This window comes from Lysinibacillus sp. AR18-8 (assembly GCF_001705465.1).
Taxonomy (GTDB): domain Bacteria; phylum Bacillota; class Bacilli; order Bacillales_A; family Planococcaceae; genus Lysinibacillus; species Lysinibacillus capsici.
In genome coordinates, this window is record NZ_MDGU01000051.1 from 115,343 (window position 1) to 173,013 (window position 57,671).

General features: G+C 35.3%; 55 protein-coding genes, 1 pseudogene and 1 riboswitch (2 of these 57 running past the window's edge). Of the genes and pseudogenes, 20 read left to right on the forward strand and 36 right to left on the reverse strand.

Annotation, left to right across the window (positions count from 1 at the left end; translation table 11 throughout):
• Nucleotides 1-97, reverse strand: partial view of a hypothetical protein gene (locus tag BFM98_RS21330; RefSeq protein ID WP_016992248.1) — the 5' end (the start) only. Its footprint begins 128 nt before the window's first position; only the first 97 of its 225 coding nucleotides appear in the window; it begins with the start codon at nt 95-97; the stop codon falls past the left edge of the window.
• A gap of 206 nt (nt 98-303) precedes the next feature.
• Between BFM98_RS21330 and psiE the strand changes: the two genes are divergently transcribed.
• Nucleotides 304-756, forward strand: a complete 453-nt coding sequence (psiE, locus tag BFM98_RS21335) for a phosphate-starvation-inducible protein PsiE (RefSeq protein ID WP_054548510.1) — start codon at nt 304-306, stop codon at nt 754-756.
• Between the two features lie 17 nt (nt 757-773).
• Here psiE and BFM98_RS21340 read toward each other — a convergent pair whose 3' ends face one another.
• Nucleotides 774-2,030, reverse strand: coding sequence for a GNAT family N-acetyltransferase (locus BFM98_RS21340; protein ID WP_066038326.1), 1,257 nt, complete (start codon nt 2,028-2,030; stop codon nt 774-776).
• A gap of 130 nt (nt 2,031-2,160) precedes the next feature.
• Between BFM98_RS21340 and BFM98_RS21345 the strand changes: the two genes are divergently transcribed.
• A complete protein-coding gene (locus BFM98_RS21345; RefSeq protein ID WP_066038327.1) occupies nt 2,161-3,168 on the forward strand; it encodes an HAAS signaling domain-containing protein in 1,008 nt (335 codons plus the stop codon).
• A 151-nt stretch (nt 3,169-3,319) separates the two neighbouring features.
• A complete protein-coding gene (locus tag BFM98_RS21350; RefSeq protein WP_066038328.1) occupies nt 3,320-4,468 on the forward strand; it encodes a SpoIIE family protein phosphatase in 1,149 nt (382 codons plus the stop codon).
• Between the two features lie 39 nt (nt 4,469-4,507).
• On the opposite strand, the gene BFM98_RS21355 is transcribed toward BFM98_RS21350, so the two are convergent.
• Together BFM98_RS21355 and BFM98_RS21360 are read right to left on the reverse strand one after the other, a co-directional pair.
• Nucleotides 4,508-5,365 carry a CheR family methyltransferase gene (locus tag BFM98_RS21355; RefSeq protein ID WP_048395585.1) on the reverse strand — a complete coding sequence of 286 codons (858 nt, stop codon included), beginning with the start codon at nt 5,363-5,365 and terminating at the stop codon, nt 4,508-4,510.
• Between the two features lie 5 nt (nt 5,366-5,370).
• The gene (locus BFM98_RS21360) at nt 5,371-8,112 is read right to left on the reverse strand and encodes an ATP-binding protein (protein ID WP_066038329.1); all 2,742 of its coding nucleotides are present in this window, start codon (nt 8,110-8,112) and stop codon (nt 5,371-5,373) included.
• Between the two features lie 184 nt (nt 8,113-8,296).
• On the opposite strand from BFM98_RS21360, the gene BFM98_RS21365 reads away from it, so the two are divergent.
• The 7 genes from BFM98_RS21365 (at nt 8,297) to BFM98_RS21395 (ending at nt 13,376) form a co-directional block, all read left to right on the forward strand.
• A complete protein-coding gene (locus tag BFM98_RS21365; RefSeq protein WP_048395461.1) occupies nt 8,297-9,487 on the forward strand; it encodes a M14 family metallopeptidase in 1,191 nt (396 codons plus the stop codon).
• Nucleotides 9,488-9,666: 179 nt separating this feature from the next.
• Nucleotides 9,667-9,996, forward strand: coding sequence for a PadR family transcriptional regulator (locus tag BFM98_RS21370; RefSeq protein ID WP_048395460.1), 330 nt, complete (start codon nt 9,667-9,669; stop codon nt 9,994-9,996).
• Nucleotides 9,993-10,400: a permease prefix domain 1-containing protein gene (locus BFM98_RS21375; RefSeq protein WP_048395459.1), complete on the forward strand. Its 408-nt coding sequence runs from the start codon at nt 9,993-9,995 to the stop codon at nt 10,398-10,400. Before BFM98_RS21370 ends, BFM98_RS21375 begins: the two co-directional genes overlap by 4 nt.
• A gap of 2 nt (nt 10,401-10,402) precedes the next feature.
• Nucleotides 10,403-11,059, forward strand: a complete 657-nt coding sequence (locus tag BFM98_RS21380; protein WP_048395458.1) for a hypothetical protein — start codon at nt 10,403-10,405, stop codon at nt 11,057-11,059.
• 12 nt (nt 11,060-11,071) lie between these two features.
• Entirely contained in the window at nt 11,072-12,103 is a 1,032-nt protein-coding gene (locus BFM98_RS21385) for an alpha/beta hydrolase (protein ID WP_048395456.1), read from the forward strand.
• Nucleotides 12,104-12,190: 87 nt separating this feature from the next.
• Nucleotides 12,191-12,598 (forward strand): MarR family transcriptional regulator, encoded by a 408-nt coding sequence (locus BFM98_RS21390; RefSeq protein ID WP_048395455.1) that lies wholly within the window; start codon nt 12,191-12,193, stop codon nt 12,596-12,598.
• A gap of 118 nt (nt 12,599-12,716) precedes the next feature.
• Nucleotides 12,717-13,376: a hypothetical protein gene (locus BFM98_RS21395; protein ID WP_066038330.1), complete on the forward strand. Its 660-nt coding sequence runs from the start codon at nt 12,717-12,719 to the stop codon at nt 13,374-13,376.
• A 402-nt stretch (nt 13,377-13,778) separates the two neighbouring features.
• Here the strand turns inward: BFM98_RS21395 and BFM98_RS21405 are convergent, their stop codons facing one another.
• From BFM98_RS21405 to BFM98_RS21430, 6 genes are all read right to left on the reverse strand, one after another.
• Nucleotides 13,779-14,858: an ankyrin repeat domain-containing protein gene (locus BFM98_RS21405; protein WP_066038331.1), complete on the reverse strand. Its 1,080-nt coding sequence runs from the start codon at nt 14,856-14,858 to the stop codon at nt 13,779-13,781.
• Between the two features lie 247 nt (nt 14,859-15,105).
• The gene (locus BFM98_RS21410; RefSeq protein WP_004233452.1) at nt 15,106-16,587 is read right to left on the reverse strand and encodes a malate:quinone oxidoreductase; all 1,482 of its coding nucleotides are present in this window, start codon (nt 16,585-16,587) and stop codon (nt 15,106-15,108) included.
• Nucleotides 16,588-16,976: 389 nt separating this feature from the next.
• A complete protein-coding gene (locus tag BFM98_RS21415; protein WP_066038332.1) occupies nt 16,977-17,744 on the reverse strand; it encodes a nucleotidyltransferase domain-containing protein in 768 nt (255 codons plus the stop codon).
• A gap of 95 nt (nt 17,745-17,839) precedes the next feature.
• Nucleotides 17,840-18,775 (reverse strand): hypothetical protein, encoded by a 936-nt coding sequence (locus BFM98_RS21420; RefSeq protein WP_066038333.1) that lies wholly within the window; start codon nt 18,773-18,775, stop codon nt 17,840-17,842.
• Nucleotides 18,772-19,329, reverse strand: a complete 558-nt coding sequence (locus tag BFM98_RS21425) for an RNA polymerase sigma factor (protein ID WP_054548847.1) — start codon at nt 19,327-19,329, stop codon at nt 18,772-18,774. The genes BFM98_RS21420 and BFM98_RS21425 overlap by 4 nt, the downstream gene beginning before the upstream one ends.
• Before the next feature lie 124 nt (nt 19,330-19,453).
• A complete protein-coding gene (locus tag BFM98_RS21430; RefSeq protein ID WP_066038363.1) occupies nt 19,454-19,636 on the reverse strand; it encodes a hypothetical protein in 183 nt (60 codons plus the stop codon).
• Between the two features lie 122 nt (nt 19,637-19,758).
• On the opposite strand from BFM98_RS21430, the gene BFM98_RS21435 reads away from it, so the two are divergent.
• Complete coding sequence (locus tag BFM98_RS21435) at nt 19,759-20,250, forward strand: hypothetical protein (protein ID WP_048395293.1); 492 nt, start codon at nt 19,759-19,761, stop codon at nt 20,248-20,250.
• Nucleotides 20,251-20,318: 68 nt separating this feature from the next.
• On the opposite strand, the gene BFM98_RS21440 is transcribed toward BFM98_RS21435, so the two are convergent.
• Both BFM98_RS21440 and BFM98_RS21445 read right to left on the reverse strand, forming a co-directional pair.
• A complete protein-coding gene (locus BFM98_RS21440; protein WP_004233441.1) occupies nt 20,319-20,591 on the reverse strand; it encodes a hypothetical protein in 273 nt (90 codons plus the stop codon).
• A gap of 175 nt (nt 20,592-20,766) precedes the next feature.
• Nucleotides 20,767-20,973, reverse strand: coding sequence for a hypothetical protein (locus tag BFM98_RS21445; RefSeq protein ID WP_054548846.1), 207 nt, complete (start codon nt 20,971-20,973; stop codon nt 20,767-20,769).
• 237 nt (nt 20,974-21,210) lie between these two features.
• Between BFM98_RS21445 and BFM98_RS21450 the strand changes: the two genes are divergently transcribed.
• From BFM98_RS21450 to gnd, 4 genes are read left to right on the forward strand one after another with little or no spacing between them, the layout of a single operon-like run.
• The gene (locus BFM98_RS21450) at nt 21,211-21,942 is read left to right on the forward strand and encodes a GntR family transcriptional regulator (protein ID WP_048395289.1); all 732 of its coding nucleotides are present in this window, start codon (nt 21,211-21,213) and stop codon (nt 21,940-21,942) included.
• Nucleotides 21,935-23,476, forward strand: a complete 1,542-nt coding sequence (gene gntK, locus BFM98_RS21455; protein ID WP_066038334.1) for a gluconokinase — start codon at nt 21,935-21,937, stop codon at nt 23,474-23,476. Before BFM98_RS21450 ends, gntK begins: the two co-directional genes overlap by 8 nt.
• Before the next feature lie 15 nt (nt 23,477-23,491).
• Nucleotides 23,492-24,838 carry a GntP family permease gene (locus BFM98_RS21460; RefSeq protein ID WP_066038335.1) on the forward strand — a complete coding sequence of 449 codons (1,347 nt, stop codon included), beginning with the start codon at nt 23,492-23,494 and terminating at the stop codon, nt 24,836-24,838.
• A gap of 26 nt (nt 24,839-24,864) precedes the next feature.
• Nucleotides 24,865-26,265 carry a decarboxylating NADP(+)-dependent phosphogluconate dehydrogenase gene (gnd, locus tag BFM98_RS21465; RefSeq protein WP_066038336.1) on the forward strand — a complete coding sequence of 467 codons (1,401 nt, stop codon included), beginning with the start codon at nt 24,865-24,867 and terminating at the stop codon, nt 26,263-26,265.
• 53 nt (nt 26,266-26,318) lie between these two features.
• On the opposite strand, the gene BFM98_RS21470 is transcribed toward gnd, so the two are convergent.
• Nucleotides 26,319-27,863, reverse strand: coding sequence for a histidine kinase N-terminal 7TM domain-containing diguanylate cyclase (locus tag BFM98_RS21470; protein ID WP_066038337.1), 1,545 nt, complete (start codon nt 27,861-27,863; stop codon nt 26,319-26,321).
• A 95-nt stretch (nt 27,864-27,958) separates the two neighbouring features.
• On the opposite strand from BFM98_RS21470, the gene BFM98_RS21475 reads away from it, so the two are divergent.
• Nucleotides 27,959-28,291, forward strand: a complete 333-nt coding sequence (locus tag BFM98_RS21475; RefSeq protein WP_066038338.1) for a BRCT domain-containing protein — start codon at nt 27,959-27,961, stop codon at nt 28,289-28,291.
• Nucleotides 28,292-28,335: 44 nt separating this feature from the next.
• On the opposite strand, the gene BFM98_RS21480 is transcribed toward BFM98_RS21475, so the two are convergent.
• From BFM98_RS21480 to BFM98_RS21500, 5 genes are all read right to left on the reverse strand, one after another.
• Nucleotides 28,336-29,424 carry a DUF4179 domain-containing protein gene (locus BFM98_RS21480; RefSeq protein WP_066038339.1) on the reverse strand — a complete coding sequence of 363 codons (1,089 nt, stop codon included), beginning with the start codon at nt 29,422-29,424 and terminating at the stop codon, nt 28,336-28,338.
• Nucleotides 29,421-29,975, reverse strand: a complete 555-nt coding sequence (locus BFM98_RS21485) for a sigma-70 family RNA polymerase sigma factor (RefSeq protein ID WP_066038340.1) — start codon at nt 29,973-29,975, stop codon at nt 29,421-29,423. Before BFM98_RS21485 ends, BFM98_RS21480 begins: the two co-directional genes overlap by 4 nt.
• Before the next feature lie 193 nt (nt 29,976-30,168).
• Complete coding sequence (locus BFM98_RS21490) at nt 30,169-30,843, reverse strand: peptidylprolyl isomerase (protein WP_066038341.1); 675 nt, start codon at nt 30,841-30,843, stop codon at nt 30,169-30,171.
• A gap of 154 nt (nt 30,844-30,997) precedes the next feature.
• Nucleotides 30,998-32,866, reverse strand: coding sequence for a leucine-rich repeat domain-containing protein (locus BFM98_RS21495; RefSeq protein WP_066038342.1), 1,869 nt, complete (start codon nt 32,864-32,866; stop codon nt 30,998-31,000).
• A gap of 160 nt (nt 32,867-33,026) precedes the next feature.
• The gene (locus tag BFM98_RS21500) at nt 33,027-34,037 is read right to left on the reverse strand and encodes a GNAT family N-acetyltransferase (RefSeq protein WP_066038343.1); all 1,011 of its coding nucleotides are present in this window, start codon (nt 34,035-34,037) and stop codon (nt 33,027-33,029) included.
• Nucleotides 34,038-34,261: 224 nt separating this feature from the next.
• Here BFM98_RS21500 and BFM98_RS21505 point away from each other — a divergent pair, with 224 nt between their 5' ends.
• Nucleotides 34,262-35,245: a tRNA dihydrouridine synthase gene (locus BFM98_RS21505; RefSeq protein ID WP_066038344.1), complete on the forward strand. Its 984-nt coding sequence runs from the start codon at nt 34,262-34,264 to the stop codon at nt 35,243-35,245.
• A 39-nt stretch (nt 35,246-35,284) separates the two neighbouring features.
• Here BFM98_RS21505 and BFM98_RS21510 read toward each other — a convergent pair whose 3' ends face one another.
• Nucleotides 35,285-36,532, reverse strand: coding sequence for a TerD family protein (locus BFM98_RS21510; RefSeq protein ID WP_066038345.1), 1,248 nt, complete (start codon nt 36,530-36,532; stop codon nt 35,285-35,287).
• A 244-nt stretch (nt 36,533-36,776) separates the two neighbouring features.
• On the opposite strand from BFM98_RS21510, the gene BFM98_RS21515 reads away from it, so the two are divergent.
• A complete protein-coding gene (locus tag BFM98_RS21515) occupies nt 36,777-37,967 on the forward strand; it encodes an MFS transporter (protein ID WP_066038346.1) in 1,191 nt (396 codons plus the stop codon).
• Between the two features lie 116 nt (nt 37,968-38,083).
• Here BFM98_RS21515 and BFM98_RS21520 read toward each other — a convergent pair whose 3' ends face one another.
• The 5 genes from BFM98_RS21520 to queF form a co-directional block, all read right to left on the reverse strand.
• Complete coding sequence (locus BFM98_RS21520; RefSeq protein WP_054548832.1) at nt 38,084-38,623, reverse strand: VUT family protein; 540 nt, start codon at nt 38,621-38,623, stop codon at nt 38,084-38,086.
• Between the two features lie 41 nt (nt 38,624-38,664).
• Nucleotides 38,665-39,393, reverse strand: coding sequence for a 7-carboxy-7-deazaguanine synthase QueE (gene queE / locus BFM98_RS21525; RefSeq protein ID WP_066038347.1), 729 nt, complete (start codon nt 39,391-39,393; stop codon nt 38,665-38,667).
• Nucleotides 39,386-39,856, reverse strand: coding sequence for a 6-carboxytetrahydropterin synthase QueD (gene queD, locus BFM98_RS21530; RefSeq protein ID WP_066038348.1), 471 nt, complete (start codon nt 39,854-39,856; stop codon nt 39,386-39,388). Before queD ends, queE begins: the two co-directional genes overlap by 8 nt.
• A gap of 3 nt (nt 39,857-39,859) precedes the next feature.
• Complete coding sequence (gene queC, locus BFM98_RS21535) at nt 39,860-40,519, reverse strand: 7-cyano-7-deazaguanine synthase QueC (protein ID WP_054548829.1); 660 nt, start codon at nt 40,517-40,519, stop codon at nt 39,860-39,862.
• Nucleotides 40,520-40,623: 104 nt separating this feature from the next.
• Nucleotides 40,624-41,124, reverse strand: coding sequence for a preQ(1) synthase (gene queF / locus BFM98_RS21540; RefSeq protein ID WP_004233404.1), 501 nt, complete (start codon nt 41,122-41,124; stop codon nt 40,624-40,626).
• A gap of 125 nt (nt 41,125-41,249) precedes the next feature.
• A riboswitch (PreQ1 riboswitch) is annotated at nt 41,250-41,296 on the reverse strand.
• Between the two features lie 309 nt (nt 41,297-41,605).
• Between queF and BFM98_RS21545 the strand changes: the two genes are divergently transcribed.
• Nucleotides 41,606-45,319 (forward strand): S8 family serine peptidase, encoded by a 3,714-nt coding sequence (locus tag BFM98_RS21545; RefSeq protein ID WP_066038349.1) that lies wholly within the window; start codon nt 41,606-41,608, stop codon nt 45,317-45,319.
• A 199-nt stretch (nt 45,320-45,518) separates the two neighbouring features.
• Here the strand turns inward: BFM98_RS21545 and BFM98_RS21550 are convergent, their stop codons facing one another.
• The 4 genes and pseudogenes from BFM98_RS21550 to BFM98_RS24335 form a co-directional block, all read right to left on the reverse strand.
• On the reverse strand, nt 45,519-46,247 hold the full coding sequence (locus BFM98_RS21550; protein WP_175400796.1) for an amino acid ABC transporter ATP-binding protein: 729 nt from the start codon (nt 46,245-46,247) through the stop codon (nt 45,519-45,521).
• 27 nt (nt 46,248-46,274) lie between these two features.
• On the reverse strand, nt 46,275-46,940 hold the full coding sequence (locus BFM98_RS21555; protein WP_004233396.1) for an amino acid ABC transporter permease: 666 nt from the start codon (nt 46,938-46,940) through the stop codon (nt 46,275-46,277).
• 31 nt (nt 46,941-46,971) lie between these two features.
• Nucleotides 46,972-47,754 carry a transporter substrate-binding domain-containing protein gene (locus BFM98_RS21560; protein WP_054548827.1) on the reverse strand — a complete coding sequence of 261 codons (783 nt, stop codon included), beginning with the start codon at nt 47,752-47,754 and terminating at the stop codon, nt 46,972-46,974.
• Between the two features lie 382 nt (nt 47,755-48,136).
• Nucleotides 48,137-48,486 (reverse strand): annotated as a pseudogene (locus BFM98_RS24335) (IS4 family transposase); the annotation flags it as partial.
• Between the two features lie 176 nt (nt 48,487-48,662).
• Here BFM98_RS24335 and BFM98_RS21565 point away from each other — a divergent pair.
• Complete coding sequence (locus BFM98_RS21565; protein ID WP_066038351.1) at nt 48,663-49,241, forward strand: TetR/AcrR family transcriptional regulator; 579 nt, start codon at nt 48,663-48,665, stop codon at nt 49,239-49,241.
• Nucleotides 49,242-49,339: 98 nt separating this feature from the next.
• Here the strand turns inward: BFM98_RS21565 and BFM98_RS21570 are convergent, their stop codons facing one another.
• The 8 genes from BFM98_RS21570 to BFM98_RS21605 all read right to left on the reverse strand — a co-directional run.
• Nucleotides 49,340-50,524, reverse strand: coding sequence for an acyltransferase family protein (locus BFM98_RS21570; protein ID WP_175400793.1), 1,185 nt, complete (start codon nt 50,522-50,524; stop codon nt 49,340-49,342).
• A gap of 1,047 nt (nt 50,525-51,571) precedes the next feature.
• The gene (locus BFM98_RS21575; protein ID WP_066038353.1) at nt 51,572-53,326 is read right to left on the reverse strand and encodes an AIPR family protein; all 1,755 of its coding nucleotides are present in this window, start codon (nt 53,324-53,326) and stop codon (nt 51,572-51,574) included.
• Between the two features lie 128 nt (nt 53,327-53,454).
• A complete protein-coding gene (gene rlmH, locus BFM98_RS21580) occupies nt 53,455-53,934 on the reverse strand; it encodes a 23S rRNA (pseudouridine(1915)-N(3))-methyltransferase RlmH (RefSeq protein WP_004233392.1) in 480 nt (159 codons plus the stop codon).
• 90 nt (nt 53,935-54,024) lie between these two features.
• Nucleotides 54,025-54,189, reverse strand: coding sequence for a CxxH/CxxC protein (locus BFM98_RS21585; protein ID WP_004233391.1), 165 nt, complete (start codon nt 54,187-54,189; stop codon nt 54,025-54,027).
• 245 nt (nt 54,190-54,434) lie between these two features.
• Entirely contained in the window at nt 54,435-55,730 is a 1,296-nt protein-coding gene (locus BFM98_RS21590) for a S1C family serine protease (RefSeq protein ID WP_048395254.1), read from the reverse strand.
• A gap of 166 nt (nt 55,731-55,896) precedes the next feature.
• A complete protein-coding gene (locus BFM98_RS21595) occupies nt 55,897-56,685 on the reverse strand; it encodes an MBL fold metallo-hydrolase (protein ID WP_048395252.1) in 789 nt (262 codons plus the stop codon).
• A complete protein-coding gene (locus BFM98_RS21600; RefSeq protein ID WP_048395249.1) occupies nt 56,685-57,509 on the reverse strand; it encodes a two-component system regulatory protein YycI in 825 nt (274 codons plus the stop codon). Before BFM98_RS21600 ends, BFM98_RS21595 begins: the two co-directional genes overlap by 1 nt.
• On the reverse strand, nt 57,496-57,671 hold the final stretch of the coding sequence (locus BFM98_RS21605) for a YycH family regulatory protein (RefSeq protein ID WP_048395247.1). The gene runs 1,150 nt beyond the window's last position; only the last 176 of its 1,326 coding nucleotides appear in the window; its start codon lies beyond the right edge, outside the window — the gene reads right to left on this strand; it ends in the stop codon at nt 57,496-57,498. The genes BFM98_RS21600 and BFM98_RS21605 overlap by 14 nt, the downstream gene beginning before the upstream one ends.

Sequence of the window (57,671 nt, forward strand, 5' to 3'; positions counted from 1 at the left end):
GTACCAGTAGCTCGATAATAAGTCGATCACGAACATTTAACGCTTCTTCTAAACGTTCTGGTGTAATTTTCGCATCAGTTTTTGCAGATTTTGCCATTTTAAAAACCCCTTTTATATTTTATATTCATGCACATCTATTTTAGCATACCACTAAATTATTTTGAAAACTTTCTTTCATTAAAATATACCAAAACTTTACAAAATAATAAGAAAAGATTTACGACAAATTGTTATATTTATATCATAATACACTACTACTCGACCATATGATGATGTATTTACAAGACCGATTGGAGGAATTGGATGAAGCAAAAAAATACGACTTATTTACAGCTCATTAAAGCTGTGCCAAAATCTCTACAGCTCTTTCTCAATGTTTGCCTTGTACTATTAGCATTGATTCTCTGTTTTTTATTATTTAAGGAGCTAATTGAATTTCTTAAAATATTACTATTCGCTAAGGAAGATGGTGATTATAAACTATTCCTTGCCAATATTCTTATTTTCTTTTTATATTTCGAATTCATCACAATGATCATTAAATATTTTAAGGAGGATTACCATTTTCCACTTCGATATTTTATCTATATAGGTATCACAGCAATGATTCGACTAATTATTGTGGAGCATGATCATCCTCTAAATACGTTAATTTATTCATTAATTATCCTCATACTAATCATAAGCTACTTTATTATTAATATAACGCCCCTTGAAAGGCCAACACGTTCTTCCATTCTCATTAAAAAAGATTAAAAGCCCTCACGCCCATTTTAAAATGCAGATATACATGTGGGCTTTTCAAACACATAGAAGAATTGCTGTAAAGCCTGTAAATACTTATTATCACTAATCTGTATTCGACTCAGCATAAATAGCTCTTGGACCGTTACTACGCCCATTACTAGTGATGAAAGCTCAGCTACATCTATCGTTACTTCAACATCATAGCTATCACTTTCTAGCATTTTAATTGTACCGTTATCAGCCTCAACAATAAGTTGCTGATTATTTTTTGCCAGTAACGAATCCATAACATTCAATTTAAAGGTCAAAGTGACACCGTTAAAATTGTGTGTTAGTAGCTCATCAAAAAAGCCCTTCACATTAATTATACGGTACATTAGACCAATTCCTGACACAGCACTTGCGTGATAGACACTTGGAATTAAATGATTTGTGCCATTTCTTACATCCTCTAAAAAGAAATGGACATTTTCTTCTTGTGTATTCCATTCGATTCGGTTTACTTGATCTGCTTGACTGTTTAAAAATGTACTAAGCTCTAGCAAAGCCTCCGGATTTTCATAGATCCACTCCTTAATGACCAAATTATTTAGCATAAAATTACTATCGCTTTGTTTATTAAAAGAAAAGGCAATATAGCCCTGAACTGTACCTTCCTGTTCCATTGCAATCACATAGTTATCTGGATTATTAAAAATAAAAGATAGTTCCGATTGTGTTTTAAGAAACATCCCATGTTTTTTTGCTACTACCCTGTTGTAGCAATCTACTAGCTGTTGTTGATCTTCAACTGTCAAATATTTAAGGTGCTTTTTGGTTGGTCCTTTCGGGAAGTTTGAAGGCTCTACCAAGTATTGATAGATTTTCGGTCCATAGCCAAAACCCATTTTTTTATAAAAATCTGGTCTAAACGGATACAAGGCCACAAAATGAATATTTTTTTCTAAAAAGATGTTAAAGAAATGTTGGATTAATTCTTTTGCAGCCTTCTCTTTTTTATGTAATAAATCAACTGCAACAAGTCCTACCCCACCAATTGGTAGCATTTTAGAAAACAGATTCATTTGAAAGTCATGTAGTCGCATACCACCAATGAGTTTGTCATATTCCCAAAGTCCATAATAATGAAGAGATTCATCATTGCTCTGATTTTGCATAAAGAGCTTTTTCAGCTGTTCTTTTGTTGTTTGTGTTCCATTCAATCTTCCTGGATACGCTCCTACAACGATATTCACAAAGGCTACAAAATCTTGCTCTTTTAATAATTTCTCTACAACCCTCATCATGTCCCCTCCATTTTCAAATTGTTGCATGTTGTTCACGAATTTTTCATATTAATTTTTATACCCCACAATAACATATATTACCACGACTAATTAATGAGTACTGAAAATGATTAAAGGAGGAAAATGTATGACTTTAATTGATTCATATATTCACGAAGTGACTAAAAGGCTACATAAAAATAAACGTGAGATAATCAAGGTTGAACTAAAGGCTACTATTGAGGATATGTTGCCAGAGCAATATACAGAATCTGAGGTGATGGAAGTAATTAGGAAGCTTGGAAGCCCTTCAGAAGTTGCTGCACGCTATCAGGATACTCCCCACTTTTTAATTGGTCCAAAGAATTTTGAACAATATACAAGAACCATCAAGCTAATTATTCCTTGGGCAATTCTTATTACGATCATTGTTCAAATAATAGAGAAGATGGTTCTCTATTCTGGAGAAGAAGCACTTCTCACAACCATTATTACAGCATTTGTAGGGATGATTGTTGCAATTATTGCTGTGTTATTTCACGTTTTGTTTTGGGTTACGGTCATTTTTATCATTAAGGACCGTTCTGGGGCTGAAAAGCTTTCGATCCCTTTTCTGAGAGATACCAAGCCATGGTCACCTGATGATTTAATACAAATTAAAAAGATTCCCAAAGATAAAATCATTCCTATAAGTGATACGATTTTTAGCCTTTTAGGAATACTTATTTTTTCTTTTGTTTACTGGAATGCCTATCGTCTTTTAGGTATTTATACAACGAATGACAACGGCAGCTTGAAATTTGTTATGCCTATCTTTAATCAAAATACTTTACAATCGTTTGTTCCCATGGTCTTACTATGTATTATCCTAAGTCTCACTTTAACCTTATTAAAATGGCGTGCAGGACAGTGGACAATGCCTATCGCCATCACTAATGCACTACTTCAAAGTGTAGGAACAATTGTGTTTATTTTAATAGCGATACAGCAAGATTTTATTCACAGCGCCTCTATCCCTTATATTGCGGCTATTACAGAAACAACCTCAGCTAAAGTTGCCTTCACTATTGATAAAATCCTACTTGTCAGTATGATTATTGCTGTTTTAGCAAATGCATTTGATATCTACCAAGGATTTAAAAAAGCGAAAATATAACGCCCTTCTACTTCATATACCTAGTAAACCATACATTCAAATCGCCAAAATACCTTTATTCTCTGATGTTTTGTATAATGATTAAGTTGAAAGTATTTTATATATGAGAAAAATAATCTGCACAATTCAATCAGAGTAAGGGGAAAGTACTATGACCATTCTTCTAGTAGATGACAATCAAGTCAATTTATTTGTCATTGAGAAAATACTAAAAAATGCAGGTTATGATAACTGTGTTTCTCTTTCATCTGCTTATGAGCTATTTGATTATTTACAATTAGATGCACCCAATCCGACAGGAAATTCAGTAGATTTAATTTTGTTAGATATTATGATGCCGGAAGTAGATGGTATTGAGGCCTGCAAACGCATTAAGCAAAATGAGAGATTAAAAGATATTCAAATCATTTTTGTTACAGCACTCGAGGATAAAAACAAACTGGCAGAAGCCCTAGACATTGGTGGTGTAGATTATATTACTAAACCAATTAATAAAACAGAGCTACTTGCCAGAATGCGTGTTGCCTTACGTTTAAAGGCAGAATTAGACTGGCACACACAGCATGAAAAGAAAATACAATATGAACTAGATTTAGCAACCCATGTACAAAGGAGTCTTCTTAGCCCACCGTTAAATGAGAAGGACATCCGTATTGAAGTTTCTTATTTACCATCCTCTAATTTGGCAGGAGATATGTATTATTGGTACAAAATAGACGATCATCGTTATGCCATAATATTATTGGATATGATGGGTCACGGTATATCTGCAGCGTTGGTTTGTATGTTCATCTCCTCTGTTCTAAGAGAGGCGGTTAAGCAATTGGTTGAACCTGAGCTTGTCATCCAAGAACTGAATCGTTATATGACGCTATTACAAGATGGGAAAGAGAATAATCTTTATTATTTTACAGCGATTTATTTAATCATTGATACAGAGCAAAAAACAGTCGAGTACATAAATGCTGGCCATCCTCCTGGATATGCACTAATCGATGAAAAAACATGTATTCCATTAGATCAGGGTAGCTGTGCAGTCGGGTTCTTTGATGAAATAAAAGTGAAAAAGCAATTTATCCAATATGAGCATGACATTCAAATTGTGTTATTTACAGACGGTGTGTTAGAAGCAATGGGACCCTGTGAATTAGAATCAGAAAAGCATTTGCAAACGCTAACATCCTCCAAGTGGGATTATTCGCAATGCCTAATCGATAACCTTTTGCCTAAGGATAAACAAGAGAATCAGCCTGATGACATGTGTGTTTTAATGATTCAAGCTAGCACTAATACTATATAAAAAAGCAGAGGCTATCCATTAAAGATAGCCTCTTACTCATTAATACATTTTTTGATAAATTCTTTCGTTTCCAGAAATCTCATTATACTTTGAAATAACCTCTTCAAATCGCAATGTTTCTTTATCCCCTAAGCATAAAAAACCTTTGTCACTTAGACTTTCATAAAATAATTGATGTACCTGGCTCTGAAGCTTAGGTGAAAAATAAATAAGAACATTTCTGCACAGAACAACATGAAATTCATTAAATGAATGATCTGTTACTAAATTATGTTGAGCAAAAATAATATTTTTCAATAATGTTGGATGAAAGTAAGCATATTGATAATCTGTTTGATAGTATTCTGAAAAAGCATGGGCACCTCCAGCAAGCATATAGTTTTTTGTATATGCCTGCATTTTATGAATTGGAAAGGCCCCCTTCTTAGCTTTTTCTAATACTTGCTCGTTCATATCTGTTGCATAAATTACAGATCTCTCTATTAGCCCCTCTTCTTGAAGCAAGATAGCCATTGAATATACTTCTTCACCTGTTGCACACCCTGCATGCCAAATACGGATTTCAGGATATTCTCGTAAAACAGGAATGACCGTTTCACGAAAGGCCTTAAAAAAGCTAGGGTTGCGGAACATCTCCGTTACATTTATTGAAAAATCATTTAATATCTGCTCTAAAAATTCTTTATCATGAATGACCTTTTCTTGTACACGTGAAATCGTTGGGATGTTATTTATCCCCATCCTATTGTAGATTCTGCGTGAAATGGATGAACGATTATATTGCCGAAAATCATAACCCGATAAACGATAAATAGCTTCTAGTAACAAATCAATTTCTAAATTTGTATGCTTATTTAATTGTATATTTTGCTCCAAAGGCTGAAATTGTTGTTCCATGTTCATTAACTCCCCTTAGAAACTAACCATACTCTTAAAACTGATATTAATTGATCTAAATTTAATGGCTTACTAATATAATCAGATGCACCTGCCTGCAATGATTTATCACGGTCATTTTTCATCGCTTTAGCAGTCAATGCAATGATTGGCAAATCGATACGTTTCATTTGCTGACGAATAATAGTCATCGCTTCATAGCCATCCATATTTGGCATCATTATATCCATCAGAACAAGATCGATATCTGGATTAGCCTGCAAGACCTCTAAACATTCTAGCCCATCTTTGGCAACTAGAATATGCATGCCTCTTTTTTCTAATGCCGTTTTCAACGCATAAATATTACGGTTATCATCATCAACTATTAAAATATTTTTCCCTTGAAACACCTCAACCTCATGTTGAAGGGTTTCTTCCTTTGCTACTGGCTGCTCTTTGATTTGTTCCTCTTCCACCGTTGTCACAGCCACTTCGTTCATGGCAAGCTTTTGGCAATGCTCCTCTTCAATTCCATTTGGTAGACTCGGAATCGTTAACGTAAAGCTACTACCTTGTCCTTCAGTACTTTGTAATGTAATCCATCCACCAAGTAATTTTGCAAATTCCTTACAAATAGAAAGACCAAGACCCGTTCCACCATATTTTCGTACCGTAGCTCCATCTGCTTGTTGGAATGATTCAAAAATCAGCTGGTGTTTGTCTTTTGGAATACCTATTCCTGTATCTGAAACAGTAATTTCTAACCAATCTGTACTTATATCCTGCATATTGTTTGTTAGTTGTTGTGGTGTAAGCTGGTTAATGTCTAATGTGACAGATCCCTGCTCAGTAAATTTAAAGGCATTCGATAATAAATTCTTTAAGATTTGCTGGAATCTCTTCTCATCCGTATAGAATACATCCACTACATGATCCGCCTTTGAAATATGGAATGCTAAGTTTTTCTTCCTCGCAACTGGTGCAAAGGTATGTTCAATTTGTACAGGTACTTCGCTCATATTCACTTCATTAAAAATAATATCAAGCTTCCCGGCCTCCACTTTAGATAAATCTAATATGTCATTGATTAGAGCAAGCAAGTCCTCTCCTGAAGAATGAATAACTTTAGCAAACTCTGCTTCCTCGTCTGTTAGGTTGTGTTGGCTATTTTCTGCTAGCATTTCAGATAATATTAATATGCTGTTTAAAGGTGTTCTTAATTCATGTGACATATTCGCTAAAAATTCGGATTTGTAATTAGAGTTAAGGATAAGCTGCTCTGCACTTTCTTCTAATTCCTTCTTCGCTTTCTCTAGCTCTCTTGATTTGGACTCTGCCTCTTTCGTGCGTTCCTCAAGCTGCTCATTAATCATAGTCAGCTCTTCTGTCTGCATTTGTAATTCCTCTGATTGTGTTTGAAGCTCCTCTGATTGGACCTGTAATTCCTCTGTCATTGCTCTAGATTCATTCAATAGACGTACAATTTCCATACGCCCTAAAACACTGTTAACTGTTAGTCCAAAGGTTTCAGTAACCTGTCTCACTAATTCTTGCTGTAACTTACTGAATTTAGCCATTGTTGCTATTTCAACAACCGCTATAACTTCATTTTCAAAAATGACAGGAATCAATAAAATATTTTGTGGTCTAATTTCACCTAATCCCGTCTTGATTAAACGATAGTCTCTCGGAATATTATCATAGAATAGCACTCTCTTTTCTAATGCACATTGACCGATTAACCCTTGTCCTATTTTGAAGCTCTCCATACCAACACAATCATCCGTGTCAGCAAAAGCAGCCTTTTTCACAAACTGTACTTGGTTCTCTGTTACTTCCCGAACATAAAATGCGCCAAGGGATGCTTGGGTTTTCTGTGCTACTTCTGATAGGAAGGTCTCCGCTAATTTTGTAATTGCTGAAATACCTTGATAATTTGTCACGATTTCAGCTACATTGCTTTGTAGCCATTCCCTCTTTTCGACGGACTCTAAAAGCGTATTCGTTGCATTAGCAAGTTCATTCACTTCATCGTTTGTATTCACATGGATTCTTCTTGTAAAATCACCTTTTGTAGCTGCTATTTCTTGAATTGTTTGTGTTACTTCCGTTATCGTTTTTACAATTGAACGGGAAATGCCACTAGCGATAGCAATAGCTATTGTAGAAACTAAAATTAAGATCCCAAATAGAGCACTAGTTAATTTACTATTTTGCTTATCTAACTGACTTGCCTTTGCCTGTGTATAAGCATTTTCAGTGGCACGGAATGAATCGAATAATTTGCGCATTTTTTCCATATCCTGACGACCATTATCCACTTTAAAAAAATCATTTAATGCTTCTACATTATTATCCTTTTTATATTGAATAGTTGGTTCGCCTGACGTTGCAACCCAATGTTCAATTGTTTCCTCTATCTCTTTAAGTTTGTCCTGCTGAGCTGGTTTATCTTTCATTTGTTGATAGAGTTCATTAAAATCTATTTTCCAATTTTCAGCTGCATTATCATAGGGTTCCAGATAACTCTGCTTACCCGTAATGATGAAAGCCCGCTGACTTGATTCCATATCCAATATATATTTTTCAATTTCATTCGTTAAAGTTAGAACATTGGAATCGTACTTAATAATAAAATTTCTTTCCTTCTGCAAAGATGTAATTTGATTATTTAATATGACAACCGTCGCAAGTAGGCAAAGAATGATTACGATATAACCTAATGAAATCTTTGAGCGTATACCCAATTTTAATCTATTTAACATTTGGTTTTCCTACCTTTACCTTTCTTTTACTTTAGTATGATTACTAGTATACATGTAAAAATAACTCATTTTCTCCTATTTTAGATTCATCATAAAGAAATTTTGCTGATTTTGTATCAATAAGTCTCTGTATTTTTCATATACATTTTATATTGAACCATTTCTAATTAAGGAGAGAAAACATTTGGATATTATCGTAAGACCAGGAGATTCACTTTGGCATTTCAGTGAGGTATTTAAAATTCCTCTTCAACTCATTTTAGATTCTAATGAAAATATAAATCCCCAATTTTTAAGAGTTGGACAACGGGTTCGTATTCCTGGTTTTGTGACCAACAACTATCAAATTAAACAAGGAGACTCTTTTTGGCAGATTGCCCAGAGCCGAAACCTCCCCCTAGTCGCCCTATTGCTTGTTAATCCTGATCTCAATCCAAATCGATTACAAATCGGTCAAATGATTCGCATACCCCAACGTATCACATGGCGTTTAGTTGAAGGTAAGCAAACTTACACGTATACCCATATGATAAATGATCTCAGAAAGCTCCTTGATGCATATCCTTTTCTTCATAGCTCAAACATTGGCAGTTCCGTTTTAGGGAAGGAGCTACCTGAGCTATCAATTGGCCATGGTGCAAAACGTGTACACTATAATGGCTCCTTCCATGCAAACGAATGGATTACTACACCTATTATTCTAACATTTTTAAATGACTATTTGCTCGCCCTCACCAATCAAAGTAGTATTCGTGGAATTTCTCCATTTTCTCTTTATCAGCAAACATTCCTTTCTATCGTTCCTATGGTAAATCCTGATGGCGTTGATTTAGTAATACAAGGCCCACCAAATGATGAAGCATTAAGAAATCAACTAATTGAATGGAATAATGATAACGCTGATTTTTCTGGCTGGAAAGCAAATATTCATGGAATTGATTTGAATGACCAATTCCCTGCCAAATGGGAGCTTGAAAGTGCCCGTAATCCAAAAACACCAGGGCCAAGAGATTATGGTGGTGAAAGACCACTATCTGAACCTGAAGCCATTGCAATGGCTGATTTGACCAAGCAACGTGATTTTTCAAGAGTATTAGCCTTTCATACACAGGGACGTGTCATATATTGGGGTTTTGAAAATCTAGAGCCCCCAGAATCAGAGGTACTTGTAAATGAATTTAGTAGAGTAAGTGGCTATGAGCCCGTTCAATCTGCTGGAAGCTATGCTGGTTATAAAGATTGGTTTATTCAAGATTGGCGTAGACCAGGCTTCACTGTTGAATTAGGAAGTGGTACAAATCCTTTACCAATCAGCCAGTTTGATGACATTTACGAGGAGTCTTTAGGGATTTTCCTTGCTGCATTGTATATGTAAAAAGAGTACTCGAACTCCATTCGCTATGAAATAGTCCTTTTGGGCTTTTCAGCGAATGGGTTTTTTATTGAAAATCTCATCATCATTGTAAAAAAAGGGGAATAAATTACTTTGACAGACAGAGTAATGTTTGCTACTATTACTCTGACAGATAGAGCAATAAAAAAAGTAGGTGACTTATGGTTCGCAGTGATATTATCCGAGGACATTTGGATTCGATTATTTTACGGTTAATTTCAGAAAAAGACCGTTATGGCTACGAAATTTCTCAGGAAATAAGTCTCCGTACAAACAATCGGTTTCAAATCAAGGAAGCAACTTTGTATGCAGTTTTTCAACGTCTCGAAAAAAAAGAAATTATTGAAGCCTATTATGGAGATGTCTCACATGGAGGCAAAAGAAAGTATTACCGTATTACATCATTAGGTAAGGCCTATTTAAATGAGCTAGTGAATGAATGGTCGGAAGTAAAGGAAATAATCGATTTATTTATGGAGGGCTTAGAATGAAAAGAATAAAAAACCATATTGATGAGCTTTTTAAAGACATTCCTCGAACTAACGAAACGGAAATGGTTAAACAAGAAATCATTGAAAATCTTGAAGAAAAAGTATTTTATTTGATGGACCAAGGTAAAGAACAAGAGGATGCTATTAATAAAGCCATTGTAGAATTTGGAGATATCGAAGACTTAAAGCAAGAGTTAGGTGTTAAAGAACCAGCAAAGAAAAACATGGCTAAATTAAACTTAGAATTTTCAATTTGGGGTAGTGGCTTAATCATTGCATTTTTTATTTTTATTAATCTTTATTACACACCACATACTATTTGGGCAATCTATCCGATTTTCGCCATTCTTTGGTGGCCTTTATCGATGTACTTTGTGTGGTCTCGTAAGAAATGGGGTGAATAAACATGAGGAACTTTATTAACTTTTCTATAGCGGGGAGCTTGATGACAATGATTTTTTTAGGGGTTGTTAATTATACGACATCTCCTCAAACAATGTGGTTTGTATATCCATGCTTATTGCTACTGCTTTGGCCTATTACGTTATTCTTTATGGCTAAAAAATTGTATAAACAATACTCAATTGTTTGTAGTGCCTTAATTATTACATTTCTAATAGTTGAAAATTATATTTACGCACCAGATCATTTATGGTTTGTCTATGCGATTTATCCAATTATCTGGTGGCCAATCCTCATGTACTTAGATGAAAAGGCAAAAACGTTAAAAACAGCTCTAATTGGATGTGCTTCTACCATCATCTATTACTCTATATTGAATATGATTGTATCTCCTCAATACCCTTGGGCAATTTATCCTGCTTTTTTAGTGATATGGTGGCCTCTAGCTTTATATCACGCGCAACGAAAAACCTTTGTAGCATTCTCCGTTACAGCTACGATACTAATTAGTATCTTTTTCATTACAGTAAATGTTGTTTCTTCACCAAGCGTTATATGGGCGATTTACCCTATTTTTGTTACACTTTGGTGGCCTCTGAGTATGTATTTTTATGTGTATAAAAGAAAAATGTATCATGCTAGCTTTATGAAACGCATGTAAAGTAGGTATTGTATGAAAAGGATTAAAAAGTTCATTAAATATCTTGTCTTGATTATGACCTCCTTACTATTATTAGCACTTGTATTTCCAACATGGACATCATCTATAGAGGACATGAACAGCATCAGTACGCTAGAACAGGTAGAAATTAACGGCAGTGACCATGAAATTATGATACGGGGCCATAACAAAAATAATCCTGTCATCATCTTTGTCCATGGCGGACCAGGTTGCTCTGAAATACCCTACGCTAAAAAATATCAAGATTTATTGGAAACCGAATTTACAGTGGTAAATTATGATCAAAGGGCTAGTGGGAAGTCTTATCATTTTTTTGAGGACTACTCAAATCTTTCATCTGATTTGCTTGTGGAGGATTTACTAGCACTGACTGACTATATTGCTAATCATCTAAATAAAGAAAAAATTATCTTAATTGGTCATTCCTACGGTACCTATATTGCCACACAAGCAGCTGCTAAAGCTCCTGATAAATATGAGGCCTATGTAGGGATTGGTCAAATGAGTAATACCGTTGAAAGTGAGATGGACAGTTTACACTTTACGATCAAACAGGCTCAGCTTAAGAGTAACACAGAGGATGTTGCACATTTACAGAGGTTAATGGAGGAAATTAGTAGTGGTAAAACATTTACGCCTCGTCATTTAGTGAGCAAATACGGTGGAGCTACAAGACTTATTACTAACCCTGATGGAAATATGTTAGGGATGCTTTTTAGTACCGAATATAATTTGTTAGATATTATTCGCTATAGCAAGGGGATATCCCTATCGCAAGAAGTCTTAGTAAACGAAATCTTGCAGTCCCCACTTCCTGCGAAAGTCAATTCACTGACTCTTCCCTTCTATTTTGTAATGGGGGATTATGATTATCAAACATCATCGAATAGCGCTAAAAAGTACTTCGACCAAATTATCGCGAAGAAAAAGGAATTCATAGCATATGAACAATCTGCTCACTACCCCCAGTTCGAAGAAAAAGAGAGATTTTTCGAATGGATGCGTACGACTTTTAAAAAATAAATATTTCTTAAAGTAATTCTACACTTGGTAGCATTTATTTAATTGCTATATAATTTAATTATTAAATATTTTAGCGGACGTGATTATATGCCAAAAAATCTAAACAATGTAGAAATTATTATGAAAGAAATGCTGGAAATACAGCAGAAGTCGAAAATGTTTGTAGATCTTTTATCTGAAGGAGAGGCGTTATCACAAAACCAATTAATATTACTCCTACAGCTAAAAATAAATAATGGGATGAAGGCAACAGAAATTGCTGAATTCTTTAGTGTAACACCCGGAGCTGTAACTTCCATGTGCGATAAACTGGAAAAACTCGAACTCATACAAAGAATTAGAGAAAATAATGATCGACGTGTGGTCAAAATGGCTTTAACCAATATTGGTGACATGAAGGTTCAAGAAATCTTTTTAAAGTTTTCTCAGGATAAACTCATAGACATGGCCAACATCTTACGCGAAGTAAACCAATTAATGAATAAAATTTTTTAGGATTTCACAAATTGAAATCCTTTTTTTATTGTTTAAAGCAGTGCTTTTGTTCTTGACAAATGGAAGTAGCATATAATTTAATTAATATATATTAATTAAATTATAATGAGGTGACTTTATGTTTCAAAAACTCCGTACCCTTACACAAACGAATGGCACCGTTAAACATTTGGATGCTAATTATGAACAATTAAACATTCGAGGAGCTGTATCGTTACAACAAGAAGTACACTTAATAAAAGTGTCCACTCATGGTCATAGCTCCTTCTATTATCCAGTTACAGCGCAGATATTTAATAGTACTGGCTCGTGTAAGTTAAAGGATTATTGCCAAATCGGAGAACTTACAAATGCCGGGAATATTAAAATACGTAATGGTTTTATCCAAAAAATCAATAGTTCTGGAAAGCTAATGGTTGAAGAGAAATTACAGAGCGAGCAATTTGATGCCATTGGAATAGTCAAGGCTGCGGAAATAATCGCTCATCACTTTCATTTGAAGTTATCGGGAGAAAGCGGAATTGACAGGTTAAGGGCTGAAAATGTGGTAATAGAAAAGGATAGGATAACTCTTCTTCCGTTATTTAAAAAATTATTACGTTGTCACACAATTAGTGGAAAACACCTACAATTATCTAATACAAATGCAGAGTTTGTGGAAGGGGAAGTCGTCCATGTTGGGGAAAATAGTGTGATTGGGACACTTTACTATACGGATGATTATTCGATAGCTTCGAGTTCAAAGGTGCACCACATTATACGGAGGGAAAAAGAATGATACTTCTAAAAATGCTAAAGACTTTTTTTTGCTCATTAGCTTTAGTGGTATTATCTGTACTTTATGTTGGATTACTTTTAAGCGCTGGCTTATCCATACTCGCTGGTTTTTTACGAACATTCGGAGTGGATCAAATTAAAATGGGCCTTTGGTATGGCGTAGAACTTCCTGTTATGTTCAGCATCCCCTTCGCCCTGTTAATAGCCCTACTGTTGTTCTTTTGTGCCATATATATTAAACGTTCTATTGTTTTTTGTTTGTCAACTCTTCGTATATAGAGCAATAAAAAGTAAGCATATTTCTTAGAAAGAATATGCTTACTCTCATCGACTTTTAAGTTGAATAGCAGGGAGGCTCATTTAATCAGTTGATTCACATTTTTATCAGTAGCTTAAAACATTGCTATAGTTCTCCTTCAAGAAAACGGATAAGGTATATTTCAGGTCTACCAATAAATTCTTTAAAACTACATAAATTAGCATATCCCTCATGCTCCACATCATAGCACCCTATATGGCCTTCTCCTTTTGGGTTCCAGACTATTTGCAAATCAGAATAATTGTCGATATTTGCGGAAAGAAGGAGGAGCTCTCTATGACCTAGTTTCATCTCAATTGTATCAGTTAGTTTGAAAAAATCGATAAAGTGAATGTCATAATCATTTGGTGCAAGCTCAAGATGCAGTCGATCTCCTGTCAGAAAATTAATCAATTCATCTGGTAACTTGTATTTTTTCAATGTCTCTTTTTTGTTTTCAATAGTATGGAGTTCTATTGGTTCTAGAGCCTTTAAGTAATTTGCTAGTTCCATATTTTTCATACGTACAGCAATTGTATAAGCTCTCTCACCATCTTTCTCCGCTAAAGTGACGTTTGCACCTCGTTCAATCAAATAGTTCACCATAGCTATATTTCCCATTCTTGTTGCAACTGTTAATGGTGTTGCTTCATAGGGATAGACCATATCAGGCTTTTGATAATTAATATCTACTCCTTGATCAAGTAAATAAGTGACTGTTTTTTTATCAAAATTCGACACAGCCTGACGCAATACAGGACCTCCATGCTGCTTTATATCAAGCCCAAGTTCATGAATAAGAGGGATATTTCTTTTATTGCCATAGTAGGCCTGAGAATAGGCTCCAGATCCCACTTGGTTATAGCCATCTAATTTTGCTCCTTGTTCAACAAGGTAACGTACTATATTTTCTTTACAATATCGAACAGCTCTTAAAAAAGAAGGATTTTTTTCCACATTTAAATTAACCCCATATCCAACTAATAATTTTACTACATCCAATCTTTGTGCAATCAACGCTAAATCCAATGGGCTTAATGATGTATGCTGACATAAACATATCTCTTCTTCAATATTCCAGCCTTTATCCCTCGCAACTCGCAAAGCTGTAATATTGCCAGTATAGATATACATTGCAAGCTCTGGTAGTTCTGAAAATGTTCCAATATCCTGTAGCTTAATCATCTATAGATTAGCTCCCTTCTTATTGTATATACAAAGTATAGGAAACTACCATCTATATCACAATGGGACATAGAGCTATAGTGTCATAAAATACAGGGCAAGATTTATAGCAAATTTGATGGTTCTTTTATTAAAAAGAAGGCAATTGGATTTAAAATTTCCCAGGAAAGAATTTATTCAAATTAAAAAGAGCTCTCAATCAGAATAGATTGAGAGCTCTTTCTTAAACGCTTACCATGACTTATTTTTATTTTAAGCCAAGTGCTTTATCTGTTGTTGCATTTATTTCTTTTAAAAGCTCAGGGTTTTCTGCTAATGATAGACCATAAGATGGAATCATTTCTTTAATTTTTGGTTCCCACTCCTTGATATGTTGAGGGAAACATTTATTAAGAACTTCAAGCATAACATGTACAGCCGTAGATGCACCTGGTGAAGCCCCTAGTAAAGCTGCAATCGAGCCATCAGAAGCACTTACAACTTCTGTACCGAATTGAAGTGTTCCTTTACCGCCAGCTTCCGTATCTTTAATTACTTGTACACGTTGTCCAGCTACGATAATATCCCAATCATCACTTTTTGCATTTGGAATGAACTCACGTAACTCTTCCATACGTTGTTCTTTTGAAAGCATAAGCTGTTGGATTAAATACTTTGTTAAGCCCATCTCTTTCACGCCCGCAGCTAATAAAGTTGTGATATTATGCGGTTTTACAGAAGCAAATAAATCCATATTTGAACCTGTTTTTAAGAACTTAGGAGAGAAACCTGCGAATGGTCCAAATAGTAATGATTTCTTGTTATCAATATAACGTGTGTCAAGATGCGGAACCGACATTGGTGGAGCACCAACTTTTGCTTTTCCGTATACTTTTGCATGATGTTGTTCAGCTATTTCTGGATTATTACATGCTAAGAATAGACCGCTAATTGGGAATCCACCAATATGTTTCCCTTCAGGAATACCTGATTTTTGTAGTAATTCTAAGCTTCCTCCACCAGCTCCAAGGAAGACAAATTTTGCTGAATGATATTCCATTTTACAGCCATCTAAATCGTGCACACGTACTTCCCATGTACCATCACTAGCTTGTTTTAAACTTTCAACACTATGATTATAGTTAACATCTACATCTTTTGCTTTTAAGTGATCAATTAACATACGTGTTAAAGCACCAAAGTTAACATCTGTACCAGTGTCAATTTTCGTTGCAGCAATGTCTTCACCAGCAGGACGATTTTCCATAATAAGTGGAATCCATTTTTTTAGTGTTTCAGGGTCATTAGAAAATTCCATTCCTTCAAATAAAGGATTTTTTGTCATCGTTTCATGACGTTTCTTTAGAAACTCAACATTTTCTTTCCCTTGTACTAAACTCATATGTGGTAAAGGCATAATGAAGTCTTGTGGATTATTGATCAGCTTATTGTTTACAAGATACGACCAAAACTGTCTTGAAACATGGAACTGTTCATTAACATTAATCGCTTTTTTGATATCGATTGATCCGTCTTTTTTCTCTGATGTGTAGTTCAGCTCACATAATGCAGCATGTCCAGTTCCCGCATTGTTTAATTCGTGAGAACTTTCCTCGCCTGCTTTTTCAAGCTTTTCAAACACTGTAATTTTCCAATCTGGTGCTAATTCTTTGAGTAATGTTCCCAAAGTTGCACTCATGATTCCGGCACCAATTAAGATAACATCTGATTTAATTTGTCTGTTACTCATTTTTACCTTCCTTATATGTTAAGATTTGCAGAAAGGATGTAAGCACTCCCACTTTAGAAGTACTGTAGCCATGGAGCAACCTCGGAGCACACCATTTCTGTATCAATTATTACCTTATTGCAGTTTATCACAATTAGTTCAAGAATAAAATATCAACTATTTATATGAGAGTTATCAGCTTTTTTCGAGCCTTTCCAATCATAATTCAAGCAAAAAAATCACTTTTTGTTCTAGATAAAAATTGAATTATTTAAGCTTATTGGAATAATCGGCCTAAAAATGGTTGACATTTTCATAAAAAATAGGTTCTTTTTATTATTATATCTGTATAATAACATATAAATATGAAGCTCGTCTTGTATCTGAACTAACTTTCAATTTTCCACAGATTAACTTTCGATTGGGCTTTTTATATGCCAGCCATCTATATGAAAACCACCCATTTGTATGAGCACATACTCTACTACTGCTTCATATGACGCCATCATCTTTTCAGCATTGTCCTCATGCATTGCTCTCATAAAAATTTCTCTAAAGTCCTCATCTGGAAATGCTGACTTACTATATTTTTGCAGGTAAATTGGATCTTCAAGATAGGCATAGATTTGATAAAAGGGTATCGTTTCTAGATTTAAAAACTGACAGTACACCAAAAATAAATTGGCTAATGAGTTATGGTAGGTAAAGGAAAAGTCCATTCTATCCTGCTCATAACAATCCTTTAAATTATCTAGTGCATCCCATAGTTCATATTTTTTTATTTCTAAGACCGTTTCATTCATTGTGTTATATTTTTCTTCGAGCCATTCCTCTGCCTCAAATTTCAAGTCTTTTATTATTCCAGTATAATCAAATAAAATCCTACCTGTTTTAAATTGGACCATCGACATAGTTCTTCTTTTTTTAAAATCATCTTGGAAATACCCACGAATTTGACTTGATGGATTCGCAAAGTATTCAATTAAAAAACCATCAATAACACGATTCCCTCTTTCCCTCCACCCCACATTATCCGCCAAAATAATATGAACATCAATATCAGAGCGCTTAGAGGGATTTCCAGTAATATAGCTCCCACATACGAGCGCTCCTACAACTTCCTCTTTATCTTGCCATGCTTTCAGGAACGTTTCTAAGGCTATTTTCCATTTTGCCATTGATATCATTCACTCCCTTTTTAATTGATTTATTTCTACAATACTATTGAAAAAACAGAAAACCTTTAAATACGTTTTCTGTTTTTATCTGCTTCTTATTTAATTTCTTTAACAGTTAATTTCTTTTGGCTAACTTCATAAGTGACTACCACGTTTTTAATAAACGCCGTATCATCATAGGAGAGACTAGCTTCAAATTCTATTGTAGCATCTCCCTTCCATCTAAGATGATCCACATAGCTATAGTTTTCATGATCTGTTCGAATCCAAGTATCTAACCCTTGCTCAGCACCATATTTAACCCTTGAAGATTCTACTAACTCTGGGCTTACCATTCGCTCTTCCACATTGATGACTTCAACAAATTCACTTTTATTAGAGTTCGTGACAATAGCAATTAATTTCTGATCAGGTGAAGGAATTATCTCTTTAATATACATTGATGGACTGGAGAAGCTAGAATATGCCTCTAGCACATCATCTTTTATACGCCAAAGAACATTTTGGCTTCCGTAATCTGAATAATTATTGAATAAAGTAAAGAAGACGCTCCCATCTGCTAATTTATATACCTGCTGACTTTTAAAGCTTCCCGATAAAATATCGACAGCAAAAATAGCCGAATTTGCAATTTTTTTGTTATCACTTTGTATAAATGGCTGAATAGCCTTTAACGCCTTATTTCTCAACTTTTCATCATTATAGCTCTCTACTAGTCTATTTATTGCAATATAGATATACTCCTCTTTGTCACTATCTAGAGCTTTTAGAAATTTATCTGCATCATATTTTGTAGCTGGCATTAGTTCCATGTCCTCTGCTGATAAATAACGAATATAAAGCTCATTATTTTGATGTTTATAGTAAGCTGCTGCTATTGTGGCAGTAGAAACTGAGCTTACGATCATCATACTTATTACCACAGCGAGCCATTTTTTAGAAAAACTTTTCTTCTTTACTTCATAGTTGGCGGCTTCAATTAACTCTTCCTCTATAAATCCAATTTCACGATATAACTCCTCTTTTTTCATATATATAATCCCTCGCTTTCCAAATAAAATCTCAGTTTATTACGTGTCCTAAATAAGTTGGACTTAACTTTACTACTACTCATTTGAAAGTGTAAGGAAATATCTTTTATAGAATAGGAGTACCAATATCGTTGAATAAATATATTTCTAGATTGTTCATCTAAGGTATATAAAAATTGGCTAATGTATTGAGCAAGTTCACCCGCTTCATAGGATGTTTCTACCGTATGAGAAGAAGCTAGACATTCTTCCAGCTCTGTGAGAATGACCTCAAACTCATTGTTTCTCTTTTTGGCTGTATTATAGCTATGCTTATCAAGTGCAATATTACGTATGATTCTCCCTAAAAAAATAGATAGTTTTCTTGGTATCTGTGGAGGGATTGTGTTCCATGCAGCTAGGTAGGCATCATTCTCACATTCTTCAACATCCCTCAAATTTGCCAAGATTCTTCTTGCTATTACTCTACAATATGCTCCATATTTTTTCCTTGTTTCCAAAATAGCCTGCTGTGAGCGTTGTATGTATAAAGCAACTATTTTTTCATCGTCCATTTGCATTTTCTCCTTTTATGTACTCTTACTTATAAAGTAGATAATCCAAACAATTGGTTGCATGTTGTGGCAAAAATTCTGGTAATGAAAAAACCGCACTCTTTTAGGTACGGTTCTCCACATTTCAAAATAAATTAGATAAAAATGTTTGTATTGATGTAGGTAATAGCTGAAAGAATAATCCCTCATATTTAATATCCAGTATACCAGCGACAACAATAACAACGAAAATTAACAATAGAAAGATTTTCTTATTTTTAGAAATCCAATTCAATAGATGCCACTCCTCTGTCCTAATAGTAAGCATGTTTAGTATAAGTTGATTGCTATCAAATAGCATCCTATTCATTGTCTGTCACCTAATTTTACAATGCTACATAAATTAAAATGATACGCTAAAAATGAGAAATATGTAAGAAGGGAATGGGTATGGTCAATTTTAAATCTTTTCGGGGTGTTATCACTCAAATCAGTGATTTTTCTGTTGGGCAAAACGGAGATAAGAACGGTTGTTATAAAATAATGACCTTAGAAGATGGTGCTGGTGGGGTCGTCAATTTTATTATTTCTCCCTCCACCTATTTTGTTAATCGTGAAATTGTCACTACTGGTGAATGGGTAACAGGATATTATGATGGAGATGCACCTGTACCGATGATTTACCCGCCACAATACCGTGCTTTAATTATTGTAAAAGAAAGCAATTATCATAATGTAAAGGTAGATTTCTTTAATCAACAATTACTGAGTAGTGATGGACAATTACAATTAAACCTTTCTCCTACTACGATTATTTCACTTAAAAATGGGCAGCCTTTTACCAATAGTCCTGCCAATCGAAACCTCATTGTTGTTTATGGTCCTACCACTAGGAGTATTCCTGCTCAAACCACTCCCTATGAAATCATTGTTTGGTGTTAATTTAATCACATTTAAACAACGGCTTAAACCTCACTACGTGAATTTAAGCCGTTGTATATTGTTATTTTTTATTCAGTATCATTTTTCATTTCATGTAATTGTTGTTTAATCTGCTCTAGATATTCTTTATTTTGCTGAACCGTATCCAAATGCTCACCATATTGTTCTGCATTGAAACGTGCATTTTCAGCATGCTTAATCTGATTAAATGCATGTTCTATTGCTATTTCCTCTGGATGTGATTTTGCATGCTTTAATAGACGATCCGCCTTTTGCACAGAGTTACTAAACAATGTGCTAGGATGATCCTGCTTCCAACTTGTATCGGAGTGCTTAGCCAATGTATATATCTTCCCTTCTTAAAAATGTTTTCATTGTTCTAGATGTAGTATTATGAAATGCTCTGATAATATGTATGGAAGAAAATAAACACAATATTTCCCAGGCTATAATCAAAGGACTAAGGCATATGCCTTAGTCCTTCTCTCAATGTCATGAATAGTTGTCAAATATAAATTAGTGCCATGCAGTCCTCTCACTGACTGGTTGCTTGATATCTGTTTTTCCTTGTGTTTCAGCAAAGTTATTGATTTGTGCTGAAGCTGAATCAAGCTCAAATTCAGCACCAAACTCCTCACGATGAAGTGTCTGACGCTGTTGATTTGTTTTATTTGCACTTTTCGTACCATTTGATCTGTTACGATTTGTATCCATATTTGACATAACCATCCTTCATCGATTATTTGAAAAGCTTTAAAACCTTGTACAAGTTTTACGAACTTTTCATTCTAAAGTTTGTCCAAGGAGGAAAAAAGAATGTGCATTAATTATTTTTTTTAGCTAAGTATAGAGTTGAGGATTTTTCAATTTTTGATTGTTAGTAAGTCGCTTGCAATCTTATTTTCTTTCTGACTATAATACTTGTATACAAGTATACTCCAAATCAAAAAGGGTGATATTATGAGCGAATATAATGATTATTTATATCCACAAAAATGGCTTTCTAAGGCTTCTACAGGTGATCGCGTAGCATATGAACTTAGAATGCGTATTATTTCAGGTTTAATTGAAAGCGGTACCATTCTTTCAGAAAACAAACTGGCAGCTGATTTTGAAGTAAGCCGTTCACCCATTCGTGAAGCCTTAAGAATATTAGCTTCTGAAAATATCATTCGATTAGAGAAAATGGGTGCTGTTGTCATTGGTTTATCTGAAAAAGAGATTGAAGAAATTTATGATGTTCGATTGCTGATTGAAACATTTGTGTTTGAACGTCTCATAAAAATGGATACAACTAGCTTAGCACTAGAACTTAGCAAAACATTAGAAATGATGAAAGTTGCCATTAAGTATAACGATGCAGACGAATTTTCTTATCAGGATGTTATGTTCCATGAGACAATTATTCGTTCCATCGGACATTCCTATATCACCATGATTTGGAATAATTTAAAGCCAGTAATGGAAGGCTTGATTTTACTATCTATGCGCATGCGCTTTAAAGAGAAATATGAGGATTTTACTCGTATTGTGAAAAATCATGAGCTCTATATTGATGCTATTAGAGCCAAAGATCGAGAGCTTATGATTAAATCCTTACATGAAAATTTTGATGATGTTCAAGGCAAAGTAGAAGATTTATGGCGGTCACAGCAAATGCTATCTAAAGGGGTTGAGCCACAAAATGACTAACTATATGTTAGGTGTTGATATAGGGACTACTAGCACTAAGGCCGTATTATTTAGTCAACATGGGAAGGTTATTCAACAAGAAAATATTGGGTATCCATTATATACACCGGATATTTCGACAGCAGAACAAAATCCAGAAGAAATCTTTCAAGCTGTACTACAAGCCATTACCAACATTATGAAAGTCCATTCTGATAAACCATTACTATTTGTTTCCTTTAGTAGTGCTATGCATAGTGTGATCGCTATGGACGAAAATGATCAACCGTTAACACCTGTCATCACTTGGGCGGATAATCGTAGTGAAGCATGGGCACATAAAATTAAAACTGACTGGAATGGCCATGAAATTTATAAAAGAACAGGTACACCTATTCATCCAATGTCACCACTAAGCAAAATTACTTGGCTTGTGCATGAACATCCTGAAATCGCGCGCAAAACGAAGAAATATATCGGTATTAAAGAATACATTTTTAAAAAGTTTTTTGATCAATATGTCGTCGATTATTCATTAGCTTCGTGTATGGGTATGATGAATCTCCATACATTAGATTGGGACGAAGAAGCTTTAGCTGTTGCAGGTATTGCGAAAGCACAATTATCCACACTCGTACCAACAACTCAACTATTTTTAAATTGCAATGACCTTTTAGCTAAACAAATTGGTATTGACCCACAAACACCTTTTGTCATTGGTGCAAGTGATGGCGTGCTCTCTAATCTAGGTGTGAACGCCATTCGAGAAGGCGAAATTGCTGTCACTATTGGGACAAGCGGTGCTATCCGTACCATAATTGATAGGCCCAAAACAGATGTAAAGGGTAGAATTTTTTGCTATGCACTAACAGAAAACCATTGGGTCATTGGTGGACCCGTAAACAATGGTGGTATGGTATTACGCTGGATTCGCGATGAGTTTGCCTCTTCTGAGATTGAAACAGCTAAAAGACTAGGTATTGATCCATATGAAGTGTTAACGAAAATTGCTGAACGTGTTAGACCTGGTGCTGATGGGCTGCTATTCCATCCCTATCTATCAGGTGAACGTGCGCCTTTATGGAATCCAGATGTCCGTGGTTCATTTTTTGGTTTAACTATGTCTCATAAAAAGGAACATATGATACGAGCTGCCCTCGAAGGGGTTATCTACAATTTATATACTGTCTATTTAGCATTACTGGAATGTATGGAAAGCCCTGTCACTCGTATTCAAGCAACAGGCGGGTTTTCACGCTCTGAGATTTGGAGACAAATGATGGCGGATATTTTTGAATCCGAAGTGGTAGTACCTGAAAGCTATGAAAGCTCCTGTCTAGGCGCTTGTATTTTAGGCTTATATGCTACAGGAAAAATTGATTCCTTTGACGTTGTCTCTGATATGGTTGGTGACACTTATAAACATACGCCGATCGAAGAAGCAGCCAAAGAATATAGACAGCTACTCCCAATTTTCATTCGTTTATCTAGAGTTTTAGCAGACGACTATACGTCAATTGCTCAGTATCAAAGGAGCTTAATTAAGCCCGACTAAAGAGGAGGAGAATACATGCCATTAGTTATTGTAGGTATTGGTATTATTGCGCTGTTAATTTTAATAATGGGCTTTAAATTAAATACGTTTATTTCATTAATCATTGTTTCATTCGGTGTTGCTTTAGCTCTTGGGATGCCTTTGGATATTATCGTAAAAACGATTGAAGCAGGGTTAGGTGGAACATTAGGTCACTTGGCACTAATATTTGGTCTTGGAGCGATGCTAGGAAAATTAATTGCCGATTCTGGCGGTGCACAGCGTATTGCCATGACCCTTGTGAATAAATTTGGAGAAAAGAACATTCAATGGGCAGTTGTAGCAGCATCCTTTATTATCGGTATCGCTCTTTTCTTTGAAGTAGGTCTTGTGCTATTAATCCCAATTGTCTTTGCTATTTCAAGACAATTAAAGGTTTCTATTTTATATTTAGGAATTCCAATGACCGCAGCCTTATCTGTCACACATGGATTTTTGCCACCACATCCTGGACCAACTGTTATTGCTGGCGAATTTGGGGCAAATATTGGTGAGGTGTTGCTTTATGGCTTTATCATCGCCATTCCGACTGTTATTTTAGCTGGACCATTATTTACAAAATTAGCGAAAAGGTTAGTGCCTGAATCATTCAACAAAACTGGAAATATTGCCTCTCTAGGTGAACAAAAAACATTTGAACTAGAGGACACACCGAGTTTTGGAATAAGTGTTTTTACTGCACTATTACCCGTTATTTTAATGTCCATTGCTACTATTATTACACTGTTACAAAAAACAATTGGCTTTGAAGATAATAGCTTCTTAGCAGGGATCCGCTTCATCGGTGAAGCTGGTACATCCATGTTAATTTCCTTATTAGTTGCCGTCTATACAATGGGGATCGCAAGGAAAATTCCTATTAAGCAAGTAATGGAGTCATGTACAACAGCAATATCCCATATCGGTATGATGCTCTTAATTATTGGGGGCGGTGGTGCCTTCAAACAAGTTTTAATTGATGGTGGTGTCGGTGATTATGTAGCTGAACTCTTCCATGGAACTACCTTATCGCCAATTTTACTAGCATGGATTATTGCGGCTATTTTACGCATTTCATTAGGGTCAGCTACGGTTGCTGCTTTAACAACAGCTGGGTTAGTCATTCCAATGTTAGGTCAAAGTGATGTAAACCTTGCCTTGGTCGTGTTGGCAACAGGTGCAGGAAGCTTAATTGCTTCACATGTCAATGATGCAGGTTTCTGGATGTTTAAAGAATATTTTGGATTAAGCATGAAAGAAACATTCGCTACTTGGACCTTGCTAGAAACAATTGTATCTGTGGCTGGCTTAGGATTTATTTTATTACTTAGTTTATTTGTTTAAAAAATGTTTAAAAAGGAGCAAGTACAATGTTAAATACAATTGGCGTTATTGGATTAGGTGTTATGGGCAGTAATATCGCTTTAAACATGGCTAATAAGGGCGAGCAAGTAGCCGTTTATAATTACACACGAGATTTAACCGACAAACTTCTACAAAAAGTTGAAGGACAATCGCTTACTCCTTACTATGAAATAGAAGAGTTTGTACAAGCTTTAGAAAAACCAAGAAAGATTTTTTTGATGGTGACAGCTGGGAATGCTATTGATTCAGTTATTCAATCAGTAGTGCCTTTCCTTGAAAAGGGCGATGTCATTATGGATGGCGGCAACTCTCATTATAAAGATACAGAGCGTAGATACGATGAACTTAAAGCTTTAGGAATTGGGTATTTAGGGATTGGTATTTCTGGTGGTGAAGTAGGAGCATTGACAGGACCATCTATCATGCCCGGTGGTGATCAAGAGGTCTATAACAAAGTAGCACCTATACTGACAAAGATTGCAGCACAAGTGAATGATACACCATGCTGTACGTATATTGGTCCCAAGGGCGCAGGTCACTTCGTCAAAATGGTACACAATGGAATCGAGTATGCAGATATGCAACTCATTGCGGAGGCCTATACGTTTTTAAGAAAAAATATAGGATTATCCGTTGAGGAAATTGCTACTATCTTTGAAACATGGAATCAGGGTGAATTGAAAAGCTATTTAATCGAAATAACAGCTGAAATCTTAAGGAAAAAAGATGAGATAACAGGATTACCACTGATTGATATGATACTTGATAAAGCTGGTCAAAAAGGTACTGGGAAATGGACAAGCCTGCAATCTATAGACAATGGTATTCCTACATCAATTATTACGGAGGCCTTATTCGCTCGCTATATTTCATCATTAAAAGAGGAACGAATTCAAGCAGAGGCAATACTATCTGGACCAAATTATAAACAGCAAAATTTAGATAGAGATGTCTGGATTGAATACGTCCGCCAAGCGCTATATATGGGGAAAATATGTGCTTATGCACAAGGATTTACACAATATAAAATGACATCAGAGCTTTATGAATGGCGTTTACCATTAAAAGATATTGCATTAATTTTCCGTAGTGGTTGTATTATTCGAGCAGATTTTTTAAATGTTATTAGTGAAGCCTATCAAAAGCAACCTTCTCTAAATAATTTATTAATTGATCCATACTTTGCAGAAAAGTCGATGGACTATCAAAATGGATTAAGAAAAATAGTTTGTGAAGGCATCCAAGCAGGAAACGCGTTCCCTTGCTTGAGTGCTTCTCTCACATATTACGATAGTTATCGAACAGGTTCATCTAATGCTAATATGTTACAGGCACAACGTGATTATTTCGGTGCGCATACGTATGAACGAATTGATGCACAAGGTGTTTTCCATACAAATTGGTAAGTAAAAAGCTAAAATATACATCATTGCCTCAATGATTGTATATTTTAGCTTTTTTATTCTAGAAAAACATGTACTCGATTACGGCCTGCTTGTTTTGCCGCATACAGTGCTTTGTCCGCATTGTTTAAAAGCTGATACAGTGTCTCTTGTCCCTTTGTGCCTTCTGCTACACCACAGCTAATAGTAGCACGAATTGCTCCCTCAGTAGTCATAAGTGGCTGGGATTCTACGCTATTACAGAGCAAATTAGCTAATGCTTGCCCCTCTAATAATGTAGAGTCCTTGAGTGCAAGAACAAATTCCTCACCGCCATACCGTGCAAACAGTTCTCCTTTTTTCAACACACTCTGACAAACCTTTACGACATGAACTAGTAATTGATCACCGATAGCATGCCCATACGTATCATTGACGTTTTTAAAATGATCGATGTCCATTAAAATGACAGTAAAAGCTGAGGATGATTCTCTTGCCTCGCTGTAAGCCTGATTACATTGTTGAAAAAAAGCTCGACGATTATAAATTTGTGTAAGTTCATCGTAAAAAGCGAGTTGCTCTAACTGTCTTTGTAGCTCCTTCAACTCTGTTATATCAGTGAAAATAAGTAATAACCCCTTACCATGATTAACATGTTGCAGCTCTGTAACACGCACTTGATAAGTATGATCAGAAAGCACAATCTCGATGTCTTGCGTATTCACCACTGCCTCCAATGTAAATGGCATCGGTTGTCCAGTTACTTCAATCCATGTTTCCCCAATATCCCTACCAATCATTGATCTGGTTAGCTGAGGAAATACCTTGCTACAGGCTTGATTAAACTCTATTAATCGAGCAGATTCATCTAACACAATAACCCCATCATTGATACTATGAAATATTGCATCCTTGGCAACAGGCATCACCCTAAATAACCGTGAGGAATTAATAGACCATAAATATAAAAATGAAGAAGCCCATAATACCATAGGGACAGGATCAACTCCTTGAGGTGTTAAGCCCAATAAATAGATGAATGCTGTTATCATAGGAATAAGTTGACCACACATTAAGGCAATTAATTGTTGCCGGTAGGCCTTAGTAGTCTCTTTCCAATGGATTAATACTAATAAGAAGGATACGAACATACAGCCAAAAGTAAATATGCCATGAATGATATACCATATGCCAATTTCCTGATGAACATAAGGTTCCCCTAATATAGGATCTATTTCAAATACTCTATAATGAAAATGGTGTATATCATTTGTAACAACCATGATTAAGCTAATAAATGGAATGGCAAGAAGAGCCATTATCTTTTTCCTTGTCAGATGAAAACCGAGGTATTGCATGATAAACAATAATCCGAGAGGCGTTGAAAAAGCCATACCTACATATTGGATGGCCGTCCAAACCTTTATGGCACTTAATGTTGTAGCGATTAAACCAAAAGCAGAAGCAAAACAATATACCGCAATTAATGCGGTATAACTAATAAACAATTGAGCAATTTTTGTATAATTGTAGCGTTTTAGAAATACGTATAAACATAAATACAAATTTAGTACACCTGATGTGCAGCTAAGAGTAATGAAAGCAGTCAATTGCGAATTCATGTCTATGTACCTCTTTATATTTTTAATTTTAATGTAGCATACATATAAAATTTTGTGGATTTATTTATCGATTAATTTTTTAAGGAGTAACGAATATGATCAATAAGGATAACTCAGAAATCATTTTCTTTTCTGATCCAGTTGAAAATCTAACCCACCCCTTTTATAAGAAACAAATTGTATTCACAGGCGCCCTTTCTACCATGACACGATCCGAAGCCTCCAAACAAGTAAAAGCATATGGAGGGTATTTACAGGGAGCTGTTACACAACATACTGATTTCGTTGTGCTTGGTAATAAACGTAGGGGTATAAGCGCCAAGCAGCAGAAAGCTGAGCAGCTAATCCGTGAGGGGCAAGACATTCAAATATTAATAGAAGATGATTTTTTATGGCTTATTTCGATCCCAAAGAAAGATGATAAGTAAAAAGAGTATGTAAGGTTGTTCTTCTTACATACTCTTTTAATTTTTTACTTTATCGGAACAGCAATAGGCTTTAATGTATATGGCTCTTTTATCAGTTCTAATGCCCCTGTACTATCCTTAATTTTGTATACACCTACTACAGGGGTAATCATAATCGAGGTAGCTTGTTCATCAAATTTATTTGCAACAATACGAGGAAAATTTTCACGCCCTTTGAAATCTGTATTATGACTAGTTCCTCTAAAATGAATTACATTATAATCATTCCCTAAATCATCTGTCACAATATAGTCAATGAGAACTCCTTGCCAAGCTTCATTTTCTTTTTCTACCAAGACTTCTTCGGAAAGATAAAATGTTGTAGCGATAGGTGTTTTCGTTATTTTAAAAGCTTCAATTTTTATACCTTTTCCTTCTGTTTTCATACTATCCTTTTCCACCCTTATTGTTTCACTTTCAAGCTTCTCTAAAGCAAATTCAAATGCCCAGTCACCTGCTACTGAATTATTTACATTATTTAAATCAACAATTTGATTTCCTTGAAAATTAATGTGAACTTCCTCGGGCTTAGAGCCTCTAATGAGTTCAAAAATATACAATACTGCATACTCATTGCTGTTTATCTTTTGAACCATATAATTTGTTGAATAGCCGCCATATCGATACCTATTTCCAAATTCCTTAGCAGTTAGTTCACGATTGTCACCATATAAAACTGGCCTTTCTCCTAAATCCTTTTCACTTTTAATAGTGTAAGCAATAGTAATATTTTCGCCATCATATACAGCATCTGTGACAGTGACTTCAACTTCATTACTTTCTTGGCTCACTCCGACACTTGTAGAATACTGATCATAGTTGTTAAATACATACCTTTCATCATCAATAAACAATTCGAATATACTTCCGATAAACGGTAAATTTGCAGCAAATGTAGGAAACGTATAACCAAGTGTCATACTGGATGCAATAAAAAAAGTAGCTGCAACAATAAAATTTTTAATGAAATGCCTTTTCTTTTTGACTATCATGACATTTCTTTTCACTCTCTCTTTTTCAAGCGAGCTCACTTCCATCGGCTCTATATTTATATCAAGATTTAAATCATTAAATTGTTTATATAGCTTTTTCATGTCATACTTCCCCCCAAACGAATTTGCTGTAATCGTTTTTCCCCACGATATAATCGATTATCAATAGCGGCTTTTGTTAAACCATAATGAATAGCAATTTCTTCGTTTTTCATATTTAAAAAGTATTTCATCGTAAAAATATCACGGTCTAATTGCTCTAATTGCGTCATCATGATGAGCACTTCCTCCGTTGTTGTCTTGATTAAGTATTCCTCTTCAGCCGATATTGCGGCTTCACCTGTTTCATTTAGCTCATAAAAATATGGCATTTTAGACAACCTTCTTTGTTTCGAAATGGCTTTAAACTTTGCTATCGTGCAAATCCATCTTCTAAAATCCTCTTTATCGCCTCTAAATTGTTTAGCATTTTCATAAGCCCCTAGAAATGTATCACTAATACATTCCTCTATTATTTGAGGATCATTATAGGATTTTAGAGCATTATAAATAATCGCTTTGATAATCCCCATATATTCATCAATAACATATTGAAGTGCTTCTTCTCGTTTTTTCTTAAGATGTTTTATAAAATTTTCATCTGTTACCCTCATGCAAACACCCTTTCTTCCACAAACATAAAGAATCCTTTATATAAAACATCGCTCAATCTTAAATTTCTTCTCATATTACTCAAAAATATTTATAATTTCAATTTTTTAACAAATATAAAAGGCCAAATCTCAATTGATTTAGCCTTTTTAATGTTTATAGTATAGATTTTAACCAATAGCATTGGGACGAAAACTATTTGTTTACCTTAGGTGCTGGATAATCAAAGCCCTTTGTATCCACCTCTACCTTTTTCATCTGCTGATCTTCTAGTGGTTTATTTGTAGCATCTCGCTCTGCTCCAACAATGGCATCAACTGTTTCCATACCTGCAATCACCTTGCCAAAAGCAGCATATTTTCCATCAAGATGTGATGCTGCCTTTACCATAATGAAAAATTGTGAGCCTGCTGAGTTTGGATCATCTGAACGAGCCATCGAAATAACACCACGTTCATGCTTCATATTATTTTCAAATCCATTTGAGGTAAACTCACCATCAATCGAATAATCAGGTCCTCCAGTACCATTCCCTTTAGGATCTCCACCCTGAATCATAAAATCAGGAATAACCCGATGGAAAATAAGACCATCATAGAATCCATCTTTTACTAAAGCAATAAAGTTAGCTACTGTATTTGGTGCTACAGTAGGCTCCAATTCAATAACAATTTTTTCATCATTGCTCATCGTAATCGTCACAATTGGATTTTCCTTCACTTTTGACGCATAATCCATTGTTTCTTGTGTTTCTTTAGCTGTTTTTCCCTCAGTTTTCTCACTATCCTTAGCTGTACCACAGCCTGTCAAAACAACAATAATGGCTAGCATAGATAGCATAAAAAACAAACCTTTATTACGTACGAACATATCCTTTCAACTCCTCTTGTTAAGCATTAATTCATTATAAAACTATCCAAACTGTAGGACAAATCCAAGAGAGACAATGACAGAATATTCCTGTCATTGTCTCTTTTTATTTCTACTATATTAATTTCGTAGGTTGCTATTAATTCACATTATTTCAATAAATCATAATTCCCTTGTCTAATACAGATTGATTTTGTACCTGATTCCCTAAAATATATAGTTTTTTTAAGTTGAGCAAATTCACTAAGGGTTCTACATTCGAAATAGCATTATTTTCTAAATGAAGCACCTCTATTTGTTGCCAATTTCCCAAGAAATTTAACGATTGTAGTGAACTATCTTGTAAAGTGAATGAACGTAAATTTGTAAAGCCAGCAAAGTAAGGCATGATCTTATCTACTTCTTGCACCCATTCCCCATTACCAATTTGAATGGAAACATCATTTAAAGTTAAATGCTCCAGCACGTTGTTCGTAAATGGCTTGCTATTCACCTGAAAATTACATTCATTACAGTTTAACATTTTTACATGCTGCAAATTGAATAAGTCATTGGTTTCATAAAAGAGGGTCTCATTTAAATTGATTGTTTGCAAATGAGGTAGGTCATTTAATGAACGAATACCTGTAAGAATTCCATACTCCATGACTGTAAGCTGTTCTAGCTGTGGGTATTTCAGTAGTTCTGCACCATTCAATTGCGAATCCGATCCACTTATAGAAACCGTCAAATCTCTTAAAGCGGGTGCTTCTAGCTGTGGTAAAAATGAACTCTTCAGCTCTGCTTTTTTCAAATGGGGCGCTACAATCGATGAAATATCACCATGATAGCCAGTTAACGATAACTCTGTCAATGACGTTAGACTGTTAACCATATCCAACAATTCCACTTGACCAGGAGAAGCTAAACGTAGCTTTGTTAAAGATGACATATTTCTAAGTCTATCTAAATTGATGATATTCATGTTTTCAAGATCTAAAGATTGTAGTTTAGGCATGTTTTGTATAAAATCAAGCGTTTTTAAATTTCTTACTGACGTAAGCTTCAATTCTTGTAATTGAGTCAATGAGTAAAGTGGGCTAAAATCTGTAGCTTCACTAATGTCTATTGCTAACGACTCTAGATTAGTTAGTGTAGACAGCCACTTTAAATCATTAATTGATTTTAAGGAAAGTGATTTCAGCGATAATTTATTTAGAATCTGAAAATCTGTCACCTCTTCAGCCACATAAGATAGTTCTAGAGATTGAAGATTGGGGAACTCTAATAATAAAGCAAGTTCATCATTACTTCTAATTTGGATAGAGATCTCTTTAACATTTGACTTATCACTAAAATATCCTGCGATTTTACTAAATGATTCATTAAAACTACCTGTATAACTTTTTAAGTTTTCAAGATGTTGGAAGCTTACTTTTTCACTTTGTGATATTTCATAATCATTCATGAGCTTTAAAACCGTTAATCCAGTAAAAGCCTCAAAGTCCTTTTGTTCAATTTTTTGCGTATTTAATAATTTATCCATAATGATATAAGTAGAAATTTTAGCTTCCTTATTTGTAAAAGGATCTTCTAGACTATAATCAAAATGCCATTGATTGTCAGAATAGTAGGCAGCCAAATATCGAATACTTGCAATCTCTTCTTTTGCTGGCATCGTCCCACCTTTATCAAAAATATCTTTTAAAAAGAACAGAAGAACTTCACTTTCAGGCATTGTTCGAATGGATAGTTCTTCACGGTTTCCATCCTCTGTTTGATTACTACTTAAAAGAAAATACCCAAAGAATACACACATCATGACAATTGGTATCATAAAGAGCAGCTTTAAATTTGTTTTTGGACGGGATGGTGTATGAGGAGAAGCTGTTCCATAATAATTATTAATCGTTTGATCAACATAATAAATTTTATTCTCTTTCAACATGATTTCCGTATCACAAAAAGGACATTTGAATGTTTGCTCTTCTTTATATTCAATTTTCCCATTACAATTTGGACAATTTAATTTAATAAATTCCACTGGCAGCCCCCCAGCACTATTTTTCCATTAAGCTTAGTTGTCTAAAAAATAAATGTCAATATTTACGAAGTATAGGCAAGCAATCTAAAACTAAATTTTAAGTGTCTAGCCAGCTGTTTGAATTCTTCATAACAGCAGAATTTAATAAATCTAACTAAATTTACAATAATCCTATACTTGGGTTATTAAAGTTTGCCCAGGCTATATCACTGTTAATGTACCTAACCATTCTATAGGCTACTGGCTTAAAACCGCACTTAGGCCAAAATGCCGATGCAGCAAGATTAGTTATTCTCCAATCTGTAATGATATTCTCATAGCCCGCCTCTTTCATCCTTCTATAGCCTTCATCCATCAACTTTTTTCCCACACCTCTTCCCATTTGAGAAGAGTAAGTACCTGCAATCGTTAGCTCTATTGCATGCTCAGGTGTCATCAAATCTGAATGTATAGGATAATATTTTTGAAATCCTAATTCCTGCCCATCCTTTACTGCAACGAAACATGTATCATCATTCTCCTCTACTATACTTTTATATGAGTCTTTTATGCTCATGACAACCTCAGGGAATACAGGCTCAAATGTAGGTGCGGAATTTTGATACGATTGAATGATCCTAGACATTTTCCCCATCATTTCACTATCCATTTTATTTGCAACCCTAATCTCTGCATTACATGTATTTTTAAATGGTTTATAATCCCCAATGTTCATGACCCCATGTACTTGTTGTATAGAAAAGCTTAATCGTTGGTAGGCATCATAGTAAGCCTGATTTCCAAGAGGGATTATCGTGTAATGCATAAAGCAACCTTGCTCTAGCCATACCACTGAAATCTCTGCATATAATTTTCTAATAAGCTCAGCGGATTGATCCTTTCTGATTGCCAACCCTTCATAGGGTACCCATACATGTCTGCCTCTTAGAGAGTCATTCTTGATGACTCCGATTAAATATCCTACTAGGTCATCTTTAATAAATGCTCCAATCCCCTTAATAGTATTATGAGCAAATAAGTTTTCAAGTATATTTGTTATATGTTCAGCATTAAGACAGCTATTGTTTAGAAATGGATATACTTCACCCTCAAGGCTCTGTCTATTTTCGAGTAATTCAGCCATTGTGGGTACATCATTCACACCGATTGTTTTATATTTATATTTCCCCACTTCAACTCTCCCCCTAAATTTCTACATTATATTACATATTATATCATTATAGATAATACAGGATTTTGTTGGTTATTTTTAATTACTTTCTAATCTAAGAGAGCCAAAGTCTAATTACAATGATGCATTTCTATCCTTAAGCTAAGCCAATTAACTATGTAGAAATAAAATAAATATGATATCTTTTTGCAAGGTAGTATTTTGGAAAGAGAGGATTTTTAGCAATGAATCAAAAAAATTTCTGGCTTGATTTACCACGGCCATTCTTCATTTTAGCTCCAATGGAGGATGTGACAGATGTTGTATTTCGTCATGTCATTCAGGAAGCAGGGAGACCCGATGTATATTTTACGGAATTCACCAATACGACGAGCTATTGTCATCCAGATGGGTTAGATAATGTACGTAACCGCTTAGCTTTCACAGAAGATGAACAGCCTATTGTTGCACATATTTGGGGAGACAACCCTGAACATTTTCGTCAAATGAGTATTGGTATGAAGGAATTAGGCTTTAAGGGAATTGATATTAATATGGGTTGCCCAGTTGATAATGTAGCAGAAAGAGGTAAAGGAGCTGGATTAATTCTTCATCCTGACCTAGCCGCAGATATTATTCAAGCAGCCAAAGCAGGAGGCTTACCCGTTAGTGTCAAAACAAGACTTGGCTTTACGGATGTAGCAGAATGGCGTGAGTGGCTTACACATATTTTAAAACAGGATATCGCCAATCTTTCTATTCATCTCCGTACAAGGGAAGAGATGAGCAAGGTCGCTGCACATTGGGAATTAATTGGAGATATCAAAAAACTACGTGATGAAGTTGCTCCCCACACATTACTGACGATCAACGGTGATATTCCTGATCGTTTAACAGGTCTAAAACTAGTTGAGCAATACGGTATCGATGGTGTAATGATTGGGCGCGGGGTGTTTTCAAACCCATTTGCCTTTGAAAAGGAACCTAAGGAGCATAGCGCCAAAGAATACCTTAATTTACTATACTTACACCTTAACCTTCATGACCACTATTCCAAGGAATTCGAAACACGTTCATTTAAAGCATTACAACGTTTCTTTAAAATATATGTACGTGGCTTCAAAGGGGCTAGTCAATTGAGAGTTCAATTACTGGGTGCACATTCTACGGATGAAGTCCGTGAATTACTAGCTACGTATATTGCCCACGAACTAAAGGAGAATAAATAAGAGGAGATTGGCTATCGCCACTCTCCTTTTTATTTGCTTTTACTTGTAATCATTTATTGGGCCTTTATCCATTAGAACTTCTACCATATTAGAAGAGCCCATCTTCAGCTTAGGTCTACGTTCAGAATTTGGTTCACTATAAAGCTCTAATGGGCTGATAATCACACCATCTGGAGTATTATGAAGTATTCCAGGTACACAGGAATAAATTCTATCATTATTATTAGCATTTTTAGCAAAAATAGTAACGGAGGTTCCATTATGATTATCAATACTCATAGACACCTTATATCTATAGAATGAGCCTGTGCCATTTGATTGGGCGGAATAAACCACAGGAACAACAGCTAAAACATTATTATTTAATCTCAATTTGATTACTTCAGTTTTTGTTGAACCAGCATCTCTCCCAACATCCCCCATGTGTTCGACTACCCCGTTGTGAAAACTCCTAAGTGGGGGTGTATTTTTCGCCCCAAACATAGCTACATCGATCTGCTGACCATCCTTTGTATAGACTAAAGCATATATATCGTAGTCAGTACCAGTTTGCCATGATACCGTAGCAGTAATTTCAGGCGTTTTATCAATGATAACTGGCTTTTGACCTTTGGTGAGACTGACATTCCCCTTTACCTTTTCAAGATTTATCTGTGATAACATGTTTTGTCTATTTGTACTTTCTGGAACATTTAATGATTGATCAGGTTCTATCAGCATTTGTTTTTTTATAGTTGTTGATTTAGAAAACTTGTTTTGTTCTTCAGGTTCAACCTCAACACCGTAATTTTTACATAACCCCTCTAACCCAGAATCAAATCCCCGCCAAATAGATCTCACCTTTGTCTGACTATTTCTTAGATATAATTCTAATACTACGATTCCATTTTCATTTGCAAAATTAGCTGGTGCTAAATTGATAATATTGTTATCAGTACATATTTCTGCCTTTAAATTTTTCACATTTGAAAAACCTCGGCTATTATCTTCTGTAAGTGTTATAGCTATTTTAGTAATACCTTCAGGGATTTTACTCATGTCAAAATTCATTTTATGTATTTTTATATTCCCTACATTCTCAGATGGTATCAGGGTAGCTGCACCAGATAAGCTAGTTGGTTGATTATAAAATATAATGCCGCTATCTCCTTGTACCTTGTTTACATCCGTTAAAAGGAATGCAGTTAACGAAATATCGATCGAATTAGACATTTCGTAGCTAATAGTAACACTACCTTTTTGGGAACTTATAACTGTATTTGCTCCCATCTGAAGGAATTGAATCATGTGAATCCCCCTTATCCCCTTATTATGTATAGATATCAAATTGATAAAATTGCAAAGTTAATCTTCCAATTAAAAAATTCGAGTAATATTTACAAAATCCTTCTTTAGAGGTAGAAAATTGGAAACAAACACTGATATTTACAGGAAACCAATCTAATTTCTCATAAATGCATTTTATGATATGATGTTTAAATTGTGTGTCTACTAAGTAGCACAGTTACATTCTTCAAAGAAAGAGGTATTTATGCATCATACACAGTTATCCAAGCGACATTGGTTACTTATCTTAACACTTGCATTATTAACATTTGTTCTTGGGACAAGCGAATTTGTTATTGTCGGGATCTTAACTGATATTTCTTCAAGCCTTCATATGACAAATGCAAAAGCAGGCACACTCGTTTCTGCGTTCGCTATCACATTTGCCATCGCTACACCACTCGTGATGTCAGCAACAAGCCATTTTCCAAAGCGTAAATGGATGTTGTTTTTGATAGGTTCCTTCATTGCCTTAAATGCTCTGTGTGTAATTTCAACGAGCTATATTATGCTCCTTATACTTCGGGTTATGACCGCGATTGTAACAGGTGTATTGATCTCTCTAGCCATGATTGTTGCAAGCGAAACCATGCCAATTAATAAACGCGGCCTTGCTATATCATTTGTTTTCGGTGGTTTTACACTGGCCAATGTAGTTGGAGTACCCATTGGAATTGTAATCGCTGAATGGTACGGCTGGAATGCCACTTTTATGTTAACCACTCTTCTCGGAGGGTTGGCGTTTGCGGCATCTTTTTTTGTCTTACCTACTCGACTCAGCCAAGTACGAAGCTCAATACGGGATCAATTTTCTTTAATGATTCAGCCTCGAATTTTAATTGCCTTTTTCATTCCTGCTCTCGGGTTTGGTGCAACCTATGCAGTCTTTACGTACCTTGTTCCTATTTTAAAGGGAATGGGTGCACCAAATAATTCTATAAGTTTAATCTTATTCGGCTACGGCTTTCTTTCGATTTTCAGCAACATTCTTGCCGGTAAAATTGCCACTCACAATGCCATCGGCCGACTTCGGTTTGTCTTTCTCGCACAAGCTATTGTATTGACAAGCTTATTTTGGACAACAAACCATTTTATTTTAGGATTAGCGAACATCGGACTAATGTCACTAATGGCCATCCTCTTAACAACATCTACTCAACTTTATTTAATAGATTTGGCCGAAATTTATAAACCAGATGCTAAAGGACTCGCTGCTTCTCTTATGCCCGTGGCAAGTAACGTAGGCATCGCTTTTGGGTCTGCATTAGGCGGCATTGTATATCATCAAGGAAATTTGATGAATGTCACATGGGTCGGTGGTATAGTTGCCGTCAGTGCAAGTCTACTAACTTTCTTTAGTTATCATTTAGACCTTAAACAAAAGAAAACAGCATAAAAAATGCAAGAGGTACCTTAGAAAGAATATAAATCAAACAGACCCATTCGAATAAAGCGAATGGGCCTGTTTTTAAAAAGCTTACTTGTGATCCGTATCTTCATAATAAGGAATAATTATTCTGGAATAATATATTTTTCTTTCATTGGCCCAACTTTATTTAAAATAATTGCGCCAATCATTTGTATAATCGTCTTCACAATAATTTGCCCCAAAATGGCGGCAGGTACCGCTTCCCATGGCAATATATTGGCACCAAGTGGACTTAAGCCGATTACTACGAAAATTGCAGAATCTAGAAATCCTCCAACAATACCACTGTAGAACACACGCCAAGCCATTGGTAATTTTAATCGAGTATAAATTTCAGTATCAGCCGTTTCAGCGACAACAAATGATAGCGCTGAGGCTACCACAATTAAAAGTGTATCACCTAGTAGGAATGACACCACAGCTGATAAAATTAAAGCTGTAATAATAAATAAATACGTCTTTTTTCTACCATATTTATTTTGTACTAGATCCCGAAAAATAAAGGTTGCCCCAATTAAAAGCGTTCCCATTGGAACAATAAACATACCAAAATGGAATGGTGCAAATGCTGCCGTTACCACATTAGCAATAACAATAGATAATAAATAAAATAATATTCTCAAACTATTACTCCTCAAGTAAATTTAATTTTTGTAAGAGCACCCTACACGCCTCTTTTATTTCCCCACACAAGGGCATGTAACTGTGGCAGTACTTTAACATCTCTTAAATCCTCATCCTTCATTACTCTATCAATCAGTGCACGATATTTATCCAATAAATTCATCATTAATTGTGAATTATCAGTTGCCGTGAGATCATCATTACCGACTTGAAGATAAAAAGGAATCATGGGATATCGATGGTGAATTTGTTTAGCATAATCGTAATCCTCTTGATTAAAAACGACTATTTTGAGGGATACATGGTGATTGCTGTTCCGATCTTTAAGTTTTTCGAAGATATAAGAGAGCACCGAGTAGTCTGTGGTCATTCCAGAACTAGGTGGCTTTGGTGAAATTGTCAGTTCATCAATCTCATACATCCACTTTTGCCACCTACTCCCCTGTGTTTCTACCCCGATTTTTATGTCATTTTCTTTTAAAATGGCAATAAGCTCTGATAAATTCGGATTGAGTGCAGGATTGCCGCCTGAAATTGTGACAAATGAAAAACCATTGCCCCCTAAACGTTTCAACTCAGACCAAATCTCTTCCGCTGTCATTTGGACAATAAGGTGCTTTCCACTGCCATCCCACGTAAACGATGAATCACACCAAGAACAGGAATAATCGCAGCCCGCAGTTCTTACAAACATTGTCTTCTGGCCAACGACCATACCCTCTCCTTGAATCGTTGGCCCAAAAATCTCGATAACAGGTACTTTACTCAACTTCCATCCACTCCCTTCTAGCTTCTGCATAGCTTGTTGGAGTCTCGTAAAGCCTGATAAACTCTACACGTACACCGTTATATCCTTCATCAAGCAAAGCCTCAGTCAACTTTTCGTAAATCCAAACAACAATATTCTCTGCCGTCGTATTCATGAGTGGAAGCGTTTCATTTAAATAACGGTGATCCAAATGAATCTCTATTTTACGTTTCCATATTTCTTTTATATCGCCGAAATCAATCATCAAACCACGTTCATCTGTGTAGCCACTCAGTCCTAATATAGCTCGATAGGTATGCCCATGTAGATTTTTACATTTCCCTTCATAATGATGTAGATGATGGGCAGCATCGAAGGTAAATTCTTTGCTTATGAGAACACGCTTTGCATGATATTTCAATTGATTTCTTTGAATATCCACATCAATTCTCTGGAGTCTCTCAACGATTTTAAAATCTGACATGCCTTAAGACTCCTTCCTATAACTTAAATACTCATCAAGCCCTTTATTTCGCAATTTACATGCTGGGCATTCACCACATCCATCTGCTATGACACCGTTATAGCAAGTCAACGTTCTTTGCCGTACAAACTCAAGTGCCCCAAGCTGATCAGCTAATTCCCATGTTTGTGCCTTATTCAGCCACATCAAGGGTGTATCAATCACAAAGGAATCATCCATCGATAAATTTAACGTTACATTTAAGGATTTAATAAAGACATCTCGGCAATCCGGATATCCACTAAAATCAGTTTCACAAACACCTGTTACAATATGCTTTGCCCCTACTTGGCTCGCTAAAACGCCCGCAAATGAAAGAAAAAGGAGATTGCGGCCAGGCACAAAAGTCGATGGGAGCTCACCATTTTCTCCGTCCTTCACCTTTATGTCTTGTCGTGTCAATGCATTCGGAGCAAGTTGATTCAGGAGAGACATATCAAGTATGTGATGCTTGATACCAAGCTCCTCTGTTATCACCTTCGCACAGTCAATTTCAAGACGATGCCTTTGACCATAATCGAAAGTTACTGCCTCAATCTCTTCAAAGCGTTCTTTTGCCCAGAACAAACAAGTTGTGCTGTCCTGACCTCCACTAAATACTACAATTGCTTTTTCCTTTTTCATCTATAAAGACTCCCTTATATCGAAAAAACAGCACTCTAAGAAAAAGTGCTGCTTTCTTCTTAGTTTTTTTAAGAGGGTAGCTAAAAACCTCTGTCTTGCTTCATTTATCGATTATCAATTTTTTCTGGGTTAAGATCGTGGTTCATTAAACGATAATTGGCGATTTCTTCGTATTTAGTTCCTGGCTTCCCATAGTTACACCATGGATCAATCGAGATACCCCCACGTGGAGTAAATTTCCCCCAAACCTCTATATATCTTGGATCAAGTAATGCAATTAAATCATTCATAATGATATTCACGCAATCTTCATGGAAATCGCCGTGATTTCTAAAACTGAATAAATACAACTTTAGAGATTTACTTTCAACAATTTTTTTATCTGGGATATATGAAATGTACATCGTTGCAAAATCCGGCTGATTTGTAAGCGGACATAAACTAGTAAACTCTGGGCAATTAAACTTAACAAAATAATCTCGATTAGCATGAAGATTATCCACTGCCTCTAATACCTCAGGTGCATAATCATAGGAATACTTTGTACCTTGATTACCTAATAGGGTCAAATCCTTTAATCCTTCTTCATGACTTCTGCCAGACATAAAAAAACCTCCTTGTAAAATGTTTCCCAACACTTTTCAAGAGAGGCATCACCAATCATTCTATTTAAAACATAAGTAAACAGATAAAAAAAGCCACGTCCGATATGGACATGGCATATTGTCATGTTTCCATAGTTTTTTATAGAGGGTATCAGCTATGAACCTCTCCCGTTCTAGTCCGGGCATTCTTTTCTTCAATATCGTACAAAAAATAATACAGGACGTCAAATGGATTTTTTATAAAACTCTTAAATGATAAAAAGTATGAATCACTGTAAGTCAATACTCATTTGAAAGTTCTACTTTTTTATTAAATTACTAGGAAAATAGAATTAATCCGTTTTTGACAAAGTAATACTAATTATCAATATTTTGAGATTTTTCAATATTCCGATATTCGAATTATCTCACCTGTGATAAATTGGAAATATCACACTAAACTGAAAAGTGTGATAATTAAGAGCGGAGGGAGAAATGAGATTTGAAAAAGTTTAAGTTTACGAAGTTTTTAAGTAGTATGATAGCTTTCGTTATGGTGCTTTTTCTATTGGTTCCATTATCGAGTGCTAATGCTGAAGATTCGAAGCCATTCAAGCAGGATAGCCAAAGTGAAAGTATACTTCAATTAAAGGCGGCTATCGCTGAACAGCTAAGCTTGTCTAAAGATGGTCCAACTCTTCACGAAAGCTTACAAAATGTATCAGGCAATCAAGAAGTTGCAGTCATCGTACATTTATCTGAAAAGCCTGTGGCACTAGAGCAAGGAATGAGCCAATTGAAAGGCCAAAAGTTCTCTAATGCGCGAGCAAATGAAGTTCGATCAAATGTAAAATCTCAACAAGCACAAGTTAAGAAAGAATTAGCTACTAAAAATGTTCAAATGACTCAAGGCTACACATTTGATACTGTTTTAAACGGTTTTGCAGCAACTGTGAAAGCAAATGATCTCCCAAAGCTGCTTTCAATAGAAGGAATAACATTAATTGAACCTGATGCAATTGTTTACGCATCTGAAGATAATACAATGAAATCATCAGAACTGATTAAGGAAGATCAATTAGAGGCTCAAATGAATACAAGTATTTCTTTCCTCGGCATCGAACAGCTTTGGAATGAAGGAATTGAAGGACAAGGTATAAAGGTAGCAGTATTAGATACTGGTATTGACACAGATCACCCTGAGTTCGCCGGAATTTACAAGGGTGGGAAAAACTTCATTCCAAATTCATCAACTTACACAAAGCCTCGGGCAGATGACGATGCATCGGAAACCTTGCCTTCTGAGCGTCCTGCTGGAACACCTGAATTTAATGAAAAGGGAAGCTCGTTCTATACTTCTCACGGTACTCATGTTGCTGGAACTATTGCAGCAATTGGGGCTAACAATTTCGGCATTAAAGGAATTGCTCCAAAAGTAGACCTTTATGCTTACCGTGTTCTTGGTGCATATGGAAGTGGGGCTACATCTGGTATTGTTAAAGCAATTGAAACGGCTGTAACAGAAAAAATGGACATAATCAACCTTTCTCTTGGTGGGGGGGCTAACTCTGAAACGGACGCTGGTTCATTTGCTATTAATAATGCAATGATGGCTGGAACAATCGGAGTAATTGCAACAGGGAACTCCGGCCCAAATCGAGGAACAATGGGCACGCCTGCAACCGCTCGTTTAGGAATTGCTGTGGGTAACACAACAAATCCAGAAACAATGTATAGCGGTGAAGTGAATGTTACAGTTGGTGACTACAACTTAACAAAACAGCTCCCATTAATGGGAACAACTTTTGGAAGGGATTTAGCAACACAGCTTCAAGGAGAATTTGACCTAGTTGCTATTCCTGGAAACGGAGAAGTAAAAGACTATGAGGGAATCGATGTAGAAGGTAAAGTGGCATTAATCTCTCGTGGCAGTATCGCATTTGTTGATAAAATTGCGAATGCAAAGGCAAATGGAGCAGTCGCCACAATTATTCATAACTTTGCTGGTGGAACAAATGCACCTAATATTTCAGGTACATTCCTGGGTGATTCTTTTGCTTTTCTACCAACATTTGATATGTCCCAAACGGATGGCAATGCAATTCGTGCTGCATTAGCCGGTGGAACTGGAAAAGTTAGCTTTAGTCAATTTACTTCCACAAAGACACTGGGAGATGAAGTAAACGATTCAAGTTCCCGTGGCCCATCTACGCCAAACTTTGATATTAAACCAGATGTAAGTGCACCTGGAACAAACATTATGTCAACGATTCCAATGTATAAAAAGGACTTCCCTAATGCAGATTATGCAGAGGCATATGATCGTAAAACAGGAACTTCTATGGCAACACCGCATATTACAGGTATTGTTGCATTACTTAAACAAGCAAATCCTGATTGGAATGCGTTCGACATAAAAGTGGCGCTTTCTAATACAGCAAAGGTTTTAGATAAAACAAAATACGATGTGTTCTCTCAAGGTGCAGGTCGTGTAAATGCTTATGCTGCTGCACATCCAGAAATTCTTGCCTATGCATTGGATAGTGCAATTTTAGATGGAACAGGAGCTGTTTCAGAAAACTTAAAAGGGACAGTTACTTTTGGTCCACAATCACTTAAAGACCAGAATATTTCCGTAACGAAACAAGTTTTAGTAAAAGATATAAAGGGGAACGGCGGTAATTATAATGTATCAATTGATGTGACAAAATCATTTGGTGATGCAACTGTTACAGTCGACCAGCCAACATTTAATCTAGTTGGTGAGCAAGTGTTAAATCTTACATTAACGGCTTCACAAGCTACAGCTCCAAACGGCTCGGAAATACTGGGGTATATTCACATCAGCGGTGGTGCTACAGAAATTTCATTGCCATTCGCAGCTGACTTTGGAAGTGAGGCAGTAACTGAAATTAAAGATTTAAAGATTACAGAAACAGACCTCTCCTTTAATGGAGATGGCGTGAAAGATTCAGCTGTACTTTCATTTACATTAACTGGCGATGTAACAACTAACTATATCGAGCTATGGGATATTATGAATCCTCAAGGTGGAGAATATGGTGATGGCTACATCGGTTATCTACATGCAGGTACTGCGCTAGGAAAAGGCTCTTATACGCTGAATATCGCTGGGCAATACAAACCATGGGGAACAGAACCTGCCACAGCAATTCCAGATGGTCTCTATACTATTGACTTTACTGGTCTTGCGGCATCAGGGGTAGTTTCCGATTATGTTGGACCAATTATCGTGAAAACGACTAAACCAGAAATTACTGGTTCAGTAGCTGAAGGTGTCGCTACAGGAAAGGTAACAGATAAGTATATCGACTACAATGAAGAGTTATATTTATATGGTTTAAACTACAATTTAAATGATAAATTAAAAGCTTCCTATATTGCGACTGTGAATGGCGAAATACAAGCGCCTGTTCCTTTTGAATTAAATCAAGACGGTAGCTTCACATTCCCAGTAACAACAGAAACTAATGCTGTATCAGTAAAAATTGAAGACGCTGCAGGGAATGTTGGTGAAGCACTAATATTTGAAAAAGATGTAGTTGAACCAAAAGTAACACTTTCTGTCAATCCAACTGAGCTAGACCTAACAGCTGGGGAATCTGCACAACTTACGGTAACAGAGACATCTACTCCTCCAGAAGGTGAAGCAACAGAGGAAGATGTAACTTCAAAAGCAACTTATGTTGTGGGAGATGAAAATGTTGCAACAATAGCAAATGGATTAGTAACTGCTGTAGGTGAGGGCACGACTACGATTACTATTTCATATGGTGATCATGAAGTTACAGTAAATGTTACAGTAAAAGCACCTGTTGTAGAAACACCAATCGTAACACTAGAAATTGACCAAGCTCAGGTTGAAACTAGAATAGGTAAAGAGGTTATGGTTAAGATTACTGAAGTAACTACTTTTGAGGGTAGAACAACAGAAAAAGATGTTACTACTCTTGCAACCTACGAAGTAGCAAATGATAAAATAGCTACTGTAAAAGCAGGGGCTGTAAAAGGTAAAGGTCAAGGTACTACGACAATTACAGCAACGTATGGTGACCACACATTAACATTTGATGTATTGGTTGAAAAGCCGGGCAATGGTAACGGCAACGGTAATGGCAACGGCAACGGCAACGGCAACGGCAACGGCAACGGCAACGGCAATGGTAATAATGAAGTTACCGAAGTTGAGTTATAATTAAATAAGTACAGTTCCAGCAAAAAGAGAAATTGCGCTTTGCAATTTCTCCTTTTGCTATTTAAATTTCACTTACTCATGATAAGGTTGGCTGTAACGAGTCTATGTGCAGTTTTTCTGTACATGCTTTATCTAGTAATCGAATATTTAATGTAAAACCATAAGAGATCCTAACATTACCGTTCAGAACCTTTTAGTTTTATTTAAGCATTGTTGCAGTTAAAAATTCTCGTGTTCTCTCCTCTTTTGGATAATTGAAAAATTGTTCAGGTGTGCCGCGTTCAATAATTCTCCCATCATGCATATAGACAATCCAATCAGCTACCTCTTTTGCGAATCCCATTTCATGGGTTACAACAACCATAGTCATTCCTTCTTCAGCCAAATCTTTCATGGTTGTTAAAACCTCTCCCACAAGCTCAGGATCGAGTGCCGATGTTGGCTCATCAAAAAGCATAATGTCTGGTTCCATCGCAAGTGCTCTAGCAATCGCCACCCGTTGCTTTTGCCCCCCTGATAGTTTACTAGGATAGACATCCGACTTATCCTCCAAACCTACTTTTTTCAGTAATTGTTTTGCTTTGATGATAGCTTTTTCTTTGTCTACACCCTTTACCATAACAGGTGCTTCAATAATATTTTCTAAAACCGTTTTATGTGGGAATAAGTTGAAATTTTGAAACACCATCCCAACCTTTTCTCTAATCTTGTTAAGATCATCTGTCCGTGGATTGACTTCGTTTCCCTCAATTATAATATTGCCATTATCTTTTCTTTCTAAAAAGTTCAAGCAGCGAAGGAGGGTGCTTTTCCCTGACCCACTCGATCCTATTAGACAGACAACATCGCTCTCGTAGACTGTCATGTCGATATTTTTCAATACATGTAAGTCTCCAAACGATTTATTCAATTGACTTATTTTAATCATTTCCTTAGTGTCCAATTTTTTCAGCTCCTATCTGTCGCTTACTGCTAATTTTAATTCAGTTCGGTTCACTACAAATGTCATCAACGCTACCAGCAATAAATAGTAGACTGCTACAATGAGTAAGTAGGTCATTTCATCGAAATTATTCGACCCAAGTGTTGTCGCCACATTAAATAGCTCATTCATGGAGATAAATGCGGCTAACGATGAATCTTTTAAACTTATGATAAATTGATTGCCTAAAGGCGGCAATGCTCTACGGAATGCCTGTGGGAGAATAATCCTTCTTAATGTCAGTGTCTTTGTCATTCCCAAAGAGCGTCCTGCTTCAAATTGGCCATTATCGACTGACTGAATTGCTCCCCGAAGGATTTCAGAAATATAAGCTCCATTATGTAGCGCTAGAGCAAGGGAAGCAGCCCAAAAATCAGGAAGAAGGAAAATCCCGCTAATTCCGAAGTAGAGGATAAATATTTGAACAATCAGTGGTGTTCCTCGAACCAAATAGACATATATATCTGAAATAAGTTCTAAAATTTTTATATTAGAAATTTTTAATAAAGCAAAGACTAGTCCGATGATGATTCCCAGTAAGATAGAAACCACCGTCAGCTCTAATGTTAAAAGCATAGCTTTAAAGAATACACCTTTTGTTTCCATTAGTATTTGAAAAAAATGCGAAAAACTTGGCAAAGTACTACTTCCTTTCTTTTATAGCATTGGTTTATTCTGATTTTTTGGTAATGTCCTCACCAAAATATTTGATACTAATTTGAGTCAATGTTCCATTTTCCCGAAGTTGTTCCAAAGATTCATTAACTCGCTTCACTAGCTTTGGATTATCCTGAGGCAAAACAATCGCTTGTTCACTGCGATTAATTAATTGTTGTCCTTTAATCTTAAAACCTTCCTTTTCAGCAGTTTTTCCTGTAACAAAATCTGTAATTACTGCATCATGACGCCCACTGCTTAATGCCTTTAATGCTGTAATGTCGCTGTCATATGTTTTGATGTTGTCTGTATACTTGGAAGCTGTATCGGCATATGTTGATCCTTTTGCAACAGCTACTTCCTTTCCCTCTAAATCTTCGACAGTCCTAATTTTACTATCTGGTCTGGTGAAAATTTTCGGTCCTGAATAATAATAGGGGGTAGAGAAAGAAACATGTTTACTCCGCTGCGGGTTAATCGTGTGACTTGCAACGGCTGCATCCGCTCTTCCCGTTTTCACCCCTTCAACAATCCCTTTGAACTTGATTCGTTTCTGAACCGGCTCAAGGCCCATTTCCTTTGCAATCGCTTCACCAACCTCAATATCAAAGCCCGACATTGTAAGATCGTCATTTATATAACTAAATGGCTTAAATTCCCCAGAAGTAGCAAAAACAAATTGATTTTTATTGATCAGTTCAGATCCATCTTCAAGCTTCTGCTTCTCTCCACAACCAGACAACATGCAGGCTACGATTGTACTTAAGACCAATAAAAACTTTTTACTCAACAACATGTTGGCTATAACTCCTTTCTCTTTCGATTATTCCTACAATCCTTTCTTGCTATATAACTTGCTTATGATAGTTAATACCCAATCCACTCCCAATAAAACAAAAAAGTATCAGGCACTTTTAATAGTGCCTGATACTTTTTCTACAAATTTTGCATTTCAGTGTGGTCGTTTTTACTCTCCAAGCCGGAAATAAAAAATGGAAAATTACGTTAAAATATATGCGTAAGTAGTTAAAAACAAAGGTAGTAACAAACCACTTTTTACTATATCCTGTGGCTTGTGAAACAACGATGATTAATTCTTTATAAAACGCTCTCTCCTTGAATTTTACGTAGAGATTTCCATAAAGCAGCTTTTAAATAACTACTGATTTGTAAATACGTTCGTTCCCTTTTGAATCGAGGACTTTAATTAGGAAAAGTACATTTTCAGACCGATTTTGTGTCGTCTCAATTACGACCAGTTCATCGGATAAAACAGATGGATTTTCGGGTAACGCAAACGAGTAATAGCAAAATACCCTTCCTCTGTCATTCGATTAAACCGTTCGTAATCTAAGTAGCCACGGCCAAAGATGTACATGCATTCTTTGTCATCAATGAATACTCCTAAATGATGGTGGTCATTTTCGATGGCATTTGTCAGTACGGCTTAATCCGGATAACAATACCTTTTTGCCATATAGGCAAGGCGTAAATGAAGCTTCACACCAAATTTCGTTTTACAGAATTTTCGCCTATGGATAATTCGATAAATTTAAATGTAATGATAAGATGAATTTCTTTATCTGTCTACCTAATTGGGAGCATATCAATAATAGCTGTCTGTTATTCATAATAATACTTTTTAAACAGTTATTTATAGTAGAATTAATAATAACGTTATTGCAAGAAATGGAGTGAATAAAGTTGGGAAGGGAAGAAAAGAAACGACAAACTAAATTAGCTATAACAAACGCTGCTTTCAAATTATTTTCAGAAAACGGATATGAGTCGACAAGGGTTGAAGATATTGTGAAATTAGCTGGAGTTTCTAAGGGTACTTTTTTTAATTATTTTCCGACAAAAGAAGCAGTCATAGAAGATTTTGAAAGATTTTCAATCTATTCGGAAGCTGAAAAATTAATGAATATCACAAGTCCAGTAGTACCTAAACTACTCTCTTCGTTAATTAATATCGTACATAATTTAAACTATACAAGGTCATTAAGAAGAGCAACTTTAATGGCAACTCTCTCAAGTGCTAATAATTTAAATAATCACATAGATAATATGAATAATCTTCGTGCTTTATTGATTCCAATTTTTAAGTATGGACAAGAAAAAGGGGAATTTACACAAAAATTATCCCCTGAAACACTGGCAGACTTAACTATTCAAATGTTTATTGGTGTATTAACCCACTGGTGTCTTGGTGGTGGCGAAGATGATCTTATTACACAACTTATGATGAGTTTTGATGTTTTCTTTAAAGGAATATCATCATAAAGATCCTGTTGATTTCCAAAGTAATCCTGCGAGAATAGCCTGTGTTATAAAAACTCGCAGGCATGTTGTCAAAGAGAGAATTGGAGACAAGCAGAGAACTAATATATACTCTTCTTATTAAATTTATTCACTAAACCTTGAGAACGTCTATGATTTGTCCCAGAGAATAGTAGACTAATAACCGGTAATTTTCGAATAATAAAATACGATATTAAATGGCTAAATACGATCCCCAATAGTGATGCTAATACGAATTTTATATAGCCTGAAACAGATACACTAATTAAAATATATTGAATTCCAATTAAAACCGGAATATGAATAATATAAACACAAAAGGAATTTTTAGATAAAGCCTCAATCCATTTTGATTTTCTATTTAATTTACGTTGAAATAATTCAATTAAACCAATTGAAAGTCCTGTACATAAAAAGGTCTCATAGACTGCATAAATAAGTGAACTACTATCCCATCCACCCCTTGAATGTGGTACAAACCCAATTACATTTAAAGCAATTAATAAAACTCCTATAAATAACCATAAATCACCAATACTTTTAGGGATATGATAAATCCAGTTATTATTAGCAGCTGTTATTCCCAAAACTACAAATGCTAAATATTGAGGAAAGTGTGCATACTCCATTTGGATAAAACCTAGAACACCAATCCATTCATCAATCGAATAACTTATTCGAACTAAAAAAGTGATTAACGATATGATAATAACAAATATAAAAATATGTTTATGTGTTGGGTAAATTGAAATTTTTGGTAAATTAATTTTTTTAAAAAGATTCATTAATACTAGATATATCAGTGAATAAATAAGAAGATGTTCAATAAACCAAAGATGGCCAAAATTTAGGTCTGGCCAAGATGGTCCTGCCCAATTCAATGGCTTTTCACCAAATCCTAGATAAATATTTTTATAGTATTCATATAACGATAGGTGAGGGTAACCACGAAATTCATTATAATAAAAGTACATTATTAAAGGAATTATTACTATAAATCCAAATAATAAAGGTATACCAATTCTCTTCAACCGATCTTTCAAAAAACCTATACTCCCTTTGTGTTTATACGCAAGAGGTATAAAATAAGCAGAAAGAAAAAAATAAAGACTCATATTAAAGGCAGAGTTTATCCCAAAAAAAACGCCCAAATCAGAATCGACACCCAAATCTCGTACATACCAAAAACCATTTGCCCCGCCATAAGGTTGACCTGCATGGTGGACAATTACAGTGCAAGAAAGAAACACTTTTAAAAAATCCATAAAATGTATACGTGTATTAGACAACTCACATTTCCCCTTTTTGGAAATAACTTCTAAACTATTTATAATACTTTTTATACTCGTGGTCAATATTTATCTTATTATATTATTGATTAAATTTTAGAATATTTATTTTATGATTATTAATTATGACTACGGGTCAATTTATATATGGTTGATTACGTGGAATTTCATATTAATATAAAATGTTTAGGGAAAAATAAAAAAGGAGCAGATTGTAAGTGGAAATTCTAGCAGTTATAGGTCCTTTAAAACGTAAAAAAATATCATTGTCCGTACCCTTCAAATCTACTAACCTTCTAATTGGCAAAAAAGTCGATTAGGAGGAATGGAAAGGATACTTACAATAATACAAGTTCATCTTATCAAATTTTTGTATTAGGAGAAGGGTTATTCGTTACTGTGTCAAAAAGATAGATGTATATAAATCATTCTCATTAATTATGAAGCAAAATAAATCACTAATCATATCATTATCAATATGATTAGTGATTTATTCAAAAACCTCCCTTACTTATGATACGGTTCACCGTGATGTGGCTAAGTGAGGTTTATAATTCCAATTAAAACTTTCCTAAATAGGTCGCTAAAAGACATTACCTAAATTCAACTCCAATCTTCTACTGATTTTTTAAGCTTCAAACAACTCTGTATGACCACTTGATAATAGTTAAACTAGTAATCAATTCTATCCCTCAGCATTTTTTTATGCCATGGACCTAAATAAATGGAACCATATTTTTCATAAGATTCAAAAATAAATCCTATATCTTCATTCAAAAAATTTTTCCAATCATTAATTCTTTCAGAGATTTCTTTTAATAAAGTTGAATCTATAAAAAATAACTCTCCTTTATAATTATTGATAAGGTTGTCAATCCTTTCTTCTGCAAGAGGATGTGTATTATGCCTATTTCCTACAGGGCTCTTGCATGTTTAGAAAACATAAAGCTTGGAATTCAAAATGAATTCCAAGCTTATAATTTCATATTATTTATAATTTTCCGCGATGTAGGAATATGCAATTTAATAATCTATTTTACTAGCAAATTCAGTTAATGTACTTGATGTCCCAGGGTTTATCTTCATAACACTTATTATAGAGGCTGTCTTTTCAGTAAAATCTTTAATTGATTGATTGATAATTTCCTTAGCTTTCACACCATTTTGTACAGCTGGTATTAATGAAGTTACAAAAGGTAACATAATATTCAATTGCTGTTCCCACAACACAACCGATTCTTCTAAACTGATATCCTCTTTAAACTTTAAGTCAAATGAATCTCTTACAGTTACACCCAGTAAACTATCTATACAATTAGCCACAGCTGCAATAAGTACCCATACAGAGCCTCTTACAATTAAAAATTCGTATATAGCTTTACTTGTAACATCTAATGCACCTTCTTTATGCAGAGCTTTTAAAGAATTTTTTTTACTTTCAATAGCCTGATATAAAGAATAAACATAAAGGATATGTCTAGCTGATGTTTTTTCGCTAAAAATATTTGAATAAAGTGAGTTACTTTCCCAAATCTCTTTTTTTCTATTATATGCCGTACCTGGATCTTGATGATATGCTGTTAAACATTGAGCAACTATATCATGTGAAATTAAATTACTATATCTTTTAATCTTATCTTCACTACCACCTCTCCGGCCACCTAAATAAATAACATTAGGAATAAGACCAAATTGTTTTCTAAGATTGCCTTGAACTTCATCTGTACTTCTAAAATCCGAAGATTCTACAACATTCTGTTTATTATTAAATTCAATAATATTTCTTAAAATATTTTGATCGTCACATTTTATAAATCTTACAGTTACTAGGGCATCTTTACTAGGTCTAGTTATTACAGACCCAACCGCCCCAGTTGTTTGAGCACCATTAACGATAGATAAACCTTTAATTCTTATTAATTGATCGTTAATTCCTACAAATTCGTTTACAACGATAGTTAAGCCATTGTTATAAATCAGAAAATTATCTGGTGTATTTTCTACTGTTTTTTTGATTCCATTATTAATATTATTTTTCTTATTAAGGCTCCCTAAATACCCTCTGATATTTGATGAAAATAAATCATCTTTATATTTTTGGTAATTGTCATATAAGAAAATTAAAGGAATTGAGGTCATATAACTTTTCCAATTTTCCCCTTCAATAGCATATCCGCCATTTTTTATCGGAATATCAAACTCGTCTGTAACTAAAATCGGGACAGATGATGCTTTATACCAATTATTTAAAGTTTCATTACCTACTTCAAAAGATAGTATGTTAATGGAACTTTCCTCTTTAACGTATTCTTTTATTGCCTGAATTAAAGATAACTTTACTGCATTCATTTCATTACGTACATTTTCTGATTCTGGACAATTATGCACAAACCATACTTGCAATGTATGTATTTTTCCTTCTGATAAAGCTTCTCTCAATTGTATTGCGGCTGCTTTTATATCTAAAGGTAATTTATCTATATTTTCATTTAAAAGCCAAGTTATAGCAGTATTTAAATCACTCGCTTTATTAGCTGGCGCAGAGTATCGGGATTTTTGAGCCATGTATCCTTGTGCAATAATTGCAATTCCATCTTCTTCAGATATATATACTAAATCACACTTTTTATCATCGTTCCCATCTGTTAAAGCATCTGTTGCAACTGCTTGAATGTCTTGAATTTGCAATCTCAATTCTAATGCATATAATAATAATGCATTGTCTTTATACAAATTTACCAAATCTTCTCTTGATTGAAAGTTACTTAAATACTCCATAATCAATCCCCTTATAAATTTCAATTTTATACATATAGTACCATTAAAAATATATTTTTCATATACATAACTAAGTTGACTAATATGATATAGTTAGTCCTTTTATCCTAAAAATTCCAAAACCGCCCTTACTTATGATACGGTTCACCCTTCATAATCCTAAAACTACGATAAATCTGCTCGACTAGCACAAGCTTCATGAGCTGGTGAGGAAGTGTCATCTTACCAAAAGATTGCTGCTCATCTGCACGCTTTAACACATCTTCATGTAGACCGAGGGAGCCACCGATGACGAAGGCGATTTTGCTTTTGCCGTAGGTCATGAGGGATTCGATGTCGGCAGCCATTTGTTCGGAGGTTTTCATTTTGCCGTTGATGGCTAGGGCAATTACATAGGCATCTGGACTGATTTTCGTTAGGATGCGTTCGCCCTCTTTTTTCTTGACGATATCCATTTCGGCTTCACTTAGTTGTTCAGGTGCCTTTTCGTCTGGCACTTCAACCAAATCCATTTTTGCATAGCCGCCAAGACGTTTTACGTACTCATCGATCCCCATTTTTAAGTACTTTTCTTTTAGCTTGCCGACTGATACAATCGTTATATTCACACGTTATCCACCTTTACAATTCATTTACAAACAAATTATCCACAAAAGTTATCAACATATCCACAAGCACTCTCTATATATTGTGTAAAGTTATTTACTTGATACAATATATTCTGCTGCCTGTTCACAGTAGCTACACTTTGTGGATAACTTTTTATCCTCTTCGATTTTATCCATAATTGGGAACACTTTTTGCTCTGCTACAAACATGTCTAAAGCGTGATCTATATGGCTTTCACAGCTGTACTTTTCCATTTTTTGATGTCTCCTTATTTTCCGAAATTTCCACAAACTTATTCACAAATCAGTCTATGTTATCCACAATCTATTGTAACAAAGTAATAGCATGTATGGAAGAAGTGCCTTTTACTCCCGATTTACTGTGCGGAATTAGTATTCACAATTTTCTAGTTATCCACAATATTTCATAAAAGTATTTTCTCCATCCTCATAAAAAAAGCGATGGAGATTGATTAGATCTCCATCGCTTTTCATCTTCTTTACAATGTATTACCGTTTGTTAATGTTAGTGATAGCTCGACTAATTTACCTTGACGGTACACTTTTAATGTTAGCTTATCACCAATTTTTTTGTCATTATATAAATGTTTGCGTAAATCAATAGTTGTTTCAATTTTTTGACCATCCATCTCTACAATAACATCGTATTGTTGAACCCCTGCTTTTGAGGCTGGTGAGTTATTCATGACATCTGTTACAACAACGCCTGTTGTCACCTCTGCAGGTAATTTTAATGTTTGTTGTTGATAGAATGATGGCACATCTGTTAAATCTGCAAGTGAAACTCCCATTGTTGGACGTTTCATTTCTCCATTTTTCTCTAGTTCCTCGATAATTGGAATAGCTGAATTAATTGGAATAGAGAACCCTAAACCTTCAACTGAGGATTCAGCAATTTTCATGGAGTTAATTCCTACTAATTCTCCAGCTAAGTTCACAAGTGCTCCACCACTATTCCCTGGGTTAATCGCAGCATCTGTTTGCAATACTTCTTGTTGCCAATCTTCTGTGCCATCACCATTTAAGTCTACTGGTACAGAACGGTCTTTACCTGAAACAACACCAGTTGTCACAGAACCATAGAAGTCTAAACCAAGTGGGTTACCAATGGCAATCACTGTTTCACCTTGTTTTAATACATCCGAATTCCCGAATGTCGCAACTGTTTTAACATTTTTAGAGTTAATAGAAATAACTGCAAGGTCCGTCCAAACATCGTGACCCACTAATTGTGCAGGTTCTTTTGTTCCGTCTGGCATTGTGACCTCTAACTGCTTTGCCCCTTCAATAACATGGTTATTTGTGATGATAAAGGCTTTGTCACCTTCAATTTTATAAACGACACCTGAACCGCTTCCTGCTTCTTTTGTTGTCGTTGATGGTGGGCTCCAAAAACCTCCGCTTGTGACTTCTTGAATATTTGTGATACCAACAACTGCTTGTGAGGCTTTATCAACTGCAGTTGTCACATCTGTCGTTACTTCTGTAGCTACCTGATTAATTGTTGTGTTATTTTTTCCTGTATTACTTGTTGTTGTTCCAGGCATTTGATTGACAAGTCCCGGTAGCATAAGCCACACAAGTAAAGCACCTATAATGACACCGACCAGACCACTAAAGAAATAGCCGCCTTTACCTCCTCCACCTTTCTTTTTCATGCGCTTAGTCTGCATTTCTTGCTCCTCGCGCTCTAGTCTTTCTTGAAGAGGTGATTTCGGTACTTCATCATTTTTAAGGAAATCACTGTTTTTATCATCATCTTGGAAATAGCTCATGTTCGTCATCCTTTCCTTTGAGTGCTATCTAATTAGTTGTTACCCTAATCTTACGATTCAAACATTAAAATCAGATGAAAAACAAATAAAATAGGCATAAAAAAAGCTGCTCAATGCATTTTTTTATGCGTTGAACAGCTTCAAATTTTATCTAAATAGCCTATGATTAAACCGTCACCAATTTTGTTGGTTCTTCTGCATCCGTATCAAATAGATGAACATGCTCACCAACAAGGATGCCACAAGATTGTAAGGTTTGTGCGACACTCATACGTGCTAGCTCTTTCATATTATTATCTTTACTTAAATGTGAAAGATAAATATTGGTCGTCTTATCAAATACAACCTCACTCATTGCAATTGCTGCATCCTCATTAGACACATGTCCTACATCACTTAAAATACGACGTTTAATAGACCAAGGATAGCGTCCCATTTGTAGCATATTGACATCATGATTACTTTCAAAGACAAAAGAATCAGCGCCTCGAATAATTCCTTTCATACGATCACTGACATAGCCTGTATCTGTAATAATAACAAGCTTGCGATCATTTTCATGAAAAGTATAGAACATTGGATCTGCTGCATCGTGTGAAACAGCAAAGGATTCAACAGCTAAAGAACCAAAATGCTTCACTGTATCCATTTCAAATTCAAAACGTTGCTCTACAGGAATGTCCCCAATAAGCCCATCCATTGCCTGCCACGTTTTGGCGTTTGCGTAAATTGGTACATTATATTTCCGTGCCAGTACACCAATTCCTTTAATATGATCACTATGCTCATGTGTAACAAAGATACCACTGAGCTGCTTCATATTACGGTCGATTTTTGTAAATAACTGCTCCATCTTTTTCCCACTAAGACCCGCATCAACGATAAAAGCATGATCGTCATTCTCTACATAAATCGAATTCCCTGTACTGCCACTTGCTAAAACACTAAATCGCATTATTCAACTCCCCAGTCTTCTTCTTCGCTCTCTTGCTTGTCCTCCTGGATTTCGATGACTTTACCTTCTACTGCATTCACAAAGTACTCTTCTTTTGTCCCATCAGATAATTTCACTTGAACTTCCCATGTTGGCACCAATACCTGAGTACGTGTCAATTTAACAAGCGTTGAGTAACCTAGTTTCATTTGTGTAATGCGAGAATCTGGCTTGAGCGGTCCCTTTGCATACAAAGTTTGAATAATTTGAAGTGGAGGAATAACTGTTTCCTGCTGTTCCATTTCTTCAATATTATCAATCATTGTTTGCTCATACATTGTTACTTCGTTATTAGCATTCCATTTTATTTTTAATGAACCACTATAATAGAACATTCGATTGTTTGTCTTTTGGAAAAAAATTGCGACTCGTTCTTCGCGGTCTATTTTCCATAAAGCATAAGATGCACCTTCAATGATGTTTGCTAGGACAAAATCTGTAAAGCTTGCGTCATCACTTACATTACGTAATTTAACAGGCCTCATAAAAATAACACGAGCCTTTGTATTATTATCATCCTTAAATTTAACTTGCTGGTTACTATTATTAAATTCGGCTGGTGTGAATTTATGCACTTGAGCTGTCATATACGAAGCAGATTCAATATTATTTGGTAATGTGCCGTACGTAATATTATCATCCTTTAAACGAGCTTCTATTGTTCTTTCACCTGGTACCTCAATATCTTTTGCTTCATTATAGCGATTGACATAAAGTGAATACAAGAAGATGTTCAGTATTAAAAAAACGAATATAAAAATAGATTTTGTTCTATTCCAATCCATTTTTAACACCTCCTAATACTTCAGGAGTCAGTTTAGTCCATGTACCATTACGAATAACAAACCAACAAGGTTCAAATATAAATATATTCTGTTCTTGATTTTGTGTTAAATAATAGCCTAAGACGATTTCATCGATATCAGACAGAGGAATACTGTTAGCGC

What these genes read in the sequence shown, in the direction of transcription:
- BFM98_RS21485 (WP_066038340.1), bottom strand. Translation starts at nt 29,975, where the DNA reads ATGAGGGTAACAGATGAAAATTTTATAAAACATCTTAAGAAAAAACGA.
- BFM98_RS21390 (WP_048395455.1), top strand. Translation starts at nt 12,191, where the DNA reads ATGCCAAAAAATCTAAACAATGTAGAAATTATTATGAAAGAAATGCTG.
- BFM98_RS21385 (WP_048395456.1), top strand. Translation starts at nt 11,072, where the DNA reads ATGAAAAGGATTAAAAAGTTCATTAAATATCTTGTCTTGATTATGACC.
- gntK (WP_066038334.1), top strand. Translation starts at nt 21,935, where the DNA reads ATGACTAACTATATGTTAGGTGTTGATATAGGGACTACTAGCACTAAG.
- BFM98_RS21395 (WP_066038330.1), top strand. Translation starts at nt 12,717, where the DNA reads ATGTTTCAAAAACTCCGTACCCTTACACAAACGAATGGCACCGTTAAA.
- BFM98_RS21345 (WP_066038327.1), top strand. Translation starts at nt 2,161, where the DNA reads ATGACTTTAATTGATTCATATATTCACGAAGTGACTAAAAGGCTACAT.
- BFM98_RS21575 (WP_066038353.1), bottom strand. Translation starts at nt 53,326, where the DNA reads ATGGAGTATTTAAGTAACTTTCAATCAAGAGAAGATTTGGTAAATTTG.
- BFM98_RS21350 (WP_066038328.1), top strand. Translation starts at nt 3,320, where the DNA reads ATGACCATTCTTCTAGTAGATGACAATCAAGTCAATTTATTTGTCATT.
- BFM98_RS21420 (WP_066038333.1), bottom strand. Translation starts at nt 18,775, where the DNA reads ATGAAAAAAGAGGAGTTATATCGTGAAATTGGATTTATAGAGGAAGAG.
- BFM98_RS21410 (WP_004233452.1), bottom strand. Translation starts at nt 16,587, where the DNA reads ATGAGTAACAGACAAATTAAATCAGATGTTATCTTAATTGGTGCCGGA.
- BFM98_RS21515 (WP_066038346.1), top strand. Translation starts at nt 36,777, where the DNA reads ATGCATCATACACAGTTATCCAAGCGACATTGGTTACTTATCTTAACA.
- psiE (WP_054548510.1), top strand. Translation starts at nt 304, where the DNA reads ATGAAGCAAAAAAATACGACTTATTTACAGCTCATTAAAGCTGTGCCA.
- BFM98_RS21480 (WP_066038339.1), bottom strand. Translation starts at nt 29,424, where the DNA reads ATGAAAAAGCTATATAAACAATTTAATGATTTAAATCTTGATATAAAT.
- queF (WP_004233404.1), bottom strand. Translation starts at nt 41,124, where the DNA reads ATGTCTGGCAGAAGTCATGAAGAAGGATTAAAGGATTTGACCCTATTA.
- queC (WP_054548829.1), bottom strand. Translation starts at nt 40,519, where the DNA reads ATGAAAAAGGAAAAAGCAATTGTAGTATTTAGTGGAGGTCAGGACAGC.
- BFM98_RS21600 (WP_048395249.1), bottom strand. Translation starts at nt 57,509, where the DNA reads ATGGATTGGAATAGAACAAAATCTATTTTTATATTCGTTTTTTTAATA.
- BFM98_RS21355 (WP_048395585.1), bottom strand. Translation starts at nt 5,365, where the DNA reads ATGGAACAACAATTTCAGCCTTTGGAGCAAAATATACAATTAAATAAG.
- queD (WP_066038348.1), bottom strand. Translation starts at nt 39,856, where the DNA reads ATGTCAGATTTTAAAATCGTTGAGAGACTCCAGAGAATTGATGTGGAT.
- BFM98_RS21360 (WP_066038329.1), bottom strand. Translation starts at nt 8,112, where the DNA reads ATGTTAAATAGATTAAAATTGGGTATACGCTCAAAGATTTCATTAGGT.
- BFM98_RS21570 (WP_175400793.1), bottom strand. Translation starts at nt 50,524, where the DNA reads ATGGATTTTTTAAAAGTGTTTCTTTCTTGCACTGTAATTGTCCACCAT.
- BFM98_RS21415 (WP_066038332.1), bottom strand. Translation starts at nt 17,744, where the DNA reads ATGGCAAAATGGAAAATAGCCTTAGAAACGTTCCTGAAAGCATGGCAA.
- BFM98_RS21445 (WP_054548846.1), bottom strand. Translation starts at nt 20,973, where the DNA reads ATGTCAAATATGGATACAAATCGTAACAGATCAAATGGTACGAAAAGT.
- BFM98_RS21505 (WP_066038344.1), top strand. Translation starts at nt 34,262, where the DNA reads ATGAATCAAAAAAATTTCTGGCTTGATTTACCACGGCCATTCTTCATT.
- BFM98_RS21405 (WP_066038331.1), bottom strand. Translation starts at nt 14,858, where the DNA reads ATGATTAAGCTACAGGATATTGGAACATTTTCAGAACTACCAGAGCTT.
- BFM98_RS21510 (WP_066038345.1), bottom strand. Translation starts at nt 36,532, where the DNA reads ATGATTCAATTCCTTCAGATGGGAGCAAATACAGTTATAAGTTCCCAA.
- BFM98_RS21560 (WP_054548827.1), bottom strand. Translation starts at nt 47,754, where the DNA reads ATGTTGTTGAGTAAAAAGTTTTTATTGGTCTTAAGTACAATCGTAGCC.
- BFM98_RS21585 (WP_004233391.1), bottom strand. Translation starts at nt 54,189, where the DNA reads ATGGAAAAGTACAGCTGTGAAAGCCATATAGATCACGCTTTAGACATG.
- BFM98_RS21450 (WP_048395289.1), top strand. Translation starts at nt 21,211, where the DNA reads ATGAGCGAATATAATGATTATTTATATCCACAAAAATGGCTTTCTAAG.
- BFM98_RS21375 (WP_048395459.1), top strand. Translation starts at nt 9,993, where the DNA reads ATGAAAAGAATAAAAAACCATATTGATGAGCTTTTTAAAGACATTCCT.
- BFM98_RS21590 (WP_048395254.1), bottom strand. Translation starts at nt 55,730, where the DNA reads ATGAGCTATTTCCAAGATGATGATAAAAACAGTGATTTCCTTAAAAAT.
- gnd (WP_066038336.1), top strand. Translation starts at nt 24,865, where the DNA reads ATGTTAAATACAATTGGCGTTATTGGATTAGGTGTTATGGGCAGTAAT.
- BFM98_RS21340 (WP_066038326.1), bottom strand. Translation starts at nt 2,030, where the DNA reads ATGAGGGTTGTAGAGAAATTATTAAAAGAGCAAGATTTTGTAGCCTTT.
- BFM98_RS21435 (WP_048395293.1), top strand. Translation starts at nt 19,759, where the DNA reads ATGGTCAATTTTAAATCTTTTCGGGGTGTTATCACTCAAATCAGTGAT.
- BFM98_RS21470 (WP_066038337.1), bottom strand. Translation starts at nt 27,863, where the DNA reads ATGAATTCGCAATTGACTGCTTTCATTACTCTTAGCTGCACATCAGGT.
- BFM98_RS21595 (WP_048395252.1), bottom strand. Translation starts at nt 56,685, where the DNA reads ATGCGATTTAGTGTTTTAGCAAGTGGCAGTACAGGGAATTCGATTTAT.
- BFM98_RS21550 (WP_175400796.1), bottom strand. Translation starts at nt 46,247, where the DNA reads ATGATTAAAATAAGTCAATTGAATAAATCGTTTGGAGACTTACATGTA.
- BFM98_RS21370 (WP_048395460.1), top strand. Translation starts at nt 9,667, where the DNA reads ATGGTTCGCAGTGATATTATCCGAGGACATTTGGATTCGATTATTTTA.
- BFM98_RS21380 (WP_048395458.1), top strand. Translation starts at nt 10,403, where the DNA reads ATGAGGAACTTTATTAACTTTTCTATAGCGGGGAGCTTGATGACAATG.
- BFM98_RS21490 (WP_066038341.1), bottom strand. Translation starts at nt 30,843, where the DNA reads ATGTTCGTACGTAATAAAGGTTTGTTTTTTATGCTATCTATGCTAGCC.
- BFM98_RS21430 (WP_066038363.1), bottom strand. Translation starts at nt 19,636, where the DNA reads ATGCTTACTATTAGGACAGAGGAGTGGCATCTATTGAATTGGATTTCT.
- BFM98_RS21460 (WP_066038335.1), top strand. Translation starts at nt 23,492, where the DNA reads ATGCCATTAGTTATTGTAGGTATTGGTATTATTGCGCTGTTAATTTTA.
- BFM98_RS21425 (WP_054548847.1), bottom strand. Translation starts at nt 19,329, where the DNA reads ATGGACGATGAAAAAATAGTTGCTTTATACATACAACGCTCACAGCAG.
- BFM98_RS21475 (WP_066038338.1), top strand. Translation starts at nt 27,959, where the DNA reads ATGATCAATAAGGATAACTCAGAAATCATTTTCTTTTCTGATCCAGTT.